The organism is Sphingopyxis panaciterrae (assembly GCF_011762125.1).
Taxonomy (GTDB): Bacteria; Pseudomonadota; Alphaproteobacteria; order Sphingomonadales; family Sphingomonadaceae; genus Sphingopyxis; species Sphingopyxis panaciterrae.
Genome location: NZ_JAASQN010000003.1, coordinates 115,344 through 169,383 on the forward strand (window position 1 = coordinate 115,344; position 54,040 = coordinate 169,383).

58 protein-coding genes and 1 pseudogene (2 of these 59 only partly in view) are annotated in these 54,040 nt (G+C 65.5%); 34 read left to right on the forward strand and 25 right to left on the reverse strand.

Annotation, left to right across the window (positions count from 1 at the left end; translation table 11 throughout):
• The 3 genes in view from FHR22_RS12410 to FHR22_RS12420 are tightly spaced (at most 48 nt apart) and all read left to right on the forward strand, a layout consistent with a single transcriptional unit that may run on beyond the window.
• Positions 1 to 378: the final stretch of a phosphoenolpyruvate carboxykinase gene (locus FHR22_RS12410; RefSeq protein ID WP_166943025.1), read on the forward strand. The gene continues 1,224 nt to the left of window position 1, outside the view; 378 of the gene's 1,602 nt are visible here — the last part of the coding sequence; its start codon lies beyond the left edge, outside the window; the stop codon is at positions 376 to 378.
• A gap of 48 nt (positions 379 to 426) precedes the next feature.
• Positions 427 to 879, forward strand: coding sequence for a hypothetical protein (locus FHR22_RS12415; RefSeq protein WP_166943029.1), 453 nt, complete (start codon positions 427 to 429; stop codon positions 877 to 879).
• A gap of 38 nt (positions 880 to 917) precedes the next feature.
• Positions 918 to 1,274 (forward strand): hypothetical protein, encoded by a 357-nt coding sequence (locus FHR22_RS12420; RefSeq protein WP_166943032.1) that lies wholly within the window; start codon positions 918 to 920, stop codon positions 1,272 to 1,274.
• Positions 1,275 to 1,289: 15 nt separating this feature from the next.
• Here the strand turns inward: FHR22_RS12420 and FHR22_RS12425 are convergent, their stop codons facing one another.
• The 3 genes from FHR22_RS12425 to FHR22_RS12435 all read right to left on the reverse strand — a co-directional run bounded on the left by FHR22_RS12425 (position 1,290) and on the right by FHR22_RS12435 (position 4,618).
• Positions 1,290 to 2,222, reverse strand: a complete 933-nt coding sequence (locus FHR22_RS12425) for a gliding motility protein GldB-related protein (RefSeq protein ID WP_166943035.1) — start codon at positions 2,220 to 2,222, stop codon at positions 1,290 to 1,292.
• Positions 2,219 to 4,072 carry a DUF885 family protein gene (locus FHR22_RS12430; protein ID WP_166943038.1) on the reverse strand — a complete coding sequence of 618 codons (1,854 nt, stop codon included), beginning with the start codon at positions 4,070 to 4,072 and terminating at the stop codon, positions 2,219 to 2,221. The genes FHR22_RS12425 and FHR22_RS12430 overlap by 4 nt, the downstream gene beginning before the upstream one ends.
• A gap of 126 nt (positions 4,073 to 4,198) precedes the next feature.
• On the reverse strand, positions 4,199 to 4,618 hold the full coding sequence (locus tag FHR22_RS12435) for a DUF3597 domain-containing protein (protein WP_166943041.1): 420 nt from the start codon (positions 4,616 to 4,618) through the stop codon (positions 4,199 to 4,201).
• Between the two features lie 177 nt (positions 4,619 to 4,795).
• Here FHR22_RS12435 and FHR22_RS12440 point away from each other — a divergent pair, with 177 nt between their 5' ends.
• Positions 4,796 to 5,377 (forward strand): DUF937 domain-containing protein, encoded by a 582-nt coding sequence (locus tag FHR22_RS12440; RefSeq protein ID WP_166943044.1) that lies wholly within the window; start codon positions 4,796 to 4,798, stop codon positions 5,375 to 5,377.
• 185 nt (positions 5,378 to 5,562) lie between these two features.
• Here the strand turns inward: FHR22_RS12440 and FHR22_RS12445 are convergent, their stop codons facing one another.
• From FHR22_RS12445 to rplU, 3 genes are all read right to left on the reverse strand, one after another.
• Positions 5,563 to 6,159: a GNAT family N-acetyltransferase gene (locus FHR22_RS12445; protein WP_166943047.1), complete on the reverse strand. Its 597-nt coding sequence runs from the start codon at positions 6,157 to 6,159 to the stop codon at positions 5,563 to 5,565.
• A 236-nt stretch (positions 6,160 to 6,395) separates the two neighbouring features.
• Complete coding sequence (rpmA, locus tag FHR22_RS12450) at positions 6,396 to 6,665, reverse strand: 50S ribosomal protein L27 (RefSeq protein WP_166943052.1); 270 nt, start codon at positions 6,663 to 6,665, stop codon at positions 6,396 to 6,398.
• 48 nt (positions 6,666 to 6,713) lie between these two features.
• Entirely contained in the window at positions 6,714 to 7,199 is a 486-nt protein-coding gene (gene rplU / locus FHR22_RS12455) for a 50S ribosomal protein L21 (RefSeq protein ID WP_166943055.1), read from the reverse strand.
• Between the two features lie 228 nt (positions 7,200 to 7,427).
• Here rplU and FHR22_RS12460 point away from each other — a divergent pair, with 228 nt between their 5' ends.
• A complete protein-coding gene (locus FHR22_RS12460) occupies positions 7,428 to 7,961 on the forward strand; it encodes a hypothetical protein (RefSeq protein WP_166943059.1) in 534 nt (177 codons plus the stop codon).
• 119 nt (positions 7,962 to 8,080) lie between these two features.
• On the opposite strand, the gene pspF is transcribed toward FHR22_RS12460, so the two are convergent.
• Entirely contained in the window at positions 8,081 to 9,109 is a 1,029-nt protein-coding gene (pspF, locus tag FHR22_RS12465) for a phage shock protein operon transcriptional activator (protein ID WP_166943064.1), read from the reverse strand.
• 178 nt (positions 9,110 to 9,287) lie between these two features.
• On the opposite strand from pspF, the gene FHR22_RS22545 reads away from it, so the two are divergent.
• The 10 genes from FHR22_RS22545 to FHR22_RS12510 all read left to right on the forward strand — a co-directional run bounded on the left by FHR22_RS22545 (position 9,288) and on the right by FHR22_RS12510 (position 12,904).
• Positions 9,288 to 9,419 carry a hypothetical protein gene (locus FHR22_RS22545; protein WP_279588427.1) on the forward strand — a complete coding sequence of 44 codons (132 nt, stop codon included), beginning with the start codon at positions 9,288 to 9,290 and terminating at the stop codon, positions 9,417 to 9,419.
• Positions 9,420 to 9,523: 104 nt separating this feature from the next.
• Complete coding sequence (gene pspA, locus FHR22_RS12470) at positions 9,524 to 10,186, forward strand: phage shock protein PspA (RefSeq protein WP_166943067.1); 663 nt, start codon at positions 9,524 to 9,526, stop codon at positions 10,184 to 10,186.
• A 12-nt stretch (positions 10,187 to 10,198) separates the two neighbouring features.
• Complete coding sequence (gene pspB, locus FHR22_RS12475; protein ID WP_166943070.1) at positions 10,199 to 10,474, forward strand: envelope stress response membrane protein PspB; 276 nt, start codon at positions 10,199 to 10,201, stop codon at positions 10,472 to 10,474.
• Between the two features lies 1 nt (position 10,475).
• On the forward strand, positions 10,476 to 10,853 hold the full coding sequence (gene pspC, locus FHR22_RS12480) for an envelope stress response membrane protein PspC (RefSeq protein ID WP_166943074.1): 378 nt from the start codon (positions 10,476 to 10,478) through the stop codon (positions 10,851 to 10,853).
• Between the two features lie 60 nt (positions 10,854 to 10,913).
• A complete protein-coding gene (locus FHR22_RS12485; protein WP_166943077.1) occupies positions 10,914 to 11,213 on the forward strand; it encodes a hypothetical protein in 300 nt (99 codons plus the stop codon).
• Between the two features lie 11 nt (positions 11,214 to 11,224).
• A complete protein-coding gene (locus FHR22_RS12490) occupies positions 11,225 to 11,542 on the forward strand; it encodes a hypothetical protein (RefSeq protein ID WP_166943080.1) in 318 nt (105 codons plus the stop codon).
• Between the two features lie 11 nt (positions 11,543 to 11,553).
• Positions 11,554 to 11,802, forward strand: a complete 249-nt coding sequence (locus tag FHR22_RS12495) for a hypothetical protein (protein ID WP_166943083.1) — start codon at positions 11,554 to 11,556, stop codon at positions 11,800 to 11,802.
• 29 nt (positions 11,803 to 11,831) lie between these two features.
• Entirely contained in the window at positions 11,832 to 12,101 is a 270-nt protein-coding gene (locus tag FHR22_RS12500; RefSeq protein WP_166943087.1) for a hypothetical protein, read from the forward strand.
• Positions 12,102 to 12,126: 25 nt separating this feature from the next.
• Complete coding sequence (locus FHR22_RS12505) at positions 12,127 to 12,384, forward strand: hypothetical protein (protein ID WP_166943090.1); 258 nt, start codon at positions 12,127 to 12,129, stop codon at positions 12,382 to 12,384.
• A gap of 109 nt (positions 12,385 to 12,493) precedes the next feature.
• Entirely contained in the window at positions 12,494 to 12,904 is a 411-nt protein-coding gene (locus FHR22_RS12510) for a SufE family protein (RefSeq protein WP_166943093.1), read from the forward strand.
• A gap of 274 nt (positions 12,905 to 13,178) precedes the next feature.
• Here FHR22_RS12510 and FHR22_RS12515 read toward each other — a convergent pair whose 3' ends face one another.
• The 6 genes from FHR22_RS12515 to FHR22_RS12540 all read right to left on the reverse strand — a co-directional run bounded on the left by FHR22_RS12515 (position 13,179) and on the right by FHR22_RS12540 (position 22,533).
• Positions 13,179 to 15,797 (reverse strand): TonB-dependent receptor, encoded by a 2,619-nt coding sequence (locus FHR22_RS12515; RefSeq protein WP_166943096.1) that lies wholly within the window; start codon positions 15,795 to 15,797, stop codon positions 13,179 to 13,181.
• A gap of 279 nt (positions 15,798 to 16,076) precedes the next feature.
• On the reverse strand, positions 16,077 to 17,345 hold the full coding sequence (gene clpX, locus FHR22_RS12520) for an ATP-dependent Clp protease ATP-binding subunit ClpX (RefSeq protein ID WP_166943100.1): 1,269 nt from the start codon (positions 17,343 to 17,345) through the stop codon (positions 16,077 to 16,079).
• Positions 17,346 to 17,515: 170 nt separating this feature from the next.
• The gene (clpP, locus tag FHR22_RS12525; protein ID WP_166943104.1) at positions 17,516 to 18,163 is read right to left on the reverse strand and encodes an ATP-dependent Clp endopeptidase proteolytic subunit ClpP; all 648 of its coding nucleotides are present in this window, start codon (positions 18,161 to 18,163) and stop codon (positions 17,516 to 17,518) included.
• A 770-nt stretch (positions 18,164 to 18,933) separates the two neighbouring features.
• Positions 18,934 to 19,272: a ferredoxin FdxA gene (fdxA, locus tag FHR22_RS12530; RefSeq protein WP_166943107.1), complete on the reverse strand. Its 339-nt coding sequence runs from the start codon at positions 19,270 to 19,272 to the stop codon at positions 18,934 to 18,936.
• Between the two features lie 112 nt (positions 19,273 to 19,384).
• Complete coding sequence (locus FHR22_RS12535; RefSeq protein ID WP_166943110.1) at positions 19,385 to 19,744, reverse strand: RNA-binding S4 domain-containing protein; 360 nt, start codon at positions 19,742 to 19,744, stop codon at positions 19,385 to 19,387.
• Complete coding sequence (locus tag FHR22_RS12540; protein ID WP_166943114.1) at positions 19,744 to 22,533, reverse strand: helicase-related protein; 2,790 nt, start codon at positions 22,531 to 22,533, stop codon at positions 19,744 to 19,746. Before FHR22_RS12540 ends, FHR22_RS12535 begins: the two co-directional genes overlap by 1 nt.
• Before the next feature lie 278 nt (positions 22,534 to 22,811).
• Between FHR22_RS12540 and FHR22_RS12545 the strand changes: the two genes are divergently transcribed.
• The 4 genes from FHR22_RS12545 (at position 22,812) to FHR22_RS12560 (ending at position 28,379) form a co-directional block, all read left to right on the forward strand.
• The gene (locus tag FHR22_RS12545; RefSeq protein ID WP_166943117.1) at positions 22,812 to 24,356 is read left to right on the forward strand and encodes a M23 family metallopeptidase; all 1,545 of its coding nucleotides are present in this window, start codon (positions 22,812 to 22,814) and stop codon (positions 24,354 to 24,356) included.
• Between the two features lie 215 nt (positions 24,357 to 24,571).
• On the forward strand, positions 24,572 to 25,570 hold the full coding sequence (gene hemB / locus FHR22_RS12550) for a porphobilinogen synthase (protein WP_166943120.1): 999 nt from the start codon (positions 24,572 to 24,574) through the stop codon (positions 25,568 to 25,570).
• Entirely contained in the window at positions 25,567 to 27,828 is a 2,262-nt protein-coding gene (locus FHR22_RS12555) for a spermidine synthase (protein WP_341786616.1), read from the forward strand. The genes hemB and FHR22_RS12555 overlap by 4 nt, the downstream gene beginning before the upstream one ends.
• Positions 27,825 to 28,379, forward strand: coding sequence for a gamma carbonic anhydrase family protein (locus FHR22_RS12560; protein WP_166943123.1), 555 nt, complete (start codon positions 27,825 to 27,827; stop codon positions 28,377 to 28,379). Before FHR22_RS12555 ends, FHR22_RS12560 begins: the two co-directional genes overlap by 4 nt.
• Before the next feature lie 202 nt (positions 28,380 to 28,581).
• Here FHR22_RS12560 and FHR22_RS12565 read toward each other — a convergent pair whose 3' ends face one another.
• The 6 genes from FHR22_RS12565 to FHR22_RS12590 all read right to left on the reverse strand — a co-directional run bounded on the left by FHR22_RS12565 (position 28,582) and on the right by FHR22_RS12590 (position 34,631).
• A complete protein-coding gene (locus tag FHR22_RS12565; protein ID WP_166943126.1) occupies positions 28,582 to 29,160 on the reverse strand; it encodes a urate hydroxylase PuuD in 579 nt (192 codons plus the stop codon).
• A 79-nt stretch (positions 29,161 to 29,239) separates the two neighbouring features.
• Positions 29,240 to 29,914 carry an inner membrane-spanning protein YciB gene (locus FHR22_RS12570; RefSeq protein ID WP_166943129.1) on the reverse strand — a complete coding sequence of 225 codons (675 nt, stop codon included), beginning with the start codon at positions 29,912 to 29,914 and terminating at the stop codon, positions 29,240 to 29,242.
• Positions 29,911 to 30,837: a signal recognition particle-docking protein FtsY gene (gene ftsY / locus FHR22_RS12575; protein WP_166943132.1), complete on the reverse strand. Its 927-nt coding sequence runs from the start codon at positions 30,835 to 30,837 to the stop codon at positions 29,911 to 29,913. The genes FHR22_RS12570 and ftsY overlap by 4 nt, the downstream gene beginning before the upstream one ends.
• Positions 30,834 to 32,147, reverse strand: a complete 1,314-nt coding sequence (locus tag FHR22_RS12580; protein WP_166943135.1) for a MiaB/RimO family radical SAM methylthiotransferase — start codon at positions 32,145 to 32,147, stop codon at positions 30,834 to 30,836. The genes ftsY and FHR22_RS12580 overlap by 4 nt, the downstream gene beginning before the upstream one ends.
• Positions 32,144 to 32,950 (reverse strand): diaminopimelate epimerase, encoded by an 807-nt coding sequence (dapF, locus tag FHR22_RS12585; protein WP_166943138.1) that lies wholly within the window; start codon positions 32,948 to 32,950, stop codon positions 32,144 to 32,146. The genes FHR22_RS12580 and dapF overlap by 4 nt, the downstream gene beginning before the upstream one ends.
• Before the next feature lie 49 nt (positions 32,951 to 32,999).
• Positions 33,000 to 34,631, reverse strand: coding sequence for a putative bifunctional diguanylate cyclase/phosphodiesterase (locus FHR22_RS12590; protein WP_166943142.1), 1,632 nt, complete (start codon positions 34,629 to 34,631; stop codon positions 33,000 to 33,002).
• Between the two features lie 416 nt (positions 34,632 to 35,047).
• On the opposite strand from FHR22_RS12590, the gene ffh reads away from it, so the two are divergent.
• From ffh to rimM, 3 genes and pseudogenes are all read left to right on the forward strand, one after another.
• Complete coding sequence (gene ffh / locus FHR22_RS12595; protein ID WP_166943145.1) at positions 35,048 to 36,526, forward strand: signal recognition particle protein; 1,479 nt, start codon at positions 35,048 to 35,050, stop codon at positions 36,524 to 36,526.
• Positions 36,527 to 36,574: 48 nt separating this feature from the next.
• Positions 36,575 to 37,030: pseudogene (rpsP, locus tag FHR22_RS22330) on the forward strand (30S ribosomal protein S16); the annotation flags it as partial.
• 258 nt (positions 37,031 to 37,288) lie between these two features.
• Entirely contained in the window at positions 37,289 to 37,798 is a 510-nt protein-coding gene (gene rimM, locus FHR22_RS12605; RefSeq protein ID WP_166943151.1) for a ribosome maturation factor RimM, read from the forward strand.
• Positions 37,799 to 37,894: 96 nt separating this feature from the next.
• Here the strand turns inward: rimM and FHR22_RS12610 are convergent, their stop codons facing one another.
• Entirely contained in the window at positions 37,895 to 38,548 is a 654-nt protein-coding gene (locus FHR22_RS12610; protein WP_243853713.1) for a histidine phosphatase family protein, read from the reverse strand.
• Between the two features lie 292 nt (positions 38,549 to 38,840).
• On the opposite strand from FHR22_RS12610, the gene FHR22_RS12615 reads away from it, so the two are divergent.
• The gene (locus FHR22_RS12615) at positions 38,841 to 40,358 is read left to right on the forward strand and encodes a serine hydrolase domain-containing protein (protein ID WP_166943154.1); all 1,518 of its coding nucleotides are present in this window, start codon (positions 38,841 to 38,843) and stop codon (positions 40,356 to 40,358) included.
• 66 nt (positions 40,359 to 40,424) lie between these two features.
• Here FHR22_RS12615 and FHR22_RS12620 read toward each other — a convergent pair whose 3' ends face one another.
• Positions 40,425 to 40,586, reverse strand: coding sequence for a hypothetical protein (locus FHR22_RS12620; RefSeq protein WP_166943157.1), 162 nt, complete (start codon positions 40,584 to 40,586; stop codon positions 40,425 to 40,427).
• A gap of 103 nt (positions 40,587 to 40,689) precedes the next feature.
• On the opposite strand from FHR22_RS12620, the gene FHR22_RS12625 reads away from it, so the two are divergent.
• Both FHR22_RS12625 and trmD read left to right on the forward strand, forming a co-directional pair.
• Positions 40,690 to 41,610, forward strand: coding sequence for a LysR substrate-binding domain-containing protein (locus FHR22_RS12625; RefSeq protein ID WP_166943918.1), 921 nt, complete (start codon positions 40,690 to 40,692; stop codon positions 41,608 to 41,610).
• Positions 41,607 to 42,314 carry a tRNA (guanosine(37)-N1)-methyltransferase TrmD gene (trmD, locus tag FHR22_RS12630; RefSeq protein ID WP_166943160.1) on the forward strand — a complete coding sequence of 236 codons (708 nt, stop codon included), beginning with the start codon at positions 41,607 to 41,609 and terminating at the stop codon, positions 42,312 to 42,314. The genes FHR22_RS12625 and trmD overlap by 4 nt, the downstream gene beginning before the upstream one ends.
• On the opposite strand, the gene FHR22_RS12635 is transcribed toward trmD, so the two are convergent.
• Positions 42,287 to 43,657 carry a sulfatase-like hydrolase/transferase gene (locus tag FHR22_RS12635; RefSeq protein ID WP_166943164.1) on the reverse strand — a complete coding sequence of 457 codons (1,371 nt, stop codon included), beginning with the start codon at positions 43,655 to 43,657 and terminating at the stop codon, positions 42,287 to 42,289. The genes trmD and FHR22_RS12635 overlap by 28 nt on opposite strands.
• A 330-nt stretch (positions 43,658 to 43,987) precedes the next feature.
• Between FHR22_RS12635 and rplS the strand changes: the two genes are divergently transcribed.
• The 6 genes from rplS (at position 43,988) to FHR22_RS12670 (ending at position 48,827) form a co-directional block, all read left to right on the forward strand.
• Positions 43,988 to 44,365: a 50S ribosomal protein L19 gene (rplS, locus tag FHR22_RS12645; protein WP_166943168.1), complete on the forward strand. Its 378-nt coding sequence runs from the start codon at positions 43,988 to 43,990 to the stop codon at positions 44,363 to 44,365.
• 246 nt (positions 44,366 to 44,611) lie between these two features.
• On the forward strand, positions 44,612 to 45,232 hold the full coding sequence (locus FHR22_RS12650; protein ID WP_208417681.1) for a DUF1287 domain-containing protein: 621 nt from the start codon (positions 44,612 to 44,614) through the stop codon (positions 45,230 to 45,232).
• A 47-nt stretch (positions 45,233 to 45,279) separates the two neighbouring features.
• Complete coding sequence (locus tag FHR22_RS12655) at positions 45,280 to 46,305, forward strand: aspartate-semialdehyde dehydrogenase (protein WP_166943172.1); 1,026 nt, start codon at positions 45,280 to 45,282, stop codon at positions 46,303 to 46,305.
• A gap of 164 nt (positions 46,306 to 46,469) precedes the next feature.
• Positions 46,470 to 47,249, forward strand: a complete 780-nt coding sequence (locus FHR22_RS12660; protein WP_166943176.1) for a dimethylarginine dimethylaminohydrolase family protein — start codon at positions 46,470 to 46,472, stop codon at positions 47,247 to 47,249.
• 314 nt (positions 47,250 to 47,563) lie between these two features.
• Complete coding sequence (locus FHR22_RS12665; protein ID WP_166943179.1) at positions 47,564 to 48,178, forward strand: DUF2238 domain-containing protein; 615 nt, start codon at positions 47,564 to 47,566, stop codon at positions 48,176 to 48,178.
• A gap of 16 nt (positions 48,179 to 48,194) precedes the next feature.
• The gene (locus tag FHR22_RS12670) at positions 48,195 to 48,827 is read left to right on the forward strand and encodes a hypothetical protein (protein WP_166943180.1); all 633 of its coding nucleotides are present in this window, start codon (positions 48,195 to 48,197) and stop codon (positions 48,825 to 48,827) included.
• A 60-nt stretch (positions 48,828 to 48,887) separates the two neighbouring features.
• Here the strand turns inward: FHR22_RS12670 and FHR22_RS12675 are convergent, their stop codons facing one another.
• Genes FHR22_RS12675 through FHR22_RS12685 form a run of 3 tightly spaced genes read right to left on the reverse strand, consistent with a single transcriptional unit; the run spans position 48,888 to position 51,008 of the window.
• On the reverse strand, positions 48,888 to 49,631 hold the full coding sequence (locus FHR22_RS12675) for a thioredoxin domain-containing protein (protein ID WP_166943183.1): 744 nt from the start codon (positions 49,629 to 49,631) through the stop codon (positions 48,888 to 48,890).
• A 38-nt stretch (positions 49,632 to 49,669) separates the two neighbouring features.
• Positions 49,670 to 50,392: a thioredoxin domain-containing protein gene (locus FHR22_RS12680; protein ID WP_166943187.1), complete on the reverse strand. Its 723-nt coding sequence runs from the start codon at positions 50,390 to 50,392 to the stop codon at positions 49,670 to 49,672.
• Between the two features lie 19 nt (positions 50,393 to 50,411).
• Positions 50,412 to 51,008 carry a DUF721 domain-containing protein gene (locus FHR22_RS12685; protein WP_243853714.1) on the reverse strand — a complete coding sequence of 199 codons (597 nt, stop codon included), beginning with the start codon at positions 51,006 to 51,008 and terminating at the stop codon, positions 50,412 to 50,414.
• Between the two features lie 142 nt (positions 51,009 to 51,150).
• Here FHR22_RS12685 and FHR22_RS12690 point away from each other — a divergent pair, with 142 nt between their 5' ends.
• The 3 genes in view from FHR22_RS12690 to nudC are tightly spaced (each overlapping or abutting the next) and all read left to right on the forward strand, a layout consistent with a single transcriptional unit that may run on beyond the window.
• Complete coding sequence (locus FHR22_RS12690; protein WP_208417683.1) at positions 51,151 to 52,218, forward strand: A/G-specific adenine glycosylase; 1,068 nt, start codon at positions 51,151 to 51,153, stop codon at positions 52,216 to 52,218.
• Positions 52,215 to 53,501 (forward strand): serine hydrolase domain-containing protein, encoded by a 1,287-nt coding sequence (locus tag FHR22_RS12695; protein WP_166943189.1) that lies wholly within the window; start codon positions 52,215 to 52,217, stop codon positions 53,499 to 53,501. The genes FHR22_RS12690 and FHR22_RS12695 overlap by 4 nt, the downstream gene beginning before the upstream one ends.
• On the forward strand, positions 53,501 to 54,040 hold the 5' portion of the coding sequence (gene nudC / locus FHR22_RS12700) for an NAD(+) diphosphatase (RefSeq protein WP_166943190.1). Its footprint extends 330 nt past the window's final position; only the first 540 of its 870 coding nucleotides appear in the window; its start codon is at positions 53,501 to 53,503; its stop codon lies off the right edge, out of view. Before FHR22_RS12695 ends, nudC begins: the two co-directional genes overlap by 1 nt.

Genomic DNA, 54,040 nt, shown 5'->3' on the forward strand with positions numbered 1-54,040 from the left:
CTGAAAGAACGCATCGCCAAGGGCGGGGTCCAGTGCTGGCTCGTCAACACCGGCTGGACCGGCGGCATGGCGACGATGGACGGCATCGAACGCATGCCGATCAAGGCGACGCGCGCGCTGCTCAACGCGGCGCTCGACGGCAGCCTGAATGACGCTGAATTCCGCAAGGACCCGAACTTCGGTTTCGAATATCCGGTCGCGGTGCCCGGCGTCGACAGCGCGATCCTCGATCCCCGGAACGCATGGGCCGACAAGGCCGCCTATGACCGCACCGCGCAAACGCTCGTCGGCCAGTTCATCGACAATTTCGCGCAATTTGCGGACCATGTCGACGAAGGCGTCCGCCAAGCCGCACCGCAGGCCGCTGTCGCGGCATAGTTGACCCGGAACTCTTCCGGGTGCTTCTTCACCCGGAAGGACCGGACCATGACTGCCGATTTCACCCCGCGTCTGTTCGAGCGCGACGACGATATCCGCGCGATCGGCACCGGCCTGCTCGCGCGCGCCCTGCCGCGCGAGGCATGGACGCACGAGGCGCATCTGGGCGCCTGCCTCTGGCTCGTCAGCGAACGCCTCGACATCGACGTCGATGCGGAGATTGCGGGCATCATCAGCCGCTATAACGAGAGCGTCGGCGGCGTGAACGATGACACCCAGGGTTATCATGACGGCATCACTCGCGCCTATGTCGCCGGCGTGCGCCTGTTCCTCGCAGAAACGGCCGCGACCGGCCTGACAGAGCGCGTCAACGGCCTGCTGCTCTCGCCTATGGGCGCACGCGACTGGCCGCTGCGCTTCTACAGCCGCGACCTGCTCTTTTCGGCGCCCGCGCGGCAGGGATTTGTCATGCCGGACCTCGCGCCGTTCCCTTCGGCGTGATAGCGTTGCCCCGGCTTTGCCAAATAGGAGCGTATGACATGAGCATCTTGGACAATATTCTCGGCCAGATTTCGGGTAACGACACGGTGACCAACCTTGCGGCAAAGGTCGGCCTGTCGCCCGAGCATGTCGAATCGGCGATTGCGGCGCTCGCCAAGCAACATCCGATGCAGGGCGACACCGCCGAGGGCGCCGCGGCAGCGACCGGGCTGCCGCTCGAAAAGCTGCAGGAAATCGTCGGCCATATCGGCGGCGAAGGTTCGCTCGGCCGGTTCGCGACGATGCTCCAGCAGGACGGCGCTTCGGGCATCCTCGGCGCGCTCGACCGCGACGGCGACGGCAACCCGCTCAACGACCTTGGCGGCATCGCGGGATCGCTGTTCGGAAAGAAATAGGTGCGCGCGCCGGGGTTAGAGGGCTATCCCCGGCGTCCAGCCGCTTGCCGCGAGGAAGGCGGCCGGGTCCGTCATCTCGATGATTTCGCGCAGCGCCACCGCCTTGTCGGGCGCACGGTGGTAATAGCTTTTGACGATCCGATAACCGACCCAATAGCCAAGGTCGCCGGGCCAGCCATCGGTGCCTTGCTTGTTATAGAGCCAGCGCGACCCGATGGCTTTTTCGTCCTTCTCGGCAAGGAATGCGGTTTCCAATTCCTTCTCGCGTCCCTTGGCCCATTGGTGAAGCAGCGGATAGCCGACCGAACCGGACATCTGCTCGCCGATGAATTCGGCGACCCCTTCGCCCAGCGCGGCACGCAACACTTTTTCTTCGGGGTCCTCGACCTGCGCCAGCGGTTGCTGCGCATGGACATATTCATGGGCAATGACGTGAACAAAGCGGTCTTCGTCGTTGGCTTCAATGAATTTTGCGGCGCACAGGGCTTCGAGCCCGATGTAGAGACCCCCGGCATTCGCGGTCCCGGCGGTCGACGCGCGGCCGATCGCGATGGTGATCGGCGGAAACTTCGCTTGCGGATAAAGCGCGGCGAGCCTGTCGGTCGCGGCGATGAGGCGCGGGCGGATGCCGCCAAGCTTCGCCGCGCAGCCGCGCGCGTCGTCAAAGACCTGCCGCTTGTCGCGCAGGGCGGCGGCCAGCCGGTCGGGGGTGATCCGGCGCAGCGTCATGAACTCGGCGAGCCCCGGCGTCGGCTCGGCGAGGTAGCGTGCGGCGATGGCGCCCGGCTGCGCCGCGAGCGCCGGATCGTCGTACAGCGCGAAGAAGCGGCCGACGTCCGACGTCACGATCGCGACGCGGCCGCCTTCCTGTTCCTGTGCGTGAGTCGCCACCGCCGGAACGAGCAGCGCCGCGCCGAACGCCAGAAGCGCAGTGCAGCGACGCGTCACGCCTTCGCCCCGGCCTTCGCGATATAATCGTCGACATTCTTCGCGAGCACGTCGAGCGGCACATTGCCGCCGTCGACGACGACATTGTCGAAATCGCGCAGGTCGTATTTCGCGCCCAGCGCCGTCCGGGCACGGCCGCGCTGGCGGACGATCTCGCTGTGCCCGACCTTGTAGCCGCAGGCCTGCCCGACCCAGCTGCAATAGCGGTCGACTTCACTCGCGACCTCGAGCGGGTTCGAGCCATTTTCGCGCACGAAGAACTCGACCCCCTGCTCGCGCGTCCAGCGCTTGGCGTGAATGCCGGTGTCGACGACGAGGCGGCAGGCACGGAACGCCAGCGACTGAAGATAGCCGAGACGCCCGACCTCGAAATCATCGTACAGGCCGAGTTCGTCGGCGAGCTGCTCGGCATAGAGTCCCCAGCCTTCCGAATAGGCGTTGAACGCCAGCATCGTCCGGATCAGCGGCATCTTGTTCGCATATTCGCCCTGCCAGGCGTGGCCGGGAATCGCCTCGTGCATCGTCAGGTCGGGCAGCGAATATTTGCTGTGCAATTCGGTCGTGCGGAGGTTGATCCAGAAGCGGCCGGGGATGCTGCCATCGATCGACCCCGCGCCGCCATAGGCCGCAGGCGCCCCCGGCTCCTCGGCGAGCGGCAGTCGCTTCACCTCGACATTGCCCTTGACCAGCGTCCGGAAAGCGCGCGGCAACTCTGCGCGGATCTTGCCGAGCCAGGTCTGGATATAAGCGACGATCTCGGCGCGGCCGGCATCGTTGTCAGGAAATTTATAGCGCGGATCCTTGGCGAGCGCGTTCATCCGGTCGCCGACCGACCCTTGCGTGTAGCCGAGTTTCTTGAGGATCGGGTCCATGCGCCCATGCAACTCGGCGAGTTCGGCGCGGCCCATCATATGGACCTCGTCGGGGGTCATGCGTGTCGTCGTCGAGGCGCGTAGCGCCCAGGCGTAGAAGGCGTCGCCGCCGGGGCGCGCCCACATGCCCGCGTCCATCACCGCCTTCGGCCGCTGCGCCTTCAGTTCAGCAAGCTGGCGTTCGAGCGCGGTAGCGACCGGGCCTTGGACGATTTTCGCCGAGCGCGCGTTCCAGTCGCCCGCAATCTTCGCTTCGCCAGCGCGGCGGACCAGGCTTTCGACCATGCTGCCGCCTGCCTTGGCGTCGGCGAGGCTTGCTTCCATCTGCTTGACCGCCTTGTCGATCAGGAAGGCGGGGGCGATCAGCCCCTGCGCGCCCGCCGCCTTCAGCCGCTCCGTCTCCCCGTCGAGCGCGCCGGGAAAGGCATTGAGGCGCGACAGATAGGCTTCGGCGTCGGCGCTGGTCTTCACCGGATGGTCGCTGTCGAGGAACTTCGGCACGTCGAGGTAGGAACCGACATTCTGGATCACCACATAGGGCGTGTTGCGCCAGCCGCCGACCGCGACATCGCCATAGGGCTGGGCAAAGCCGTCGAGCGCGACGCCATAGGCGCTTTCGACCACCGCGAGGCTGGTGCGCGTCGCATGGTCGAGCCCCTCGGTCCTGAGCGCGCGGACTCGGGTGAGATCGGCTTTCAGGGTATCGGCCAGCGCCTTTTGCCCCGCGGCCGAGCGGTCGCCGAGGCGTCCGCGCATCGCGGCGCGATCGCCGGTATCGATGCCGAGCGCGGTCGCGCCCTCGGGCGAATGGGCGAGCAGATTGTCGGCCACCGATGTGAGCAGCTTTTGCGCGTCATTTTTCGGCGGCGCCGCGTCCAGCGCCAGCGCCGGGCCGCTCATCGCCCATCCCGCGGTGCCGGCGCCCAATGTCGCCAGCGTGCGGCGGCGGCTGACGGGGGTGGAAAGGCTGTCGTGCACGTGAGCGCTCCCTTGCGGCTTTGTTTCTGTTGAAACCTGTCTAGGCGCGGGAGCGTACCGGTCAACGAAAAGGGGTCGGGAGGGCCTTCGCCCTCCCGGCCCCCGTCGAAAATTATCGACCGTTTATCAGTCGGTCAGGTCGGCGGGCACCGTGCCGCCGTTCGCAGCGAGTTCGCGCATCACCGCCTTGTGCAGCCAGATGTTCATTTCGGCACTGCCGTTGAGTTCGCCCGTATAGCCGAGTTCCTGCGCCAGCTCCTTGCGGTTGTCGAGGCTGGGGTCGATGCCGACCAGTTTCATCAGGTCGACGATCGAGGTGCGCCAGTTGAGCGGCTGACCGGCATTGGCGGCCTGCGCCGACAGGATCGCCTCGACATCGACTTCGCTGATCTCAGCGGGGGCAGCCGGGACCGATGCCATCGCGCTTGTCGCTGCGTCGAGCGCCGCGCCGACCGACCCTGCGGCGGGGGCAGCGGGGGCGGCAGGCTCGGCCGCCTGTGCCTTCTTGCCGAAAATCGCGTCCTTGATTTTGCCGAAAATACTCATCGATTTGCTCCCACTTTGTAAGGCGGCCCACCCCGGACGGGGCGAGTCGAATGGCCGCAGGCTAAGACTATGCATCTGGAAATGACAGCCAAATGAACGGCTCGCCGTCCGCCCGCGCGCTGCTATAGTAACGCGGCTTGGCGCGGTTCGATCCGCGCCGGAAGCGGGAGAAAACAGATGAACCTCACCGACATATTACAGCAGGCCGGCGGCATCGAATCGATGGCGAGCGAGCTTGGCGTGCCGCCCGCGATGGCGAAGCAGGGCGCCGAAGCGCTCCTCCCCGCGATCCTCGGCGGTTTCAAGAAACAGGCGCAATCGGGCGGAATCGAAGGCTTGGGCGGCTTGCTCGGCCAGCTTGGCGGCGGCGGCCTGCTCGACTCGGTGCTGGGGTCGGGGCCGACCCCGGTCGGTCAGGGCAATGATGTGCTCGGGCAGATTTTCGGGTCGAAAGATGTCAGCCGGACGGTTGCCGGGCAGGCGGCGGAGCAGACCGGGCTCGATTCGGGGCTGCTCAAGCAGATGCTGCCGATGCTCGCGATGATGGTCGCCGGCTATATGGCAAAGCAAGGCGGCCAGTCGCAGGGCGGCGGTGGCGGTCTCGGCGATCTGATCGGTAATGTGCTCGGCGGATCGGTCGGCGGCGGCGCGGCTCCGTCGGCGGGTGGCTTGGGCGGATTGGGCAAGATGCTCGACATGGATGGCGACGGCAACCCGCTCGACGACATCATGGGCATGGTGAACAAGATGCGGGGGTAGGATGCGAGCGATCCGGGCGCTGGTTAATGGCTGGTTTCGCCCGAAAACGGCCGCGCTGCGTTTTTTCTCGTCGTCATCCCGGGCTTGACCCGGGATCCCGCTTTTTTGAAGTCATCTGCTGTTTTCGAGAGTAAGCGGGACCCCGGATCAAGTCCGGGGTGACGAGAAGGGGGAACGGCGCCGCATCAAGCGGCCATCAGCCTGATATCTTCGCGAAAATCTTCTTCGATCGTGATGCGGCCGCGCATGGGGATGACGGCATTGCTGCCGTCACCATCGCCTTCCTCGAACAGCGCGCACGCCGCCTCGCCGCCGCGCGCGAGGCTATAGCGCTGTGCGATGCGGCCGGTGGGCCGGAAGCCGAGCTTGCGCAGCACCGCGCCCGACGCCGGATTGTCGACGAAGTGCCCGGCGCCGAGCTTCGGCAGGCTCATCGCGCGGGCGATGCGCAGGAGTTGCCGTCCGGCTTCGGTGGCAAAGCCCAGGCCCCAATAGGGGCGGGCGATCCAATAGCCCATTTCGAGCGGACCCTCAGGACTCGGCGAAATGCCGCAGCCGCCGACGAGGCGCGGCGCGCCGCCGGTGCGGGCAAAGATCAGGAAACGCGGCTGCGACGGGTCGACGGGCTGGCTGAGGAATGCCTGCGCTTCTTCTTCGCCATAGGGCCAAGGGGCGCGTGCGAGGTTGCGGACCACGGCTTCTTCGCCAATCGCCCGCGTCAGCGCCGGGGCATCTTCCTGCCAGCCGGGCCGCAGCAACAGTCTTTCGGTACGCGCGAACATGTTATCACTCCCAATTGCCTGTCGCCGTGGCGCCAGATGGTGACGCTTTGACGACAATCGATAGCGAGGGAGACGGATGGCCCTGTTTTCGCGCCTGCCTGCCAAGCGGCAGAAATCAGACAAGAAAAAAGGGAGTACGGGGGTGACCCGTCTCCCTCTTTTCGAACCTTGTTTCCGCTTTGTGGCGGAAAGGACAGCTCCGGGTCATCCCTGGTGGACGACCCTGACAGATCGTCCTATTCTGCGGCTTCCGCCATGGCGTCGACCGACACATATTTGCGGCCAAGCTTGCCATCGTGGAATCGGACGCGGCCTTCGGCGGTGGCGAACAGCGTGTGGTCCTTGCCGATGCCGACATTGACGCCCGGATAGACGCGCGTGCCGCGCTGGCGCACGATAATGTTGCCGCCGATCACTTCCTGACCGCCGAACTTCTTCACGCCAAGGCGACGGCCGGCTGAGTCGCGACCGTTGCGCGATGAACCGCCTGCTTTCTTATGTGCCATGACTGATGCTCCTTAATTCGTACGAGGGGCCGAGCCGCGTTGCCGCGCTCAGGCTTCCTTCTTGGGGGCTGCCTTCTTGGCAGCGGGCTTCTTTTCGGCGGTTTCGGCCTTGGGGGCTTCTGCCTTCGGGGCGGCCTTCTTGGCGGCTTCCGGAGCCGGCGCAGCGGCCTTGGTTTCGGCGGCCGGAGCGGCCTCTGCCTTCGCGGCGGCTTCCTTCTTCGGCGCGGCCTTCTTGGCATCGCCGACGGCGAGGATGCGCAGCAGCGTCAGCGACTGGCGATGGCCGTTGCGGCGGCGATAATTGTGCCGGCGGCGCTTCTTGAAAACGATGACCTTTTCGCCGCGCGTCTGGGCGATGATCTCGGCCGAAACGACGAGGCCGTCGGCGCTCTTCACTTCGCCGCCGTCACCGGCCAGCAGGATGTCGCCCAGCGACACGGTGTCGCCAGCTTCGCCGTCGATCTTTTCAACGGCGATCTTGTCTCCGGCGGCGACGCGATACTGCTTGCCGCCCGTGCGCACGATTGCGAACATGGTCTTCCATCCAATCAAAATCTATTGTCACCCGCGCTACCATCCACCCGCCAAAGCAGGCGATTTTTCCGGCATGCGGGAAAGTCAGCGCCACTAACGTCACAGGCCGTTGCTGTCAACCGCATATTTCCGCGCTTTTCGCGCTTTTTCGGCGGACAGTGCGGGCGTGCCGCGTCCTATCCGATTCGGTCTTGCTGCGCCGCGCCGCCGCTCATATCAGGGTCGACGATGAAGCGCCCCCTTCTTTCGATCCCGCTGGCCCTCCCGCTGGCCCTTGCCGTTCCGCTGCTGTTGCCGGCGGGTGTTGCCGCGAAGGAAACGCAGGCGCCATCGCTCGCCAAGCGGCCGATCGAGGGACGCTTCGACGTCGCGCCGCCGCCGGTCGCGGTGACGCCGCCCGGACCGCTGCCCGCCGATCTCGCCGGCCGGCTCGCGCGCTGGGAAAGCGATGCGGCGAGCGGGCAGCAGGCATTTGCTGCCGAGCGCAATGCGACCGCGGCGCTCGTTTCGGCGGCCGCCGGGGCGCCGGTGTCGAGCGAACCCTGGGTGGTCGCGCAACAGGCGATCTCGCGGCTGACCGCGGCGCGCGCCCCGCTCACCGGCGCGCTCGCCGACATCGACCGCCTCTATGTCGAGCGCAGCGTCGACGAGGCGATCGACGGTCTTCCCGACATCTATGCGCTGCGCGACCGCATCGCCGAACTGGCGTCGGGGCAGGATGCGATTCTCGAGGCGCTGAACGCGCAGCTTCCGGGGCAGTAAACGGCCAGCCAATGCATATCCGTCGCCCCCGCGCAGGCGGGGGCCGCTATCGGCCTCACGTTGCCATGTCTTGTAAAACGCCAGCGGCCCCCGCCTGCGCGGGGGCAACGGATATACTGCTATTGATTCAACCCATGCTTCTTCAGCGCGTGGCGAATCTGGTCATAACTCAGCCCCAGCGATTCGGCCGCGACCTTCTGATTATACCGGCAGCGGGCCATGGTGTCGGCCAGGATCTGCTTTTCATAAGCGTCGACCGCGCCGCGCAGGTCGCTGACCGCACCCGAAGGTGCGGCGGCGGGCGGCGCTGCCTCGGCCGCCGCGGCCGGATTCGCGGCCTCGGCGGTCTTCGCCGCCGGTCGATGAACCGGTTGCCAGGGGCTGGCGAACGGGTCGAAGCTCAGCGCGTCGACCGGCCGTTCGGGATCGTGCCAGCGATAGATCGCCCGCTCGATGACATTCCTGAGTTCGCGGACATTGCCCGGCCAGTCGTGCCCCTCCATCTGCGCGAGGGCGCGCGGGCCGAAGCCCGGCCATTCCTCCCAGCCGACGACCGCCGCCATGCGCTGGCCGAAATAGGTCGCGAGCACCTCGATGTCGCCTTCGCGGGCGCGCAAGGGGGGCAGGGTGATGACCTCGAACGACAGCCGGTCGAGCAGGTCGGCGCGAAAGCGGTTCTCGTCGACCAGCGCGGGCAGATGCTCGTTGGTCGCCGCAACGATGCGCACGTCGACACGAATCGGACGCGACGAGCCGACGCGCGTCACCTCGCCATATTCGACCGCGCGCAGCAGCCGCTCCTGCGCGCCCATCGACATTGTCGCGAGTTCGTCGAGGAACAGGGTGCCGCCGTCGGCCTCCTCGAAGCGCCCGGCGCGCGTGCGCGTCGCGCCGGTGAAGGCGCCCGCCTCGTGCCCGAACAGTTCGGATTCGATCAGCGTCTCGGGCATCGCGGCGCAGTTCATGATCACATAGGGACGATCCCACCGCGCCGACAGCCGGTGCAGGCGTTCGGCGATCAACTCCTTGCCCGTCCCGCGCTCGCCGATCACCAGCACCGGCCGGTCGAGCGTTGCCGCCTGGCTTGCGCGCTCGACCGCATCCTGGAAAGCTGCGGATTGGCCGATGAACTGCGTTTCGCGCTCCATTCCCAATCATTGGCAAAATTTCCCGTTGATTGGCAAGAGAAATTCGCTGGTGAGGCCGTTTCAGTGTGAAGTTACGCAGATTTTCGGGGTTTCGGAAAATTGGCATACCCCCTGCATAGTATCAGACGAACCGGCGCACTGGTGCCGGTGCAGCGAAAACAAAAGGAAGATCGAAGCCATGAAGACGATGTTTGCCCAAGCCGCCACCTTCGCGCTCAGCGCGGTCGCAGCGCTGGCCATCCTCGTCGGCGTGATCGATCAGCCGCAAGTCGCCGTTGCTACAACCCCGGCGGTCAGCTTTACGGCATGACCGGCACTGGTGCCGGGGCACTCACCCCCTTGCCCCGCCCCGGCACCAGCATTTTTCACGAGAACAATATTCAAGGTCTCAAGATTTTCGACAGGAGTTTCCCAATGGGTATTTTTTCACGCACCCGCGACATCATCGCCGCCAATGTCACCGACCTGCTCGACCGGGCCGAAGACCCCGAAAAGATGATCCGCCAGATCATCTTCGAGATGAACGAAACGCTCGTCGAAGTCCGCGCCTCCGCTGCCCGCACGATCGCGGACCAGAAGGAAATGCGCCGCCATATCGCCAAGCTTGAAAGCCTGCAGGACAGCTGGAAGGAAAAGGCCGAACTGGCGCTGTCGAAGGACCGCGAAGACCTTGCCACCTCGGCGCTCGTCGAAAAGCAGAAGGCCGGCGACATGGCTGACAAGCTGAAGGCCGAGATTGCCGTCCTCGACGACGCGCTGACCGGCTATGAAGCCGATATTGCCAAGCTGCAGAAGAAGCTTTCGGAAGCCCGCGCGCGCCAGTCGAGCGTCGTCAATCGCCTCGAAAGCGCCGAGAACCGCTATCGCCTGCGCGAGATGACCAACGGCGACCGGGTCGAAGACGCCTTCTCGCGCTTCGAGATTCTCGAGCGCCGCGTCGACGAAGCCGAAGGCCGCGCCGATGCGCTGGGCCTCGGCTATAAAAAGTCGCTCGATGAAGAGATCGCCGAACTGCAGGCGGCCGACAAGGTCGCCGACGAACTGGCCGCGCTGAAGGCCGCGCAGGGCAAGAATTAAGGAGCCCGACCGATGGAAGATATCATCGTTCCCATCGTCGTCGTTCCCGCCATCTTCCTTGGCTTGCCCTGGCTCATCCTCCACTATGTGACGAAGTGGAAGCAGGCCAAGACGCTGACCGGCGAGGATGAGCAACTGCTCGACGAACTTTACGATACGGCCCGGAGGCTCGAGAATCGTCTCCATACCGTGGAACGCATCATCAGCGCCGACCATCCCGACTTCCGCCCCGCGGTTCGCAGTGATGAAGATCTGGCGCAGCTTGAAAATATGAGCAGGAGGAACTGAGATGTCGGCCAGCCGCACCAAATTCTATCTCGACAAACAGAATGCGAAATGGCTGGGCGTCTGTTCGGGACTTGCCGATTACATGGGGATTGACGTCCTGTGGATCCGCGTCGGCATGGTTCTCGGCACGCTGATGGGCTCGGGCTTTCCGTTTCTGGCCTATATCGTGATCGGGATGATGGGGACGCCGAAGCCCTTTGCGCTCTACGGCTCGAACGAGGAAGCGAAGTTCTGGCAGGGCGTCCGCTCGAACCCCAGCGCGTCGACCCGGGACATCCGCTCGCGCTTCCGCGACATCGATCGCCGGCTCGCCGACATCGAACTCTATTACACGAGCCACAACCGCCGGCTCGCCGACGAAATCGACGCTCTCCGGTAATCGGCCGGTAATCGGGACGCGGACCGGCAACGAAGATAGACGGCAACAGGGAGACAAATCATGAGCTGGGGTGGCCCCACCTTCGTCATCGCGATCATCGCATTGTCAATCGGCGGCTGGATGTTCACGACCTGGATCCGTGCCAAGCATGGCTATCCGATCGAGAATGAATGGGGTGGCACGGTTCATCGAACCGACCCCGACGCTGATCGAAAAATCAAGCTGCTCGCCGACGACAATGCCAAGCTCGCCAGCCAGATTGGCCGGCTCGAAGAACGGATTGCGGTGCTCGAACGCATCGCGACCGAAACCAACGGACAGGCCGCGCAGCTCGCCGACCAGATCGACCGCTTGCGCTAAAAGGAAATATCATGAACCTCGACGTCCTCAGTGCCCTTGCTCCCGTCGTCGCCATCCTCGGCGTTGTCGGGATCGGCGGCTGGATTTTCACCACCTGGCTGCGCATCAAGAACGGCTATCCGCTCGAAAACAGCTGGGGCAAGGCGGTCTATCCCAAGACCAGCGACGAGGCGATGGAACGCGTCAAGCTGATCAGCCAGGAAAACGCCCAGCTGCGTGCCGAACTCGGTTCGGTGAAGGACCGCCTGGCGGTGGTCGAACGCATCGTCACCGACGAAGGCCACCGGCTGAGCCATGAGATCGAGGCGCTGCGGCGCCCCTCGAATTGAGGAGATAGGCCATGGATGACACCATCTGGATTCTTGTGCCGCTCGCGCCCTTTCTGCTGGCCGGCTTCATCTTCTGGTCGAAGCATCAGCAGAAGATGATCGAGGCGCAGGCCGCGCTGACCGCCGAAAAGGCGGCCCAATATGCGGCGGCGAGCGAGCGGCTCGAAGCACGCGTCCGCGTCCTCGAACGCATCGCGACCGATCGCGGGGTCGACGTCGCCGAAGAGATTGAAAAGCTGCGCGACACGCCGCTGAACTGACAACGATAAGACGGAAAGGATCTTTCCCCATGAATCCCTTTGAGATGGTCATCGGTATCGTCCTCATCGTGACGATCGGCAGCATCATCCGGGCGAAATATGGCGTGCGCCGCGACCATCGCGGGCAGGAATATTTCACCGGCAACCCAAATCAGGATGCCGAGACCAAGGCGCTGCAGACCGAAATCCGCGCGCTCAAGGAACGGATCCAGGTCCTCGAACGCATCGCCACCGACCACAATCGCGCCGCCACGCTCGACGAAGAGATCGAACGGCTGCGCGATCGTTCACTCCCCTGACCCGTGACGAAGAAGGAGCCGACCCATGGCCGCCATCATCGCTTCCGAACTCAGTGCCACCCTGCTCGCCGCGACCATCGCATTGAGCGCGCTCACGATCATCAGCCTCGTCGCGCTGCGCGGCTGGCGTGACTGGATCGCGCTGAAGCGCGACGAACTCGCCGCGGGCCACAGCGTAGCGCAGGATCCCGCGGTCCCGCATGCCGGATCGCGGATCGAGATCGCCGATCTCAAGGAACGGCTGCGCAAGCTCGAAGCCATCGCGGCGGGCGTCGACCTGTAACGGTCGCCCCGCACCGATCCGCGCCGCCCCCATCCCTTGCGGGGCGGCGCGGGCACGAAACCGCCGCAGCCTCTTTCGCGCGGCGTGCAAATCTGCCACTGGCACAGCGATGCGCAGCCTTTCCGACATTTTCGACGAATATGATTTTCTCGACGGCGACGATCGCTATCGCCTGCTGATCGAACTGGGGCGCGAGCTCGAACCGATGCCCGATGCGCTCAAGACCGACGCGACGCTGGTGCGCGGCTGCAGTGCCAGCGTCTGGGTCTATCCGGTGCCCGAGGCCGATGGCCGTCTCCATTTCCTCGCCGACAGCAACGCCGCGATCACCAAGGGCATCGTCGCGCTCGTCCTCGCTGCGGTGCAGGACAAGCCGGCCGCCGATGTGGCGGCCATGGACGTCACCGCCGCGCTCGCGCCCTTCGACCTGACGCGCCAGCTGTCGTCGAACCGCACGCAGGGCGTCCCCAACATGATCGCATTGGTCCAGGATACCGCGCGGCGCATCGCCGCCGGTTGATCCTATCGCAGCCGGAGTTATGGCGGTTTTGGGGTGGGGAGCGGGCGTCGCTTTCTACAGCTTCGTCATCCCGGGCTTGACCCGGGATCCCGCTTTTTTTTGAGGGCGCCGACGGTTTTCGAGGTCAAGCGGGACCCCGGATCAAGTCCGGGCTGACGATGGACGGGACGGCAACTCTCGGCCGATATCAGCCATTCCTTCATGCGCCATGACTGCAAAGAAAAGGGCGCGGGAGTTTCCTCCCGCGCCCCGTCTTCGCTTGCGATCGGACGGCTTAGAAGCCGATGACGAACGAGGCGCTGATCGCGCGCGGCGAACCGAAGTTCACGAACGCGCCGCTCGCGCTCGCCAGCCCGTCGAGGCTGCCGCTGAACGAGCCGACATAGAATTTGTCGAACAGGTTGCTGACGTTCAACTGAAGGTAGGAATGTTCGAGGCCAGCACTCGCGAGCGAGTAGCGGAGGTCGATATCGACGACGGTGTAGCCTTTGAACTTGGCGCCCGGGGCGATCAGCACCGTCTCGCCCTTGCTGTTAACGGCCGTCCCGACGACACCATTGATGTCGTTCATAAAGCGCGAACCGGTGTATTTGGCCTGGACGCCCAGTGTGAAGCCGCCAAAATTACCTTCCGCGCGCCCGCCGAACAGGAATTCGGGCGCGTTGCGCTCGCGCTTGCCGCCGGTGCGAAGATAGGCAACGCCGTCCTGGATGTAGCAGAGGCCGGCGAGTTCGATGTCGCTGTCGTCCTTGCACGAGCCGGTCACCGCATCGCGCTCGATCTTCGACTTCAGGTACGAACCGAAGACGTAGAGCGAGATGGCATCGACCGGCTGGTAGGCGATGCTCGCATCGATGCCATATTTCTCGACCGGGCCGAGGTTGGTGTCGGTGCCGTTGCCGTCGATGTCATAGGAGGTGACGAGGCGGTTGCTGTATTTCGAATACCAGCCGGTCAGCGCCGCCTGGATCTTCGAGGTCTGGTAGCGGAAGCCGGCGTCGAAGCTGTTCGAGGTTTCCGCCTTGCGCTCCGACGAAATATCGTCGGCCGGGAAGAAGAAGGCGCTGTACAGCGAGTCGGTGCTCGGAACCGACAGGTTCTTCGTATAGCTCGCCGCAAAGCTGAGGTCGGGGGTGATCTTGTAGACCGCGCCGACGTTCGGCAGCAGCTTGTCATATTTCAGCGTGCGCTTCTGCGGCAAGGCGGCGCCCGAAGGTTTGCCGGTAGTGTCGTTGAAGGCATAGGGGAAGACCGTCTGATATTCGGCGATCTGATCGGCCGGGGCGCATTCGACGAAGGCGCCCGAGCTGCCGCCCGTGCTCGACGTGAAGCAATAATTGTTGAGGTCGCGCTTGAAGAAGGGCGCCCGCAGGCCCAGCTGCACGATCAGTTTTTCTTCGAAGAATTCGCCGCGATATTCGCCCGCGACCTGGTGCAGCGTCGCGAACGACAGGCGGTCGCGCTTTTGCAGGACGTTGCCATCGACGTCGGTGACCGGATCGTTGATCGGGAACACATCGACCGGTTCGCCGTTCGCGGACAGGAAGCCGGCCGAGCCGGTCTGGCGGTGGCGCGCGCGGTCATAGCTGTACGACAGGCGGACACGGTTCGTGTCGTTGATGTCATAGACGAGGTTCGCGATCGCGACCCAGCGGTTGGTGTTGGTCTGGCTGGGCGACAGCAGGGTCACCTTGCCGAGAATGCCGTCACCGTTGAGATCGCGGCCGAAGTAGAAGGCGCCGCCATAGTTGCCGGTGCCGGTGAAGGTCAGGCCATTGGCGTTGTTCTTCTTGGTGAAGAAGCCTTCATTGGCAAAGGTCGTGCCGCCGCCATTCGCCTTGACGGTCTGCCAGGCGCCATCGAACGAGAGCGTCAGGCGGTCGGTCAGCGTGAAGCGCGACTGCCAGCGGACGTTGCCGGTGTTCGAGGGATTGTAGCGACGCTCGAATTCGGTGCCGCAGTTATTGGGCTGGGTCGGGTCATTGTTGAGATACCCAATTTCACAAGGAAAACCGCCGCCCTTGGTGGGATCACCGATGTCGTAGAAACGGCCGTCCTTTTCGCCGGTGATCGCGTTGGCGCGTAGCGGCGAACCGCCGAAATTGTTGCGGTTCTCGTTATAGTGGCCAGCGATCGCGATGAAATCGCCATTGTCGCCGATCGGCTGATAGATTTTGCCGTTATACTGTTGCTTGCGGACCTTGCCGTAGTTGGCGAACGCCGCGACGTTGTTGGTCGTCGAGGCCGAGAACCAGGCTCGCGTGCCCCACGGGGTCAGATTGCCGGTCTGGAGCAGGCCGAAGACGCGGTAATAAGGGCGGTCGCCGGCGCCGTTGGCGATGATGTTGCCGTAGGATGCGCTCATCATCCCGCTCAGCTCTTCGCTCGGGATCAGCGTGTTGATGTTGACGGTGCCGCCGACCGCGGCGGCGGTCGGGCTGTCGACGTCGGTCGAACCCAGGTTGACGTTGATCGTCTCGACCAGTTCGGGATCGACCTGCTGGTTGGTATAGATAGCGTAGTTGCCCGAATCGTTGAGCGGGATGCCGTCGAAGGTCTGCGAGATACGCGACGAATCGAAACCGCGGATGGTGAAGTTGCCGCCGCTCGAACCCCAGGGATCGTTGTTGGTGAAGCTGACCCCGGGAACGAGGTTGATGATTTCGTTGATCGACTGGCCGGGGCGCTGGTGCTGGATCAGTTCGGATCCGATGACCACCTTCGCCTTGGGCGAATCGGGAATCTTGATGCCGGCGACGTCTTGCGAGGTCGTGCCCGTGACGACGATTTCGTCGAAGTCGGACGAACCGGTCGACTGGGCAAAGGCGGGGAAGGAAAGCAGCGCGACCGGAAGCAGCGCGACGCTTGCGGCAAGCGTGTAACGGAATTTCATCTCTGGATGTCCCTTAATTGATGCATAGGGCAAGCGCGCAAATTGGGGGGTGCGCTTCACCTGTCCGCGCCCCTGAAGGGTCGATGTGGCAGACTTGTTACAGCCATTCGGGACGACGGCAGGATCGCGCCGCGGAGAAGCGGCGGGGCGCGTCGGAAAAGCGCGAATTTTCGTTTCGCGCTGCGCCTCAGGCGCAAACGCGATTGCGTTTTTTCCCGCTACTGTTGCTGCAATGCAACATGGTCGCGGCGGCGCGCCGGGCGCGCGCCGCGAGTCGTGTCAGGCGGCGTCGCCGGCTTCCTTCGCCTTGTCGGCATAGACGCGCACAGGGTCCTTGCGGCCCTCGACGACATCCTTGTCGACGACGATCTCGACCACGTCGGTGAGGTCGGGCAGGTCGAACATCGTGTCGAGCAGGATCGCCTCGACGATCGAGCGCAGCCCGCGCGCGCCGGTCTTGCGTTCGATCGCCTTCTTGGCGACCGCGACGAGCGCGTCGTCGGTGAAGGTCAGCGCGACCTCCTCCAGATCGAACAATTTCTTATATTGTTTGACCAGCGCATTCTTGGGTTCGCCCAGAATCTTGACCAGCGCATCGACGTCGAGATCCTCGAGCGTCGCGATGACGGGCAGGCGGCCGACGAATTCGGGGATCAGGCCGAACTTCAGCAAATCCTCGGGCTCGATCTGCTTCAGCATCTCGCCGGCGCGGCGTTCGTCGGGGCCGGCGACATGCGCACCGAAGCCGATCGACTTGCCCTGCAGGCGGTTGCCGATGATCTTTTCGAGGCCGCTGAACGCGCCGCCCGCGATGAACAGGATGTTCGTCGTGTCGACCTGCAGGAATTCTTGCTGCGGATGCTTGCGGCCGCCCTGCGGCGGAACGCTCGCGGTCGTGCCTTCCATCAGCTTGAGCAACGCCTGCTGGACGCCTTCGCCCGACACGTCACGCGTGATCGAGGGATTTTCGGCCTTGCGGCTGATCTTGTCGATTTCGTCGATATAGACGATGCCGCGCTGCGCCTTTTCGACGTTGTAGTCGCTGGCCTGCAACAGCTTCAGGATGATATTCTCGACATCCTCGCCGACATAGCCGGCTTCGGTCAGCGTCGTCGCGTCGGCCATGGTGAAGGGCACGTCGAGGAAGCGTGCGAGCGTCTGCGCGAGGAGGGTCTTGCCGCTGCCGGTCGGGCCGACGAGCAGGATGTTCGACTTCGCCAGTTCGACGTCGTCGCCGCGGCCCGAATTGGCGAGGCGCTTGTAATGATTGTGCACCGCGACCGACAGCACGCGCTTGGCGGTGTTCTGACCGATCACATAAGCGTCGAGATGCTGGCAGATTTCCAGCGGCGTCGGCACCGCGCCGTCCTTGCGCGCGGCGATCCCGCCCTTGATCTCTTCGCGGATGATGTCGTTGCACAGTTCGACGCATTCGTCGCAGATGAACACGGTCGGCCCGGCAATCAGCTTGCGGACTTCGTGCTGCGATTTGCCGCAGAAGGAGCAGTAAAGGGTGCTCTTGCTGTCCGAGCCACTCAATTTCGTCATAAAACTTCCTATGGCGGGCGCCAAAAGGGCACGGCCGCCTTTATCCTAACCCGCCGCCACCCGATTACAATATGGCAATTGGGTGACATCGGGACAATGTCCCGCCTAGCGCCAGGCGGCAAAGCGCGCGTCAAGAAACGCGGTTACCGCCCGGTTGCCAGGCCGGATGGTCAGGGCGTCGGGCCCTCGCTCACCTCGGCCGTTTCGTCGCCGGGCAGGCCGGGGCGGCGGTCGAACACCTGATCGACGAGGCCGAATTCCTTGGCTTCTTCGGCTTCGAGGAAGGTGTCGCGGTCCATTGCCTTTTCAATATCTTTCAACGGCTTGCCGGTATATTTCACATACAGGTCGTTCATCCGCTTGCGGATGCGCAGGATTTCGCGGGCCTGGATTTCGATATCCGACGCCATACCGCGCGCGCCGCCCGAGGGCTGGTGGATCATGACGCGGGCGTTCGACAGCGCGACGCGCATGCCGGGCTCGCCTGCCGCGAGCAGGAAGCTGCCCATCGATGCGGCCTGGCCGATGCATACCGTGCCGACGCGCGGGCGGATATATTGCATCGTGTCGTGGATCGCCATGCCCGCCGTGACGACGCCGCCCGGCGAGTTGATGTACATATAAATGTCCTTCTTCGGATTTTCCGATTCGAGGAACAAAAGCTGGGCGACGATCAGCGAGGCCATATTGTCCTCGACCTCGCCGGTGACGAAGACGATCCGTTCGCGCAGCAGACGCGAGAAAATGTCGAAGCTGCGTTCGCCGCGGCTCGTCTGCTCGACGACGACGGGAACAAGGGCGGCGAGCGGGTCGATCATTGGAATTTCGTCCTTCATTATTGGAGCGCCGCGCCGAGAACCGGCGGGCTCGCCCCTCCGTCGCCCTACATCGGCGGCAAGGCGAAGGGTTTCAAGAGGGCAAATCGGCCAGCGCGGTCCCGAAGTCGGATCATCATTGCCGCTTCGACAGTAGCAGTCGGCAGTAGCGGGGCGCGGCCGAAGGACTCGCGCAATTTTATTCCGAAGGTCACGCCAAAGGTCACAAAGGTCACGGCACCTCCCCTCTCTGTTCGGCCCCTGGGAGCGGGAAATGCGGCATCGCTCAAGGGTGATGGAGAGTGGTTCATACGGTCCATGGCAAAGGGGCTAGCATGGCGGAATAATGTAGGAAAGGGATGCGGTTTCGGCTTTGGAGCCAGGCAGAGTCGCCGTCCCCAACATTTGTCATTCCCGCGAAAGCGGGAACCCAGGGATGGGCCAACTAACGGACGCTCTGGGTTCCGGCTTTCGCGGGAATGACGAAGTTTATAAGGGGCTACGGCAACAATTGGCCGCTTCCTGCCTCTCACTTCGTCATCCGCGGAGGAGACCCGTGGCTCTTCCGCCTCGACCCGGGATCCCGCTTTTCTTTTGAGGCAGCGGCAATTCTCGACTTCCAGCGGGACCCCGGATCAAGTCCGGGGTGACGATGGACGGGACGGCAGCTTCCGGCCGAAAGACGCCATCCTGTTACGTGCTGCAAATGCCGTTGCCGCCAAAAAGAAAGGGGCGGAATGGCCGCCCCGATCCTTCGTCCATGGTCTTGCGACTCAGTCGCCTTCACCGGGTTCCGGCGAGAAGAGCGTCTCGAACTTATTCTCGACGCCCTTATACTCGTCGGCGTCGGCGGGGCTGTCCTTCTTGACCGTGATGTTCGGCCATTCGGCACTGAACTTGGTGTTCACTTCGAGCCATTTTTCGAGGCCGCTCTCGGTGTCGGGCAGGATCGCCTCGGCGGGGCATTCGGGTTCGCACACGCCGCAGTCGATGCACTCGTTCGGATTGATGACGAGCATATTCTCGCCCTCATAGAAACAGTCGACCGGACACACCTCGACGCAGTCCATATATTTGCAACGGACGCAGGCATCGGTGACGACATAGGTCATGGGTTCGGCTCCCTCAGGTGACGGCGATGCGGCCGTCAGGCTCTCATATCGGCTCGCCTCTATGCCGCGCGACTATCGTGCGTCAACGCTTAGCGACAGTTGCGAATCACTCTCACTCGATAGGGGCGCCGGCGCCTTTTGGGGCCACAGCTTTTCCATTGCCGCTGATAGCGGAAATGGGCGCGGGCGGCGTTTCGGGTTCGAGCTTGCGATAACAGGCCTGCGCCTCGCCCGCCGGACCGCGGCGGGCCGGAAGCGCGAGCAGGCGGATCACCTCGATCCGTTCGCCGACGGGCAGTACCAGCGTTTGGCCGACATGGACGGCGCACGACGAACGCGTCACGCGCCGGCCATCGAGCCGGATATGTCCCGCCGCGACGATGGCCTGTGCGATGCTGCGCGACCGCGCGAAGCGCAGATACCAGAGCAGTTTGTCGAGCCGGATGCTCCCTGCCGCGCCCGGACTGGCCATCAATCCTCGCGTGCGCCCGCGAGAAGGGCCGCCAGTCCCGCGAAGGGGCTGTTCGGCGACGGGCCGCGGCGTGCAGGACGGTCGTCGCGGAGGACGCGCGGTCCGGTTTGGCCCGGCTTGCCGGTTTTGGGGCGCGGTGCCTTGCCATGCTTGACCGGCGGGCGGGTGGCATCGCCGTTGACGCGGGCGGGCGCCGCGTCCTTCCGTTCCTTGTGCTGCGACCGGCGCCGACGCTTGTCGCGCCCTCGCTTGTCGGCTTTCTTCAGCCCCGACCAGCGCCAGCGGTCGAGTGCGGGCTCGCCGATGATGCGAAAACCGACGCTCTGGAGCAGGGCGCGCCGCGCGTCCTCGTCAAGGCCGAGCGAGGTCGCCAGCGCCGGGTCGATGGCAAAGCCCGAGACGGCGGCCGCGGATGCGCTGTCTTCCTGCGCACTTTCGCCGCGGTGCTCATTCTCATGATCGTCGGCACCGCCCGCAATCGGCGCCGTCGGCGGCGCTGCCGCCTGAAGCCGGGCGGCATGCGCCTGGCGTGCGAGCCGCTCGGCCATGTCGATGCGCAGCCATCCGGTGCCGCAGCGCCGGAACCCCGCAACGCCCAGCCCGGCGGCGGCGCCGTCCTTCTGCCACACCGCGCCATGCGGCGGCAGCGCGGGAATCGGCGTGCCCTGCTGCGCGGCGATCAGCGCGGCGCGCCAGCGTACGGCTTCGGGTTTCAGCAATTGCGGGTGGAAAATGTCGAGCGAGCCGATGGTGAGCCCAAGCTTGCGAAGCTGCGGCCGCTCTTCGGCGCTGATCGCGGCAAGCTGATCATCGACCGCAGCGCGCGCGATCAGTCCGCTGCCGTCGGTCATCGCGGCGAGCAGCGCGCGGACGCGCGGCGGGGTGAACAGGTCGCCGGCGGCGGTGCCCATCGCGGCAAGCGGGCCGGCGTGGCGGGCAAGCTGCCGCGCCACATATTGCTGCAGCCGTTCGGTGATCGCCTGGACCTGCGCAGGTTCGAGCCGGCGCAGCGCGGGCTCGACCTGGATCGATGGCTGGACCAGCGTCGGTCCCTTGGCCAGCCAGGCGACGACATGACCGTTCCAGGCGAGGCGCGGCGGGGTGCCGGGTTCGGCGACGAGCGCGAGCGCGCCGTCTTCGCCCTCGGCGAGCGCGGTCGCGCGGCGCGCCAGTTCGGCGCGCAGATGCTTTTCGGCGGCGGCGAGCAGCATCTTGTGATCGCTGGCGCGCGCCACCGGATCGACCTTGAACTGGAAACCCTTGAGCGTGCCGATCGCCTCGCCGTCGACCGCGACGGTGCCGTCGAGGCCGACCGCGACGGGCAAGGCCGTGTTGCGCTGCCCCGCGTCGCGGAGCAGCAGCGCGAGCCGCCGGTCGACGAAGCGCTGCGCGAGCGCGGCGTGCAGCGCATCGGACAATCGCGATTCGAGCGCCTGCGTCTGTTCGGTCCAGCCCGCGGCGCCGGCGATCCAGTCGCTGCGCTGCGCAATGAAGCAGAGCGAACGCACCGCGGCGATGCGGCTGGCGAGCTGGTCGATGTCGCCCTCGACATCGTCGAGCCGCGCGAGGCGGCGCGCGAACCAGTCGGGATCGATCATCCCGTCGCCTTGCGTGCGCCATTGCCAGAGCTTGAACACCGTCCGGCTGTGATGCTCGGCGCCGAGCTGCTCGAAATCGGGCAGGCCGCACACGTCCCACAATCGCTGCACGGCGTCGAAATCGCTGCCGCGCGCGCGCACTTCCATATCGCCCGCCAGATGCTTGAGCACCGCGATATCGACCGCTTCGGGCGCGGCGCGCAGCAACGGATCGGCTGGTGCCCGGGCAAGGTCGGCGAGCAATTGCTCGAGCGAACCGAAGCCGGGGTTGGGTTCGCGCCAGAACAGGCTGGCGAGCGGCGGGAAATGATGCCCTTCGATCGCGTGGATTTCCTCGGGGGTGAAGCCGCCCTGCGGCAGGCCGACGGTACCGAAGCTGCCGTCCTGCTGGTGACGTCCGGCGCGGCCCGCGATCTGCGCCATTTCGGATATCGTCAGGCGGCGGAGACGGCGTCCGTCGAATTTCTGCAAGGATGCGAAGGCGACATGCTGGACGTCGAGGTTGAGCCCCATGCCGATCGCGTCGGTGGCGACGAGATAGTCGACCTCGCCCGCCTCGAACATCGCGACCTGCGCATTGCGCGTCTTGGGGCTCAGCGCCCCCATCACCACCGCCGCGCCGCCCGAAAAGCGGCGGAGCATTTCGGCGATCGCATAGACTTCCTCGGCCGAAAAGGCGACGACCGCCGACCGTTTGGGGAGGCGCGACAGCTTCGATGATCCCGCATAGCTCAGCGTCGAGAAGCGGGGCCGGGTGACGATCTCCGCCTCGGGCACCAGGCCTTTGACGAGGGTGCGGATACTCGCCGAGCCGAGGATCATCGTTTCCTCGCGTCCGCGCGCCCGCAGCATCCGGTCGGTGAAGACATGGCCGCGCTCGGGGTCGGCGCCGAGCTGCGCCTCGTCGATGCCGACGAAGGCGACGTCGCGCGTCACGGGCAGCGCTTCCATCGTGCCGAGCAGATAACGGGCGTCGGGGGGCAGGATTCGTTCCTCGCCGGTCATCAGTGCGACTTGGGCGGGGCCTTTGATCGCCACGACACGGTCATAGATTTCGCGTGCCAGCAGGCGCAGCGGAAAGCCGATCATGCCGCTCGAATGAGCGGTCAGGCGCTCAACCGCCAAATGGGTTTTGCCGGTGTTGGTGGGGCCAAGGACAGCCTTGACCGGCTGGGAAGAGGAAGAGGTCATTTTCTTGGGTCCCAAGCTGGCATGCGGCGCGTCCGCGCGCAACAGGCGATCGATCGGCGGGTGCTTCAATTCCGCCTTTTTCTTTACCGCTCCGCACCACGTCCCGGCCAAGCCACGGCTGACCGCAACCCGAATCGGCGAACTGTCCATTAAATTGACTTTAACGCCCTTTGTTTACAGGTACGGGCACGGAAACATCATCGACGGTGCCTTTCGGGGGCCAAGCCGGCGAGCGGGGGTTGCAAAGCTTGTTTCAGCGTCACGAACCCATTGCGGGGATGTCCGGCAACGCGGCCGCGCTGACGATGTCGCAGGCGGTCTCGCTGCGGCGGACGGCCGCCGACGTCGAACCGCGGCCGACGTGGCGCGACCGGCTGGCGCAGCTCGACCTTGTTCCCGATCTTGGCGACAATATCGGTTCGGGCGAATGGTGGCGCGGCCTTGCTACGTTAACCCTGCTCTGCGGCAGCGCGATCGCGACCTTCCCGGGCGTCCGGCCGCTTGCAGCAGGTGGGACGCCGGCGTTCGATACCGCCGATTTCAACGAAGCGCGGGCGCAGATGATCGTGCCGCTCGCGCTCGGCGGCGACACCGGGCGCCACATGGCGGCGACCGATGCGGTGCGCCCGCTCACCCAGACCCCCGAACGGCCGCAGATCGAACTCACCGCGACGCTGGGCAGCGGCGACAGCTTCGCGCGCCTGCTCGAACGCTCGGGCGTCGGCAGCAGCGAAGCGCAGGCGCTCGCGAGCCAGGTATCGGGCGCGGTGCCGCTCGCCGATATCGCGCCGGGCACGCGCATCGACCTCATTCTCGGCCGCCGCGCCGCGCGCACCATGCCGCGCCCGGTCGAGGCGCTGGCGATGCGCGCGCGTTTCGACCTCAGGATCGAGATGGAACGCGAGGGCGGCCGCCTGATCATGCGCCGCATCCCGATCGCGGTCGATGCGACGCCGCTGCGCATTCGCGGCCGGGTCGGCGACAGCCTCTACCGTTCGGCGCGCGCCGCCGGGGCGCCGCCCGAGGCGATCCAGGCCTATCTGCGGGTGATCGGGAAACAGATTTCGGTCGGCAGCGATATTCGCGCCCATGACGAATATGACATCATCGTCGATCATCGCCGGGCCGAAACGGGCGAGAGCGAGACCGGCAAGCTGCTTTATGCCGGACTGATTCGCGGCGGCAAGCCGAAGCTGTCGATGCTCGAATGGACCGTCGATGGACGCAGCCAATGGTATGAGGCGTCGGGCGTCGGCGAACAGCGCGGCGGCATGGCGCGGCCGACCAATGGCCGTGTCACCTCGACCTTCGGAATGCGGCGCCACCCGATCCTCGGCTATAAGCGCATGCACAGCGGTATGGATTTCGGCGGCGGTTACGGCGCCCCCATCTATGCGGTGACCGACGGCATCGTGACCGTTGCCGGGCGGACGGGGGGCTTTGGCAATTATGTGAAGCTCAGTCACGGGGGTGGTCTCGGGACAGGTTACGGCCATATGAGCCGCATCGCGGTACGCGCCGGCCAGCGCGTCAATCGCGGGCAGGTGATCGGCTATATCGGCTCCACCGGCCTCTCGACCGGTCCGCATCTCCATTATGAAGTCTATCGCAACGGCCATACGGTGAATCCCGCATCGATGACCTTCGTCACGCGGGCGCTGCTCGAAGGCAAGGCGCTCGCTGACTTCCGTGCCCGCATTCGCGCGCTGACCTCGGTCGTGCCCGGTGCCGCGCTGGCGCCGGTCGCAGCGAAGCAGGCCGAAGGACCAAAACTCGGTAGCCTCGCCGATGTCGCATCGAAGCGTGCCGAGGGCGGGATATAGGAAAATACTCCCTCCCGAAATCGGGAGGGGCAGCGAGACTTGCGAACTTGTTCGCTAGTCGCAGCGGGGTGGGCCATCAACGCTCGCTTGCTGCCCACCCCGTTGCGGCTAGCCGGTAAACCGGCAAGCCTCACTGCCCCTCCCGCTTGCGGGAGGGGCAGTCCGGCATCCCATTATCCATTTGCCCCGCGGCCCAGCACGGCTATGCACCCGGCATGACCCATGCCGCTTTTCCTGACCTGCGCCTGCGCCGCACCCGCCGCACCGGCTGGAGCCGCGCGATGGTGCGCGAGACGCAGCTTTCGCCGTCGAACCTTATCTGGCCACTCTTCGTCTGCGACGGATCGGGCACCGAGGAGCCGATCGCGAGCTTGCCCGGCGTGTCGCGCTGGTCGGTCGACCTGCTTGTCGAGCGCGCGAAAGATGCGGTCGCCGCGGGCATCCCGTGCCTCGCGCTCTTTCCTTATACCCAGGCCGAGCGGCGTAGCGAGGACGGCGGCGAGGCACTCAATCCCGATAATCTGATGTGCCGCGGGGTCGCCGCGATCAAGCAGGCGCTCGGGGACGAGATCGGTGTGCTGACCGACGTCGCGCTCGATCCCTATACCAGCCACGGGCAGGACGGGCTGATCGACGATGCCGGCTATGTGCTCAACGATGAAACGGTCGAGGTGCTGGTCGGGCAGGCGCTCAATCAGGCGCGCGCCGGCGCCGACATCATCGCGCCCAGCGACATGATGGACGGCCGCATCGGCGCGATTCGCGCCGCACTCGAGGCCGAAGGCTTCGGCCATGTCCAGATCATGAGCTATGCCGCCAAATATGCCTCGGCCTTTTACGGCCCGTTCCGCGACGCGGTCGGCTCGCGCGGGCTGCTCAAGGGCGACAAAAAGACCTATCAGATGGATCCCGCGAACAGCGAGGAAGCGCTGCGCGAGGTCGCGCAGGACCTTGCCGAGGGCGCCGACAGCGTGATGGTCAAGCCGGGGCTGCCTTATCTCGACATCGTGCGGGCGGTGAAGGACAATTTCGCCGTTCCGGTCTACGCCTATCAGGTGTCGGGCGAATATGCGATGATCGAGGCCGCGGCGGCGGCGGGTGCGGGCGACCGCGATGCGCTGGTGCTCGAAACCCTGCTTGCCTTCCGCCGCGCGGGCGCGGCGGGCGTGCTCAGCTATCACGCCCTTCACGCGGCACGGCTCCTGACGGCGTGACCTCTTCGCAAGCCGCTTTGCCGCGCCGCTGGCTGTTCGTGCTGACGATTCTCGTCGGCAGCTTCCTGCTGTTCCAGGTCCAGCCGATGGTGGCGCGGATGGTGCTGCCCAAATTGGGCGGCGCGCCCGCGGTGTGGAACAGCGCGATGCTCGTCTATCAGGCGCTGCTGCTCGGCGGCTATGCCTATGCCCACTGGCTCGGGCGCTTTACCGTGCGGCGCCAGGCGATCATCCATCTGGCGCTGTTCGTCGCCGCGGCGTTGTGGCTTCCGATCGGCATCGCCGAGGTCGCGCCGCCGGCGCCGGGGCAGGAGGCGTTGTGGGTGCCGCTGCTGCTGCTCGCCTCGATCGGCCCCGTCTTCCTTGTCGTGTCGGCCCAAGCTCCGCTGATGCAGCGCTGGTTTGCCGCCGACGCTCGCGCGGGCGATCCTTATTATCTTTATGCCGCATCGAACCTCGGCAGCTTCGCGGGGCTGATCAGCTATCCTGCCCTCGTCGAGCCGAGCCTGCCGCTCGCGGCGCAAAGCTGGGGCTGGACCGCGGGCTATGCGCTGCTCTTGCTGCTCGTCGCCGCGAGCGCCGCAGCGCGCTGGCAGAGTCACGCGGCGCTGGACCATATCGCGGGCGGCGCCGATGAGCCGCGCCCGGCCTTGCGACGCCAGCTCCACTGGCTGCTGATCGCCGCGGTGCCGTCGGGGCTGATGCTGTCGACGACGACTCACCTTACCACCGACATCGTCGCCATGCCCTTGCTGTGGGTGCTGCCGCTCGGCCTCTATCTCTTAAGCTTCGTGATCGCCTTTTCGACCGCGGACCGGCTGACCCAGGTCATCACCTTCATCGCCCCCGCTGTGTTGCTGGGGGTCGGCGGGCTCGCGCTATTGAGCTCGGGTGGCGGATCGATGATGGTCGCGCTCGCCAGCCTTGCGATGCTGTTCGTCGTCGCGACCGCCCTCCATGGCTATCTCTACTACCTCCGCCCCGCGACGCAGCACCTGACGCTTTTCTATCTCATCATGTCGGCGGGCGGGGTGCTCGGCGGATTGTTCGCGGCGCTGGTCGCCCCGCTTGTTTTCGACTGGGTCTACGAACATCCGCTGCTCGTCCTCGCGGCAGCGTTGCTGCTGCCGCTTCCGGCGTTGCTGCCGTGGAACCGGTGGCTGGGGCTATCGGTACCGCGTGCCCGCACGATGGTCGCGCTGCTTGTCTGCATCGCTGCCTTTGCGAGCTGGAAGATGGTCTACAGCTGGACCGGTTCGTTCGAAGGGACTGCGGCCGCCTGGGGCATTGCCATTTTCGTCATCGGCCTGCTCGTGATCAGCTGGCGCTGGGCCTATGTGCTGGTGCTGGCGCTGCTGATGTTCGGGATCGGAGGCTGGAACACGGTGGAGGAAAGCTTCACCGGCATGCGCGTGCGCAGCTATTTCGGTGTCTATACGGTAACCGACGATGCATATCGCCAACAGCGCCGCCTTGCGCATGGGACAACGCTGCACGGGCTACAGCGCACCAATAGCGGAGGCCGGCTCGAACCGACGACTTATTATGGCCATCAATCGGGCGTTGGTCTGACGCTCGACAAGGCGGAGGCGCTGGCAGGCCCGAACGCCGCGGTCGGTATCGTCGGGCTGGGGGCGGGGACGCTTGCCTGCTATCGCAAACCCGGCCAGCAATGGACGATCTTCGAAATCGATCCCGTCATGGTCGATATCGCGCGCGACCCTTCCAAATTCACCTTCCTGTCGGATTGCGCGGGCGACACGCCGATCGTGGTCGGCGACGCGCGGCTGCAAATTGCCGAGCAGCCGGCGGGCAAGTTCGACATCCTCGTGATCGACGCCTTCTCCTCCGACGCGATTCCGCTTCACCTGCTGACCGAGGAAGCGATCGGCATCTATGCGCGGGCGCTGAAGCCCGACGGGGTGCTGCTCGTTCATATCTCGAACCGCTTCTTCGACCTCGAACCCGTGCTCGCGGCCGAGGCGAAGGCGCGTGGCTGGACCGCCGCGATTCGGATGGACGCCGGCTCGGGGGACGATGATTTCAGCGACCTCACCGGGTCGAACTGGGTCGCGTTGACCGCAGCGCCCGATCGCATGCGGCAACTGACCGGCGGCGTGAAACCGCGGAAGGACAGCAATGATGATGGCGCGTGGGTGCCGCTCGCCGCGCGCCCGCACTTCACCCGCTGGACCGACGATTATGCTTCGACGCTGCCGGTCCTGCTCTGGAAACATCTCATCGGAGGCCGCGAATGACCCGCAATGACGTCAGCATCATCAGCGTCAATGGCAAGACGCCGCAGATTGATCCCAGCGCGTTCATCGCGCCGGGGTGTCGCATCATCGGCGATGTCACCATTGGGCCTGACGTCAGCATCTGGTATAATTGCGTGCTGCGCGCCGACGTCAGCCGCATCGTCGTCGGGGCGCGATCGAACATCCAGGACGGCAGCGTCGTCCATTGCGACGGCCCGATGCCGCACCGGCCGGAAGGTTTTCCGACGATCATCGGCGAAGATGTCCTGATCGGACACCTCGCGATGGTGCACGGCTGCACGCTCGCAGACCGGGCGTTCGTGGGGCTGAAGGCGACGGTGATGAACGGCTGTCGGATCGGCAGCGATGCGATGCTTGCGGCGGGCGCGCTGCTTACGGAGAATAAGGAAATTCCGGACCGCGAGCTATGGGCCGGTTCACCCGCGCGGCGCGTGCGCGAGATCGACGATGCACAGGCGGCGGGTATGCAGCTGGGCGTCGCGCATTATGTGATGAACGGCCGCATGCACAAGGCGGCGGTAGAATTCTGATCGTCGCCCCCGCGAAGGAGTGAAGGGTCGAATGGTCCCCCGGACCATTCTTGGACATGCCGGGGGCATGCCCAACCCTTAACTGGCCGCTGGCAACCTCGCGCTACCTCGATAGCGGCCCCCGCCTTCGCGGGGGCGACGAATGTAAAAAAAGGGCGCCCCGGCTGTCCGGAGCGCCCTTTTTCGTTGCCGATTATCGGCGTTACCCGTTGTTGGCGTTCACCATCGCATAGATGAGCGGGATCGACAGCAAGGTGTTCGTCCGCGAAAAGATCATCGCGGTCCGCGCTGCCTTGGCCTTCGTCGCGTCATCAGCCTCGACGATCCCCAGCGCCTTCTTCTGGTTCGGCCAGATCACGAACCAGACATTGAACGCCATGACCAAGCCCAGCCACATGCCGACGCCGATCAGCTTGTAGGGATCCTGCAGCGTGAAGGCGGGGATGGCATATTTGGCGTGAAACGCGATGCCGAGGCCGAGCAGCACGGTGATCGCCGCCGCCCAGCGAAACCAGAACAGCGCGGCCGGCGCGATATGCTTGCCCACGGCGGGTTTCAGTTCGGCCGGGATTTTCGGCATCGTCGGCATCTGGACGAAGTTGAAATAATAGAGCAGCCCGATCCACAAGATGCCGAAGAAAGTGTGGAGCCAGCGCATGATGGCGTTGCCCGCGGCGATCCCATCCTCGAAATTCTGGCCGTTGAGGCCGAGCATCAGGATGATCGCAAGCACCAGCCCGGCGCCCAGCACGGCATGAAGATTCCCGAAAAACTTGTCCATGGCATTCCCCCTCGCTTGTTGTCGGGCGCCGCGCGACCCGGTGCCCTGCGGCTTGCTATGCCAGCGACGGGGAAAGGGCTCAAGCTTGCTCGTTCGGCGCCGCTTCGTCGGGGATCGCAAGACCATGTTTCAGCATCACGGGAAGCTGGCTCAAGGTGAACGCAAACGACAGCGCGGTAACGCCCCACACCTTGATCGTCAGCCACAAGTCGAAGGTCATCCGCTTCGCTTCGACCAGTTCGTACATCACATGATTGGCGATGCCGAGCGCGGCGAAAAACAAGCCCCAGTTGCGGGTCAGCAACAGCCAGCCGCGTGTCGTCACGCCGTCGAGCGCCGATTGAAGGAGATATTTGAGCATCGGCCTGCCGAGCGCCCAGCCGCCGAGCAGCAGTGCCGCGAAAGCGGCATAGATGATCGTCGGCTTCATCACGATGAAGCGTTCGTCGTGGAACCAGATCGTCAACGCGCCGAAGCCGACGACAAGGATACCCGACATCCACAGCATCGGTGAAATCTTGCCGAGCTTCCATTTCGATACCGCCATCGCGATGATGATCGCGACCATGAAGGCGATCGTGCCCTTGATCGCCCCGGTGGTCGCAGCGAACGCACCCGTCCCGCCCGAGCTGAATTTATAGGTCAGGAAAAAGACGAGGAGCGGCCCGAAGTCGATCGCGAAGTTGAGCCAGCCATGTTTGGCGGGCGGCGCGGCCGGCGCGGTTTCGGGGCCGCCGGGAAGCACGTCGCTCATCTTATATTTCCTGCAATGATACCGGCGATTTCGTCGGCGTCGAAAGGACGCAGATCCTCGATCGTTTCGCCGATACCGATCGCGTGGATCGGAAGGCCGTGGCGCTCGGCCGCGGCGACGAGCACGCCGCCGCGCGCGGTGCCGTCGAGCTTGGTCATCACCAGCCCGGTAACCCCCGCGACCTCGCGGAACACGTCGATCTGCGACAGCGCATTCTGTCCCGTCGTCGCGTCGAGCACGAGCACGACGTCGTGCGGCGCGGCGGGGTTGAGGCGGCCGAGCACGCGCTTGATCTTGGCGAGTTCGTCCATCAGTTCGCGTTTGTTCTGAAGCCGTCCGGCGGTGTCGACGATCAGCACGTCGATGCCCGTCGCGGTTGCCTGTTTGACCGCATCGAACACGATGCCCGCGCTGTCGCCGCCCTCGGGGCCCGCCATGATCGGCACGCCGAGCCGTTCGGCCCAGACCTTGAGCTGTCCGATCGCGGCGGCGCGGAAGGTGTCGCCCGCGACTAGCATCACGCCATAATCCTGTTCCTGGAACAGATGCGCCAGCTTGGCGATGGTGGTGGTCTTGCCTGATCCGTTGACCCCGATCACCAATATGACCTGCGGGCGCGGAAAGGCGTCGATGTCGAGCGGTTCGGCGACCGGGCGCAGCACCGCGGCGATTTCCTCGGCGACGATCTTGCGCAGTTCCTCGACCCCGCCCGCCACCGCATCGCGCCGCGCCGCCAGCCGCTCGCGAATGCGCTCGGCCATCGCGGGGCCGAGGTCGGCGGTGATCAACGCTTCCTCGATGCGGTCGAGATCGTCCTCGTCGAGCCGGGCCTTGCCGGTCAGCCCCGCGAGATTCTCGCCGAGCCGTTCGGACGTCCGGCGGAAGCCGCCGAGCAGCCTTTCGCTCCAGCTTTGGCCGGTCATGCGGCGATATCCTTTGCTTTGATGGGGGCGGCGATCATCCGGTCGCCGGCGCGCGCGGTCAGTTGGACCTCGACGATGCTGCCGGGTATCGCGGGCACCGCGAGCGTCACGGCGGCGAAATTCGCGGCGTGGCCACTCGTGCCGTCGCGCTCGACGAGCACCGATGCGGTGTGGCCGGTCTGCGTATCGAGCCAGCTCTGGCGCCGGCGCGCATTCGCCGCGCGCAGGGTCGCGGCGCGTTCGCGCGCGATGGCGCGGCCGACCTGCGGCATCCGCGCGGCGGGCGTCCCGGCGCGCGGGCTGTATGGGAAAATATGGCCAAAGACGATGTCGCAATCGTCGACCAGCGCCAGCGAGTTCGCGAACATCGCGCCATCCTCGGTGGGAAAGCCCGCGATCAGGTCGGCGCCGATCGCGATATCGGCACGCGCCGTCTTGAGCCGGGCGATCAGCGCAACAGCGTCGGCGCGGCGGTGGCGGCGCTTCATGCGGGTCAGGATCATATCGTCGCCGGCCTGCAACGACAGGTGTACGTGCGGCATCACGCGCGCTTCCTGCGTCAGCAAGGCGAACAGTGCGTCGTCGATGCGGTTCGGGTCGAGCGACGAGAGGCGCAGCCGCTCGATCGGAAGAGACAGCATCGCCTCGACCAGCGCGGCGAGTGTCGTACCGCTGTCGTCGCCATAGCTCGCCAGATCGACGCCAGTCAGGATAATCTCGCGCTGGCCGCGATCCAGCGCGGTGCGGGCGGCATCGAGGGTCGCTTCGATGGTCGCCGACCGTGCGGTTCCGCGCGCGATCACCGTCGCGCAAAAGGTGCAGCTGTGGGAACAGCCGGTCTGGACGCCGAGGAAGGCGCGGGCGTGGTCGGCGCCGGAGAGGGCGGGCGCATAAGAAGGACGGCCCTTCGACAAGCTCAGGGCAAACGGGGGGAGGGATAAGCCACCTTCCAAACCCGTTCGTGCTGCGCTTGTCGAAGCACCGTTCTTTTCTTCAAGACGATAGCTTTCGACCAGGCCCTTCGCGTCGTTGCGCACAACCCGCGCGCCCATTTCGGCGAATCGCTCGGCCTCAAGCTCCGCCGCGCAGCCCGTTACCACGATATCCGCATCGGGCCGCTCGCGCAGCGCGCGCCGTACCGCCTGCCGCGCCTGCCGCACCGCCTCGCCGGTCACCGCGCAGCTGTTGAAGACGATGGTGTCGCGCCCGCCGGCCGCGCGCGCCGCAGCCCGAACCCCTTCGCCCTCGGCGATATTCAGCCGGCACCCGAAATTGACGACCTCGGGGCCGTCCGTCACTGCAACGCTCATCCGAACTGCGTCCAGTCGGTCTCGCCCTCATAGACACGGGTTGCGGCACCGCTCATCACGATCGGCTCGCCCGGCGCCCAGCGGATGATCAGGTCGCCGCCGGGTAGCGACACGGTCACCGGTGACTGGACCAGGCCGGCGCGGATCGCCGCGACGGCGGTGGCACAGGCGCCGGTGCCGCACGCCTGGGTCAGCCCGACGCCGCGTTCCCAGACGCGAAGTTGCAGGCAGTCGGGGCCGTCGAGGCTCGCGACATTGACGTTGACGCGTTCGGGGAACAGCGGGTCGGTTTCGATCCGCGGTCCCAGTTCGTCGAGCGCGACGGCGTCGGCTTCGGGGACGAAGAAGATGATGTGCGGATTGCCGACATTGACCGCGGCGCCATGCTCCAGCTCGTCCCACGCGACGGGCATGTCGCGCGTGTCCATCGGCATCGCGAGCGGGATATGCTCCCAGTCGAACTGCGGCTCGCCCAGCACCACCTCGGCGCCGCCGTCGGCCGGGGTAACGCGCAGCATGCCGCCCAGCGTCTCGATCACCGCGGGCTGGCCGATCAGCGTCGCGACGCAGCGCGTGGCATTGCCGCACGCCTCGACCTCGCTGCCGTCGGCGTTGAAGATGCGCATCTTCACATCGGCCTTGATCGATGGCTCGAGCAGGATCAGCTGGTCGCAGCCGATCCCGAAGCGCCGGTCGGCGATCGCATGGGCGCGCGCTGGCGTCATCTCGACGGGCGCCACGCGCGCGTCGATGACGACAAAGTCGTTGCCGAGGCCGTGCATCTTGGTGAAGCGATCCGCCATAGTCGCGCATGTAGGCGCGCGCTGGCGTGAAGTCTAGCGACCGGCGGCGTCAGGCGCTCTTGCGGAGCGGTGCTTCGTCGGGCGCGGGGGTGCCGCCCTCAGGCACCATCGGCGCCCGGAGAAGCCCGCGCTCGGCGAGCAGCGCGGCGGTATCGGCCGCCGAGGCCGCGCGGCCATAAAACCAGCCCTGGCCCTTGGCACAGCCGAGCCGGGTCAATTCGATCGCCGTCGCTTCGTCCTCGACCCCCTCGGCGGTGATCGGCATCGACAGGCTTTCACCGAGCCGGACGATCGCGACGACGATCGCCTGTGCATCGGCGCTGCCGCGCATGGCGGCGACGAAGCTGCGGTCGATCTTGATCCGGTCGAAGGGCAGCGCGCGAAGGTGCGACAGCGAGCTGTAGCCGGTGCCGAAATCGTCCAGGCTGAGCGACACGCCCTGATTCTTGAGGCTGGTGACGATCGAGCGGACGAGCGGCAGGTTTTCGAACAGCGAGCTTTCGGTGATCTCGACCTCAAGCCGGTTCGCCGGGAAGCCGGTCTCGACGAGCAGCTTGGCGAGCTTCTGGCTGAACCACGGATCCTTGAGCTGCTGCGGCGAAATATTGACCGCGAGCATGATCGATGGATCCCAGCTCTTGGCGATCTCCATCGCGCGGCCGATGACCTGCAGCGACAGTTCGCCGATCAGTCCGCTTTCCTCGGCGACCGGGATGAAGCGTTCGGGCGGGATCATCCCATATTCGGGCGACTCCCAGCGCATCAGCATTTCGAAACCGAGCAGGCGCCCGCTCGCGATGTCGACCTGCGGCTCGAAATGCGGCACGAACTCGCCGCGCGGCATGCCGGCGCGGATTCCGGTTTCGATCTGGTTGCGGACCTGCACCGCCATTTCCATGCCGGTCTCGAACCAGCAGAAGCGGTTCCGCCCCTCATCCTTGCAATGATACATCGCGATGTCGGCCTGGCGCACGATCGTTTCCATCGTGACGCTGCCATCGCTCGCGAGCGCGGCGCCCAGCGACGCGCCGGTCCGGATATGCTGCGCGCCATGCACGATCGGTTCTTCGAGCGCGGCGACGAGCTGTGCGGCGAGCGCTTCGACATGGTCCAGCGCCGCGGGTTCGAACGGCAGCATCGCGACGAACTCGTCGCCGCCGAGCCGCGCCATCGTCGCGCTCGGCGGCAGCACCGCCGCGATGCGGTCGGCGGCGGTTTTTAGGACGCGGTCGCCTGCTTCGTGGCCGTGAATGTCGTTGACCGTCTTGAAATGGTCGAGGTCGAGCAGGAACAGCGCGACCTGACGTTTCTCTGTCGCGGCGTCGGCGATCAGTTGCTGCCCGGTCGCCATCAGCGCGCGGCGGTTGAGGAAGCCGGTCAGCGGATCGGTGTCGGCGAGGTAGCGCGCGCGCTGTTCGGCCTCGGTGCGTTCGCGGATCTCGCGGTTGAGGTCTTCGTAGCGGCGCCAGCCGAACAGGATCAGCGCGATATTGAGGACGAGCGCCGCGGTCAGCACATTGTCGGGGCCGCCGCCGAAGCCGACGAGCGACTGGACGACCGCCTGCATCACATTGCTGCCGGTGCCGACGAACAGCAGGATGGCGGCGACGACGATGCCGCCCGCGACGATATCGCGCTTGGCCCCTTCGCTGCGATCGCGTGGCCTTGGTGTCGCTGTCATATGTTCATTCCCCACCACCCGCTTGTCTTTTGGACGCGAAGCGGTGAAATTTGCGTTAAACGGCCTGCGGTGGGGACTTGATCCAGTTCGAAATGCGGGACGTGGTTTTCCCTCTTCGTCACCCCGGACTTGATCCGGGGTCCCGCTTTTCGCCGTTGCTGAGCGGGACCCCGGATCAAGTCCGGGGTGACGAAGAGGATTTGTCAGCTTTCCCGAGCCAAACCACGCACCCGCCCCGCGCTCGCTTGCCATCGCGCGCATAAATGTGTATTGGCGGCCGCGTCCGGGCGCATCTTGCGCACGGGCATATCGATGTCCGCGACGGAAAGTCTGTCCACGGATAGCCGCTGGTTAGCGAGGTTTCGCTCACCGGCGTCTTTTGCGTTGCAGGCGTCGAAAGCAAGGATTTGAGGCGCATGTTCGACAGTCTGAGCAATCGGCTTGGCGATGTTTTCGGGAAGCTCCGCGGTCGCGGCGCGCTGACCGAGGCCGACGTGCGCGCCGCGATGCGCGAAGTGCGAATCGCCCTGCTCGAAGCCGACGTCGCGCTGCCCGTCGTCCGCAGCTTCGTCGACCAGGTCACCGAACTCGCGATCGGCCAGAATGTCCTGCGCTCGGTTACCCCGGGGCAGCAGGTCGTCAAGATCGTCAGCGATGCGCTGACCGAAATGCTCGGTTCCGAAACCGCCGAGCTCGAGCTTGCCGTCACCCCGCCTGCGGTCATCATGATGGTCGGTCTGCAGGGTTCGGGCAAGACGACGACGACCGCGAAGATCGCGAAGCGGCTGAAAGAAAAAGAGCGCAAGAAGGTGCTGATGGCGTCGCTCGACGTCAATCGCCCCGCCGCGCAGGAACAGCTCGCCGTCCTCGGCACCCAGATCGACGTCGCCACCCTGCCGATCATCGCGGGGCAGCAGCCGGTCGAGATCGCGCAGCGCGCGCTGCAGGCTGCAAAGCTGCAGGGCTATGACGTGCTGATGCTCGACACCGCGGGCCGCCTCCATGTCGACCAGCAATTGATGGACGAGATGCAGGCGGTGTCGCGAACCGCGAACCCCGCTGAAACGCTGCTCGTCGTCGACAGCCTGACCGGTCAGGACGCGGTGCAGGTCGCGCAGCGCTTTACCGACCAGGTGCCGCTGACCGGCGTCGTGCTCACCCGCATGGACGGCGACGCGCGCGGCGGCGCCGCGCTGTCGATGCGCGCGGTCACCGGCAAGCCGATCAAGTTCGCGGGCACGGGCGAAAAGCTCGACGGGCTCGAACTCTTCCAGCCGTCGCGTATCGCGGGCCGCATCCTTGGCATGGGCGACGTCGTCAGCCTCGTCGAACGCGCCGCCGAAACGATCCAGGCCGAAGAGGCCGAGGCGATGGCGGCGAAGATGGCGAAGGGCATCTTCGACCTCAATGACCTGCGCACGCAATTGAACCAGATGCGCCGCATGGGCGGCCTCGGCGCGCTGGCCGGGATGATCCCCGGGATCAAGAAGGCGCAGGCCGCGATGGCGCAGGGCGGCGCCGACGACAAGATGCTGATCCATTTCGACGCGATCATGGGGTCGATGACCCCCAAGGAACGCGCCAAGCCCGAACTGATCAACGCGAAGCGCAAGATCCGCATCGCCAACGGATCGGGCACGACGGTGCAGCAGGTCAACAAGGTGCTGAAGATGCATCAGGAAATGGCCAGCGCGATGAAGAAAATCCGCAAGATGGGCGGGCTCAAGGGCCTTGGCGCGCTGTTCGGCAAGGGCGGCGGCATTCCCGGCATGCCGGGTCTTGGGGGCGGCGGCGGTTTTGGCGGCGGCGGAGGCGGCGGCCTCGGCGGGCTGTCGGGCCTCGGTGGCGGCGCCATCCCGCCCGAGCTCGCGAACCTGATGAACAAGAAGAAATAACCCGATCAACCGACATTTTGAATTTGAATTGGAAAGAAGGATTACATCATGGCTACCTCTATTCGCCTTTCGCGCGGCGGTTCGAAAAAGCGCCCTTATTACAAGATCGTCGTTGCTGATTCGCGCAGCCCGCGCGACGGCCGCTTCATCGAGCGTATCGGCAGCTACAACCCGCTGCTCGCCAAGGACAATCCCGAGCGCGTCAAGCTCGACGCCGACCGTGCGAAGCATTGGCTGAGCGTCGGCGCCCAGCCGAGCGACCGCGTCGCCCGCTTCCTCGACGCCGCGGGTGTCCAGGAACGCGCCGCGCGTAACAACCCCAACAAGGCGGTTCCGGGCGAGAAGGCCAAGGAACGCGCCGAAGAAAAGGCGCAGAAGCTGGCTGACGCCGAAGAAGCCGCCGCCGCCGCTGCCGCCGCTCCGGCACCCGAACCCGAAGCTGCCGAAGAAGCTGCTCCGGAAGTGGCCGCCGAAGAAGCGCCGGCTGAAGAAGCTGCTGCCGAAGCGCCTGCCGCTGAAGAAGCCGCCGCTCCTGCTGCTGCTGAATCGGACGCGACCGGTTCGGTGAAGAGCGAAGCGACCGCCGAGGCCGTTGCCGAGGCCGTCGCCGACGAAACCCCGGCCGACGCGACCGCCGACGATGCGACCGCGATGGCCGAACAGGCTGCCGAAGGCGGCCCGGCCGAAGAAGCCCCGGCTGCTCCGGCTGCCGAAGAAGCGCCTGCTGAAGAAGCTGGCGAAGAAGAAGCCAAGGCCTGAGCTTTGGCTGACGCTAACCGCCCCGTCACCCTCGCCGCCATCGCTGGTGCGCATGGGGTGCGGGGCGAGGTGCGGTTGAAACTATTCGGCGAAGGCGCGGAGGCTCTCCGCGCCTTTTCCATATTCGACGCCGGTGGCCGTACGCTGACCCTGAAATCGGTGCGCCCGGCGAATCAGGGCGCGGTCGCGACCTTTGCCGAGGTCACCGACCGGAGCGGCGCCGAAGCCTTGCGCGGCACCGTCCTCACCGTCGCGCGCTCGGCGCTGCCGCCGCTGGGTGAGGGCGAATATTATCATCACGACCTGCTCGGCCTGCCATGCGTATCGACCGACGGCAGTGCGATCGGCCATGTCGCCGCGGTCGAAAATTTCGGCGCGGGCGATATTCTCGAAATCGAGAAGCCGGCCGAACCCGGCCAGAAGCCGAAGCGCTTCATGGTGCCGATGAACGCGCACGCGGTGCCGGCATGGAACGACGACGGGGTGACCGTCAACGCGGCGTTCGTCGAGTAGGACGTGGCTGAGCGCCTGACCGATGGCCGGAATGGGTTGGATATGAGACCGTCGGTTTTGGCAGCGACCTCGAATCGCGGAGATTTTCGACGTGCGTCAACTGAGGCGAATGGGCTCAACCCGCCCATTGGCCAGCCGCCAGATTACGTCCTGCGGAACGGGCAAACCAAGGGCGTCATCTTTGGCCAGCCCAAGATAGGCTCCGCGAATGAGGCGCCCTGTTAGTCCATGCGAGACGGCAAGTATGACGCCTTGCAAGCCATCCAACCATCGAATCGCACGCGCCATGGCTGCGTCGTAGCTTTCACCGTCAGGTGATCGGAAAAACCAGTCGAATGGGGTCGTTCCGTCTAACCTGCCAGGCCACTGGGCATCTATGTCTGTATGGGTAAGACCGTCCCACGATCCAACCGACACCTCGGCGATCAGAGGATCCCATTGTGGCTCCGGAAATTTTCCAAAACTTTGGATAATGGCTGTGGTTTCACGCACCCGGCCCAACGGACTTGCTACCAGCGCATCTATCCCGGCCGCGACTGCGGCAAGGTGCCTTCCATATGCAGCGGCCTGTTCCACCCCCTTTTCTGTAAGGCGGGAGTCGAGCTTTCCCTGGAAGCGGCCAGCGGCGTTCCACTCGGTTTCGCCATGCCGGACCAGATAGATTTCCTTTAGCGACGACATAGCCATGGACGCCTTCAACTGCTGGTTCAGATAGGCTTGCAAAGGCCGCCCTTCGGTCGCCACTGCCATCCTCCAGCCAATGCCTCATAGGACGTCGACGTCATAACGGGAATGGCTGCCCTCGGTCGCTTACAGCGCTTCCCTCGTCACCCCGGACTTGACCCGGGATCTCGCTTGACGTCGAGAACTGCCGGTGCCTCAAAAAAGCGGGATTCCGGGTCAAGCCCGGGATGACGAAGGGAGAGGCGCGAAGCGGCGTGTAATGGCCGGTTGCGGTCGCGTTCGGACCTGCGGCTTTTCAACCTCGATTGTAGGTTATTCCCGGCGCTGTTAGCCTATGGCGACAGATTATGGAGGGACTATGCGCTGGAAATCGGGTCTTACTTTCGCTCTCATGCTCGGGTGGGCAATTCCTGCTGCTGCTCGGGAAGCCGCTCCAAAAAACCTTGACCAGCTCGCCCCCGAAATCGATGCGCTGTTCGCCAAATTCCAAGCCGATCAACATGTCCCCGGCATGGTCTATGGCATCGTCAAGGATGGCAGGCTTGCTTATGTAAAGGGCATCGGCGTCCAGAATATCGCCGACAGCCGTGCCGTTACCCCCGACAGCCTGTTCCGCATCGCGTCGATGACCAAGGCGTTCACCGCATTGTCGATCCTGAAGCTGCGCGACGACGGCAAGCTGCGTCTCGACGATCTGGCCGAGCAATATGTGCCCGAAATGAAGGGCTGGACCTATCCGACCAGGGACAGTCCGCGCATCCGGGTGCGCGACCTGCTCCAGCATGTCGGCGGGCTGGTCACCGACGATCCGTGGGGCGACCGGCAGCAGGTGCTGCCGCAGGAAGACTTCACCAAAATGATCGCGGCGGGGGTGCCGTTCAGCCGCGCGCCGCAGAGCCAACATGAATATTCGAACTTCGGCTATGCCTTGCTCGGCCGCATCGTCACCCATGCCTCGGGCATGGCCTATGCCGACTATGTCCGGCAGACGATCCTGAACCCGCTGGGCATGACGAGCAGCGGCTTCGACGCGCCGCAAGCCCCGAAGGCGCGCTATGCCCGCGGCTATCGCTGGGAAAATGAGCGCTGGTCGCCCGAACCCGAAATGGTCGACGGCGCGTTCAATTCGATGGGCGGGCTGCAGGTCAGCGCGCGCGATTATGCCAAATGGGTCGCCTTCCTGCTCTCCGCCTGGCCGGCGCGCGACGATGCCGACAGCGGGCCGGTCAGGCGCGCGACGGTGCGCGAAATCGCGCAGGGGCTGAATTTCGTGTCGGTGACGAACCGGATCGGCACCAGCGGTGCGACGGCGTGCAAACAGGCCGCCGCTTATGGCATGGGCTGGCGCGTCGCGCAGGATTGCGACCTTGGCCTCACGCTGGCGCATGGCGGCGGCTATCCGGGCTATGGCAGCCATGTGATGCTGATGCCCGACCATGGCGTCGGTGTTTTCGCGCTGGCGAACCGCACCTATGCGGGGCCGTCGGCGCCGGCGTGGGATACCGCCGTGCTGATGGACGGGGCAGGGCTGTTGCCGTCGCGCGGGACGCCCGTGTCGCCAGCGGTCGCCGACATGTTCACCGCGGCGCGGGCCGCCTATGCCGCGGGCAATCTGGCGCCGCTGGGCGGCAAGCTGGCGATGAATTTCCTGATGGATCGCTCGGCCGAAAACTGGACCGCGGAACTGGCGCGATTGAAGGCCGAGGTCGGCGAATGCCCCGCCGCCGAACCGCTGGCGTCGACCGGCGCGATGTCCACCGCCTTTCGCCTGAATTGCGACAGGGGCAAGCTCGACGGCACGTTGCTGCTCGCGCCGACGACGCCCGCAACGCTGCAGGCGCTCCGCCTCCGCGTCGCGCCGCCCGACCAGCCCTAGGCGAGCGAAAAGAGTATCGGCCCAAGGAACATGCCGGTCAGCGCGACGGCGTTCTGGCAGGAGGCATCATCGCGCCTTGCGAGGTTGGGCACCGGGACCAGCGGGCCGGGCGATCGTTTCGCCGAGGCGGCGGAGCGGGGTAAACAGCCAGATCAGGCCGCGGTGCAAATCGGCGCTGAATTGCGGATGGCCCTCGTTCCAGCTGCGCATCCAAAGTTCGTCTTTCATGGGTTTTCTCCTGATCATCCTATGCCCGTCTGATGCGCCTTTGCGCCCGGCCCGGCCAACAAAAGGCGTAGACCATATCATAAGGACAGCTTATATATTGGCGATGCCCAAGCTGCCGCCCCTCGCCGCGATTCGGACCTTCGAGGCCGCAGGGCGCCTGCAAAATTTCTCGCGGGCGGCGGAAGAACTGGGGATGACCCAGGCGGCGGTAAGCTATCAGGTCCGCCAATTGGAAGACCGGCTCGGCCGCGCGCTGTTCGTACGCGAAAAAGGGCGGGTGCATCTGTCGGAAACGGGGTTGCGGCTGCTCCCGGCGGTCAGCAATGCCTTTGCATCGATGGGCGATGCGTTCGCGGCGCTCGGCAGCGACGAAGCCGATGTGCTGACGATCAGCGCGATGACGACGTTCGGCGGCACCTGGCTCAGCGCGCGCATCGGCGGCTTCCAGCTCGCCTATCCCGAACTCGCCGTGCGCATGTCGATGAACAACGACCTCGTCGATTTCGATGCCACCAACGTCGACGTCGCGATCCGCGTCGGGCATCCGCCGTGGCCGGGCCTGCGCGCCGAATTCCTCTATCGCAGCCATGTCACGCCGATCTGCGCGCCGGCCTTCCTCGCGGCCAACCGCATCGCGCGGCCCGAAGACCTGCTGCGCGTCGAAAGGCTCGCGCCCAACGATCCGTGGTGGACGGGCTGGCTTGCCGCGGCGGGGGTCGATACCGTGCCGCCGCCGCGGCGCAGCGGCATCGAACTCGACAGCCAGCTCCAGGAAGCGAGCGCGGTGCAGGCGGGCTTTGGCATCGCGATGATGACGCCCTTGCTCTGGCGCGCCGAACTCGACGCAAGGCGGCTGGTCCAGCCCTTCGACACGCTCTTCGAACCCGGCACCGCCCATTATCTCGTCCACCGCGAAAACCGCGTCGGCGTCCGCAAGATCGAACGCTTCCGCGAATGGCTGCGCGCCGAACTGGACAAGGATCGCCACCTGCTCTCCGACAGGCTATGGACGCCGCCGTCATGACCTTCACCGCCGTCCCCCTGACCCTATACCCCGACATGTTCCCCGGCCCGCTGGGGCACAGCATGGCGGGGCGGGCGCTCGAAAGCGGGACGTGGCGCTGTGCGCCGGTGCAGATTCGCGATTTCGCGGCCGACAAGCACCGCACCGTCGACGATACGCCGGCGGGCGGCGGCGCAGGCATGGTGCTGAAGGCCGACGTCCTCGGCGCCGCGATCGACCATGCCGCGGCGACGCATCCCGGCCTACCCCTCCTCGCGATGACGCCGCGCGGCAAGCCGGTCACGCAGGCGCGCGTCCGCGAACTTGCGCGCGGCCCCGGCGCGATCATCCTGTGCGGCCGGTTCGAGGGTTTCGACGAGCGGATTTTCGATGCGCGGCCGATCGAACAAGTGTCGATGGGCGACATCATCCTGTCCGGTGGAGAGATGGGGGCGCTGCTGCTGCTCGACGCGTGCATCCGCCTGCTGCCGGGCGTCATGGGGGCGGCGTCGAGCGGCGACGACGAATCGTTCGAGAACGGCCTGCTCGAATATCCGCACTATACCCGCCCGGTTGATTGGGAAGGCCATGCGATTCCCGATGTGCTGCGCTCCGGCGATCATGCGAAGATCGCCGCCTGGCGCCGCGAGCAGGCCGAACGCGATACGAGCGCGCGCCGTCCCGATCTGTGGGCCGCCTATGTCGCGGACCGCGACGGGCGATAGCGCAGCAACACCCACGGCACCTTCGTACTGTCGAACATCAGCCTACTTTTCTGCTGGGTGAAGGGGGGCATATGGTCGCCGACGATCAATATGTCGGTGGGCGGGAAATCGGGCCGGCTCGCCATGTCGGCGAGTGCCGCTGCGGTGTCGTCCCAGACCGCGAAGAGGCGGCAGACCTGCGGATAGTCGCTGTCGATCGCGGCGCCGAGCTGCCGGCAATGCTCGGTACGCAGTGCGGCGTTGGCGACCACCGGCAGATGCGAGTTGAGCGTCAGCCAATAGGCGAACTGCGGCTGCTTCGCCGCGGCCAGATCGCGCCCGATCAGGCGCGGAATGTCGCGGTCGCATGCGCCCGGAAAGACATTGGGGCAGTGCCGTGCGCCCCGCGCCTCGATCGCGTCGCGAAAGCTCATCCGTTCGAACCCGATCAGCGGATACCATCGATCGCGATCGAAGAAGTCGGGTGCGAAGCCGTGATAGGCATGCGTCGCATATCCGCGCCGCGCAAGGGTCGCCGGCAGGCAATCGGATTCGGGGACGACGATCTCGGGAAAATCGCCCCAACGCTGGCACAGTTCGCGGATCTCGCCCTTGGTCGTCGAACTATAGAAAGTCGTGCTGCCCTGGCTGATGTCGAAACGCTGCTTCAACGCCGGCCGCGTCCAGATCGCATCGAGCCGCTTGTGCAGCGTCGGCTCGGTCGGCAGTCCCATCGCCTCGACCACGACGATCATCACATTGCGCTTGCCGTCGGCGAACTGCAAAAATCCGGTCTGCTGCGTGGCGGAGGTAAAGGGCGCGCCGGCGGGTGCCAGGCGGTTGTAAGCGGTCGCCCCGTCGCGCGCCCGGATATAGTCCGCCTGGGCCAGCGTGTAGGTGAGCGCGGCCGCGGCTATCATCCATTGCAGTCCGCGCAGATTGGCCGGCCGGCGAAGCCGCTGCACGGCGAAGCCGAGGACGAGGATCATCAGGCCGCCGCCGACGATATATTCGGGTGAGGCGGCCGGGCGAAGGTCGAGCACCAGCGCGATGACCGACAGGATCACACTGATGTGCATGTTAAACATGCTCGCGATGAAAACGAGCGTTATATAAATGAAAAGGCCGAAAAAGGCAGCCAGTCGGACCCAGTAGCAGAACCAGCAGGCGACAAAGCCGACGATGCCGCACAGCATGATTTCGTGGGTGCGCATCGGACCGCCCATGATGGTGATCGGCAGGAAGGGCAGATTGGGCAGCACCAGCCAGCACAGCGTCCAGTGGAAGAACGCCGTCAGCCCGGTGCCCTCGGCCGGCACGAAAATGTATCGCGCGAGCGACTTGATCGCGATAATGGGCTGCATCGGGTCCCTCCGGCGCCTGCCATGGACGATTTTGGTTAACGGCAATTTAATTGGTCGTCCCCGCCATCCGCCGAACCCCTTGCATTTCGCCCCCTTCCGGCGTAGTGGCCGCGGCTTCAAGTGGAACCGGGCGAATCGCATTCATCGCGTGTGCCGGTCATCCGTTTAAATCCCCGCCGGTATCCGGCGGGGCGCAGGGTTTCCGAAGTGCTGCGATCGGGGAACTTTGTCGATAGATACGGTTACGCAGGCCGGACCTTTGGGAGCGCCATGAGGGCGCTCGGGCCCGACCTGCCTCTGGCGCGCGGCGAAAAGAAGAGGACTAGAGGCATGAACCTCATCCAGACGATCGAAGCCGAAGAAATCGCCAAGGCTGACAAGACGATCCCGACCTTCCGTCCCGGCGACACGCTGAAAGTCGGCGTGAAGGTGGTCGAAGGCGAACGCACCCGCGTCCAGAATTTCGAAGGCGTGTGCATCGCGCGCTCGAACAAGGGCATGGGCTCCAACTTCACCGTGCGCAAAATGTCGTTCGGCGAAGGTGTCGAGCGCGTGTTCCCGCTCTACTCGCCCAACATCGATTCGATTACCGTCGTCCGCAAGGGCGCTGTCCGTCGTGCGAAGCTTTACTATCTGCGTGGACGCACTGGTAAATCGGCACGTATTGCGGAGCGCCGCGAATACCGGTCGGAAGCCGGCGAAGGCTAAGGAGAGCTTCTCCACCAAAAAGCCGAAACAGCTTTCAAAAACGACCGGTTCCGCCAACAGGCAGAGCCGGTCGTTTTTCGTTTCAGAGGTTTCTTTTATCATCACCCAACCCCGTTCGTCTTGAGGAGGGGCTGAGCCTTGGCGAAGACCCGTCTCGAAAAACCAAGCGCTGTGCCAGGTCCTTCGAGACGCCATTTCGACAAGCTCAATGGCTCCTCAGGATAACGGGAAGAAGGTATCGAGGTTATGCACCAGTCCGCCCCCTTCCAGCCAAGCCGGCGCGCCTTCATCGGCGCGACGCTGGCGCTTGGCGTGGCGGGTGGCTGGCCGGGCAGCGCGATGGCGGCGACCCCCGCCCAGCGTCTCGTCGCCGCGGCGCGGGGGCAGGTCGGCGTCACCTTGGCCTATGATCCCGCCTACACGGTGCTCGGCTTTCCGGGCGGCGATGTCGCGCGCGCGAAGGGCGTGTGCACCGACGTCGTGATCCGCGCCTTTCGCGACGCGCTGGCGCTCGATCTCCAGGCGCTTGTAAATGCCGACATGAAGGCCAATTTTGCGGCCTATCCGAAAAATTGGGGCCTGCGCCGTCCCGACCGCAACATCGATCACCGCCGGGTGCCCAATCTTGCGACCTATTGGACGCGGCAGCGGGCGCGGCTGCCGATATCGAGCGACCCTGCCGATTGGCGGCCGGGCGATATCTTCACCTCGCTGGTCGGCGGCAAGCTCCCGCACACCGGGATCGTCTCCGACCGCAAGACCGCGTCCGGCCGCCCGCTCGTCCTCCATAATATCGGGGCGGGCACGCGCGAGGAGGATGCGCTGTTCGACCATCGGCTGACCGGCCATTTCCGCTGGAAAGTCTGACCTTTTAGTATGTTTTCAACCGAGTATTTACACTGAGGAGTGCGTAAATGGGTTATCGTATCGTAGTCGCCGGAGCCACGGGCAATGTCGGGCGCGAAGTGCTCGCCATTCTCGCCGAGCGCGAATTTCCCTACGACGAACTGGCCGCGGTCGCATCGTCGCGCAGCCAGGGCGACGAGATCGAAATCGGCGATACCGGTAAAACCGTGAAGTGCCAGAATATCGAGAATTTCGACTGGGCCGGCTGGGACATGGCGATTTTCGCGATCGGCAGCGACGCGACCGCGATCCATGCGCCGAAGGCCGCCGCGGCGGGCTGCGTCGTGATCGATAACTCGTCGCTCTACCGTATGGACCCCGACGTGCCGCTGATCGTGCCCGAGGTGAACCCCGACGCGATCGACGGTTATACGGCGCGCAATATCATCGCGAACCCCAATTGCTCGACCGCGCAGATGGTCGTCGCGCTGAAGCCGCTGCATGACGCGGCCAAGATCAAGCGCGTCGTCGTCTCGACCTATCAGTCGGTGTCGGGCGCGGGCAAGGCGGGCATGGACGAGCTGTGGAACCAGACGCGCCAGATCTTCGTCGGCGACGAGAAGGACGTGCAGAAGTTCACCAAGCAGATCGCCTTCAACGTCATCCCGCACATCGACAAATTCCTCGACGACGGATCGACCAAGGAAGAGTGGAAGATGGTCGTCGAAACGAAGAAGATCCTCGATCCGAAGATCAAGGTCACCGCGACCTGCGTCCGCGTGCCCGTGTTCGTCGGCCATTCCGAAGCGATCAACATCGAGATGGAAAATGAACTGTCGGCCGAGGACGCCCAGCGTATCCTGCGCGAGGCCCCCGGCGTCGTGCTCCACGACAAGCGCGAGGACGGCGGCTACACCACCCCCGTCGAATGCGTCGGCGACTTCGCGACCTTCGTGTCGCGCGTCCGCGACGATCCGACCGTCGACAACGGCTTGAACCTCTGGTGCGTTTCGGACAATTTGCGCAAGGGCGCCGCGCTGAACGCGGTGCAGATCGCCGAACTGCTGGGTCGGCGGCATCTGAAGAAGGGCTGAAGCCAAGGAGATTGTGCCCCTGCGAAGGCAGGGGCCCATCACCTGCCGTCGCGTCTGACCGCAACGGTTGCGTCGTGCCGGAATCTCAGGAGATGGACCCCTGCCTTCGCAGGGGTACAGCTTCGTATCTCGACTTGGCTCGATGCGAACGGATAAGAGAGTGAATGGCTGATCCTTTCAACTTCACCCACGCGCTCTGCCGCGCGCCCGCCCGTTCGGCGGTGCACGGCATCCGCGCCGATGGCGGCCCCGATCCCGATTTCACCGGCCTCGCCGCCGAGCATCAAGCCTATGTGGCGGCGCTGCGCGACCTTGGCCTTGCGGTCGACGTCCTCGAACCGCTCGATGATTTTCCCGACGCGCTGTTCACCGAAGACGTCGCGCTGACCTTTCCCGAAGGCGCGATCCTGCTTCGCCCCGGCGCACCGAGCCGCGCGGGCGAGGTCGACCATGTCCGCGGCGCCCTTGCCGCGCATCACGCGCGCCTGTTTGAAATGACTGGTCCCGGCTTTGCCGACGGCGGCGATATCCTGCGCCTTGCCGACCGCGTCATCATCGGCCTGTCGGCGCGCACCGACCGCACCGGGGCCGAGGAACTCGCCGGCCTGCTCGGCAAGCTCGGCTATCGCGCCGAAATCGCCGAAACCCCGCGCGGCGTGCTCCACTTCAAGACCGGCTGCGGACTGATCGACGAACGCACCATCCTTGCCGTGCCCGCACTCGCGGACTGTCCCGAATTCGAAGGGCTGGAGGTCCTGACGACCCCGGCGGGCGAAGAGGCCGCCGCCAATATCCTGCGCGTCGGCGACACCGTGCTCGTCGGCGAGCGCTGGGCCGCGACGCACGCGCTGCTGGCGGCGCGCGGCATCGCATTCCGGCCGCTGCCGACCGACCAGATCGCGCATATCGACGCGGGGCTCAGCTGCATGTCGCTGCGCTGGTGAGTGCATCGAAAAATCGCTGTCCTACATTATCTTGCCGGACTAGCGTTGCCGGATGACAGCCCCCTCCATCTTGTGCGTGCGGCATGCATTCCAGTGTGAAGTTGCGCAGTTTTCTGCGGCTTTTCCGATTTTGGATTGCGGTCGGTGACTGCTGCTCCGGCGCGTCCTGAAACGCAAAGGCGCTTGTTCGGCCCGCGCCTCTTGCTGCTCCGCGATTGCCCGATGATTCCACCTGCTACTTCGCGCCCATTTTGTGCATTTCAGTGTGAAGTTGCGCAGTTTTCTGCGGCTTTTCCCGTTTTGGATTTCAGTCGATGACCGCCGCTCCGGCCCGCCTCAAAACGCAAAGGCGCCTGCTCGGCCTGCTCCTCGCGCTGCTGCTGCTTGCCCAGATCGATCAGCCCTATCCCGAGGTGGCGCTGCTCCAGCATATCCCGACGGTGCTGCTGCTCGTCGCCGCGCCGTGGCTGCTTCGCCGCTGGCCGCTGTCGACCGCGTCGGTCGCCTGCATCGTGGCGTTTATGGCGCTCCACACGCTCGGCGGCCGCTATGCCTATAGCAGCGTCCCTTATGACGACTGGGCGCGCGCGCTGACCGGGACAACGCTGTCCGATCATTTCGGCTGGACGCGCAACCATTATGACCGGCTCGTCCACTTCGCTTTCGGAGCGCTGTCGGTAATTCCCGTCGCCGAAATCGCGCGGCGCTGGGGCGGCCTGGGCCCGCGCGGGGCGATGCTGGCGGTTCTCGGCTGGGTACTCGCCATCTCGTGCCTCTATGAAATCTTCGAATGGTTGCTGACCATCGTCGCGGCGGGCGAGACCGCCGACCGCTATAACGGGCAACAGGGCGACATCTGGGACGCGCAAAAGGATATGGCGCTCGCGGTGTTGGGTGCCATAATGATCCTGCCCTTCGGGCGCCGCTGAACGAAGGAGCAGGACGATGTCGACGCAGCAAAGGCAGAAGTTGATGGGCGTCGCGATGCTGGCGCTGCTCGCCGCATGCAAACCGGCGGCGGAAAAGCCTGCTGCCGAGGGTGACGACAAGGCGGTACCGACCGCGCCAGCCGTTCCCGAAGCCAAGGCCGATGGCCCGGCGGCGGCGACCACCGCGGTCAGCCTCGACGGCGAAGGGCTGCGGTTCGTCGACAAGGCCAGCGGCAAGGCAAGCCTGCTCGCCTTCGGTGCGCCGCGGGCACAGGCCGAATCGGCGCTCGCCAATGTCGCGGGCAAGGAAGACGATCGCAGCACCAACGAGGAATGCGGCGCGGGGACGATGGAATTCACCCGCTATGACGCGATGACGCTCAACTTCCAGGACGGCAAGTTCGCCGGCTGGTTCCTCGGCAATGAAAATGGCGCCGGTGCCTATTCGACGATGAGCGGCATCGGCATCGGCACGACGCGCGCCAAGGCGAAGCAATCGGTGGCGATCGTCGACCTCGAGGACAGCACGCTCGGCGAGGAATTCAGCATCGGGACCGGCGAGCAGGCGATCGGCGGCATGTTCGCCGAACCCGGCGATGCCGCAAAGATCGATGCCTTGTTCGCGGGAACGAACTGCTTCTTCCGCTAAGCGCCGCCGTTTCGTGGCAAGGCCATCCCGGCCGGGGCCGGGATGACGGTATCGCGATGATCAGCGCGCACCCATCGTGCGCAGCCGGTCGCGCAGCAGCGGCCAGGTGGCGACACCCTCGGCGACCTGGCCGTTGATCAGGAAGGTCGGCGTGCCCTGAACCTGATATTTTTCGATCGCGGCATTGGTGTTCTTTTCGAGCGTCGTGATATTCTCGACCTTGCCGAGGCAGGCGCTCAACTGTTCGGCCGAAATGCCGCGCGACTGGAAGAACTGGTCGATCTTGAGCGCCTTCGCCAGCGCCGGGAAACGCTGTGCCGGCGGCAGCTTCATCGCGGCCTCGGCGGCGCCCTCATTGCCCTTCACGCCCTCGTAAAGCTCTTCCTGCGTCGCGAAGACGTTTTCGAGCAGCGGATAATAGCGCTCGGCGGGCACGCAGTGGACGACGGCCGCGGCGGTGGCGTCGAGCGGATCGCGGATGAAATTGCGGACCTCGAGGCTGACGCGGCCGGTGTCGATGAAGTCGCGCTTGATCTCCTCATGGCTTTCCTTGGAGAATTCGGCGCAATGCGGGCAGGTGAGCGACGCGAATTCGATGATCTTGATCGATGCATCGGGATTGCCCATCACATAGCCGCCCTCGGCGGTCCTGGTGACCGTCTGCGACCAGCTCTTGCTGGCGGGTGCGGCGACCTTGGCGATCACCTCCTGCTCCTTGGCGGGGTCGGTTTTGGTGTCGCCGCAGCCGGCGAGCGCGAGCGCGCTGAGCGAGGACAGGAGGACGATACGAAGCGAGCGGGTCATGGGCTTTTCTCTCCGGATAAAATGGCTTGGCGCGGCTTTTAAGGCGCCTTGATCGCGGCGTCGAGCGACGTTTTCAGCGCCGGCCACTGGGTGGTTTCCGCATTGCGCCCGTTGATGAAGAAGGTCGGCGTGCCCTTCACCTTGTCGGCGTTGAAGGCGATGTTGGTCATACCCTCAAGTTCGGCCTGCGCGACCCCGTCGTCCATGCATGCGTCAAGCTGCGCCGCGGTAAAGCCGCGCGCGCGCATCAGCGCGGCGAGCCCGGTGAAGGCGGCGATCTTTTTCGCCCGCTCGCCGACATCGCCTTGATACCAGCTTTTCATTTGCGCTTCGGACGCGGTTTGCAGCTTGCCGAACCAGCTTTTCTGCGCGGCAAAGATCGCCTGATGATTGCCCGCGAACGCCTTGCCGCCGCCGCAGCGCGCGAGCAGCGCCGCGGTCAGGTCGACGGGATCGCGAACGAGGTTGCGATGCTCGAGAACCACCAGTCCCTTGTCGATATAGAGCGTTTTGAGCGGCACGGCGGACAGGCGGGCGAAGTCGGCGCAGTGGCTGCAGGTGTAGCTGAAATATTCGATCAGCCGGACCTTCGCCTTGGGGTTGCCGACGACGAAGGCGCCGATGTCGTTGGTCGACACGGTGGCCGACCAGCGCGGCGCGGCGGGTTTCGCCGGCTGGGCCGCTCCGGTGAGCGCGAGCGCGGCGACGGCGAGCGCGCCGATCGCGGTGCGGCGAGGAAAAAGGGTGCGAAATTCGGACATCGGGTGCCGGGTCTTTCTGTCAGCTGATGCGGGGAAGTTTGGGCGCCGTCGCCAGCCCGGCGGCCATGCGTTCGAGCACGGTCCTGAGTTCCGGATCGCCGATATCGCGGAGACTGTCCCCCAGCTCGGCGGGTACGGGTTTCAGCATTGCCGGGGGCTGAACGGGCGCGGCGGGGGTGACCTGGCCATGCGTCATGCGGACCTGCGCGATCGCGGCATAGCCGAAGAAGCGATTGACCGATCCGATGATGTCGGGCGCGACATGCTGAAGCATCGGCGCATGCGCGCCGCTGATCGTCAGGTGCAGCGTACCGCCCGCCTTTTGTCCCGCCGGAAAACGAATCATCGCGGGCTGAGTGACATCGGCCAGCCGGTCGCCGACGATCTCGCGCCAGCGGCTGACCACCGAGCTTTGAATGAAGCCGAATTTGCGAAAGGCGGTGCGGCCGATTTCGGGGACGAGGTCGGAAATCGAGCGCGCCTCGCCGCCGCGCGGCCGCTCATAGGGTCGCGCGGGTGCCCCGCTACGCTTCACGCCGCCTTTGGCGCCGCTTTTCGCCCCCGGCTTCGCTTTCGCTTTTTTGGCAGGCAAGCCATCGCCCGTGTCTTTCGTCATGGCAGGCGTCATGCCATAGGCGGGGGGTGAGCGTCCAGATATCCGACCATATGACAGGCACAGAATCAGCCCTCTCCTTCAGGGGAGGGCAGCGAGACTTGGCAGCTTGCTGCCTAGTCGCAGCGGGTGGGGGCTAGCGGTATTGCGCGAGGTTTCGAGCCCCCACCCCAACCCCTCCCCTGAAGGGGAGGGACTCCATGATTTCGCGGGACGCATCCTGGGCTGGTACGATCGCGCCGCGCGCGACCTTCCGTGGCGGATCGCACCGAACAGCGGCGGCATAGCCGATCCCTATCGCATCTGGCTGGCCGAGGTCATGCTGCAGCAGACGACGGTCGCGGCGGTCGCGGGCTATTTCGCGCGTTTCACCGCAACTTGGCCGACCGTCGGCGATCTTGCCGCCGCCGAGGACGCCGACGTCATGGCGGCGTGGGCGGGGCTCGGCTATTATGCCCGGGCGCGCAACCTGCTCGCCTGCGCCCGGGCGGTGGTCGCAGAGCATGGCGGGCGCTTTCCCGATAGCGAGGCCGGGCTGCGCACATTGCCGGGGATCGGCGATTATACCGCCGCGTCGGTGGCGGCGATCGCGTTCGGCCGCCCAGCGGTCGTCGTCGACGCCAATATCGAGCGGGTGATCGCGCGCCACCGGCTGATCACCACGCCCCTGCCGATGGCAAAGCGCGAGATTCGCGCCGCGCTGGCGCCGCTGGTCCCCGAAGACCGGCCGGGCGATTTCGCGCAAGCGCTGATGGACCTTGGCGCAACGATCTGCACCCCGCGCGGCCCCGCCTGCGCGATCTGCCCGGTGATGGCCGATTGCCGCGCGCGCGGGCGCGCCGACCTCGACCGGCTGCCGGTCAAGCCGCCGAAGAAGGCGAAGCCGCATCGCCACGGCATCGCCTGGTGGATCGAACGCGACGGCAAGCTGTGGCTCGTCCGCCGCCCGGGCAAGGGCATGCTCGGCGGGATGCGCGCGCTGCCGGGCGGGGACTGGACCGATGCACCGCCCGCCGAGTCGGCGATCGCCAGCGTCGATCATGGCTTCACCCATTTCGACCTGACGCTGAACCTCGTGCGCCGCGAAGCGTCCCCGCAAGCCCTCGATGCCGCAGCGGAAGGTCTATGGTGGCCGATCGCGGACCTTGACGCGGCGGGATTGCCGACGCTCTATCGCAAGCTGGTGGGCAAGATGCTGGAGAAAAAGGCATGAACATGATGGTTTCGCGGCGCGCGCTGCTCGGTGGATTCGCGGCGGCCGGGGCGACGACCCTGTTGCCGCGCGCGGCGCTGGCGTGGAAGGCCGGCGGCGAACAGCTTTATCCCGCGACCTATGCCTTCATCAAAGGCTTCGTCGATCGCCGCGAACTGGCCGGCACGCTCGCCGCGATCGGCAAGGGGCAGGGCGAGGCCGATTATTTCGGCGCCGGGACGCAGGCGATGGATTCGACGCGCGCGGTCGATGCCGATACGCTGTGGCGCCTCTATTCGATGACCAAGCCGGTCACCGGCATCGCCGCGATGCTGCTGATCGAGGAAGGCAAGATCAAGCTCGACCAGCCGATCGCCGATTTCCTGCCCGCCTTCGCCAATATGAAGGTGCAGAATGTCCCCGACGGGTCGATCACCGACGTCCGCCCTGCGAAAGGGCCGATCACGGTGCGCCAGCTGATCACCCATACCGCTGGGCTCGGCTATGGCATCATCCAGAAGGGGCCGCTGCGCGACGCCTATAATGAGGCGGGTATCCTGGGCGGACAGGTCAGCCGCCTGCCGATCCCCGGCATGCCCGCGGCGACGCCCGCGCCGAGTCTGGAGGCGTTCGCCGACCGGCTGGCGGCGCTGCCGCTGGTCTATGAACCCGGTACGCACTGGAGCTATTCGGTCGGGCTCGACCTGATGGGACGCGTGATCGAGGTCGTATCGGGACAAAAGTTCGATGCGTTTCTGAAAGCGCGGATCTTCGATCCGCTCGGCATGAAGAGCACCGGCTTCCAGGTCGCCGCCGCCGATGTGGGGCGCTTTTCGACCAACTATGCTCCGTTCAGCGGTGCCTTGCTGCCGATCGATCCCGCGACGAGTTCGATCTACCTCGACCCGCCGCCGATGCCCTATGGCGGCGGCGGGCTGGTGTCGAGCGCGCGCGATTACGACCGCTTCCTCGCGATGCTGCTTGGCGAAGGCCAAACCGGCGGGGTGCGGATCCTGAAGCCCGATACCGCACGGCTCGCCATGTCGAACCTCATCGACGACAGCGTCGAGCGCAAGGGCACCTTTATCGAGGGCCAGGGTTTCGGCGCCGGCGGCCGCGTGTCGCTGCCGACCTCGCCGACGGGCGAGGGGCTGTTCGGCTGGGCGGGCGCCGCGGGGACGATCGGCTTCGTCGATCGCAAGCGCGGTTATCGCGTTGCGGGCTACACCCAATATATCCCGTCCGATGCGCTGACCTTTCAAAGCAAGTTCGGCGAGACCTTTTATCAGGATGTGAAGGCCTGATGTCCTTGCCACTGGGTTTCACCGGCGCGTTGCTCGATCGCGCTGACCAGCTGCGTACCGATGCCGATGCGTTTGCGGCGGCGGCGTCCGACCCGCGCGCGCGCTGTCTTGCGCTCGACGGGATCGATTTCGTGCCGGGCGAGGGCGGTGGCCTCCGCTGGGAGCCGCTCGACCCCGCCGACGGGCGCGCCTTGCTGCTGCTCGGCCTCGACGACGACCGTGTGCCGCATTTCGTGCGCGAGCCGGCGCCCGGCGCGCGTGTCGATGCGCGCTCGCGCACCGTGATGCGGCTGCTGCCCTTGCTGTCGGCCGCCGATGCCGCGCTCTACGGCGGCGCGCGCAGCCTGGTCGACTGGCACGCGCGGCACCGTTTCTGCGCCGTCTGCGGCACGCCGACCGAGCTGTTTCGCGGCGGCTGGGGCCGCAAATGCGGCGCGTGCAGCGCCGAACATTTCCCGCGCGTCGATCCGGTGGTGATCATGCTCGCCGAATATGACGGGCGCGTCCTGCTCGGACGGCAGGGCGGTTTTCCGCCGGGC

What these genes read in the sequence shown, in the direction of transcription:
- FHR22_RS12415 (WP_166943029.1), top strand. Translation starts at nt 427, where the DNA reads ATGACTGCCGATTTCACCCCGCGTCTGTTCGAGCGCGACGACGATATC.
- FHR22_RS12420 (WP_166943032.1), top strand. Translation starts at nt 918, where the DNA reads ATGAGCATCTTGGACAATATTCTCGGCCAGATTTCGGGTAACGACACG.
- FHR22_RS12435 (WP_166943041.1), bottom strand. Translation starts at nt 4,618, where the DNA reads ATGAGTATTTTCGGCAAAATCAAGGACGCGATTTTCGGCAAGAAGGCA.
- FHR22_RS12440 (WP_166943044.1), top strand. Translation starts at nt 4,796, where the DNA reads ATGAACCTCACCGACATATTACAGCAGGCCGGCGGCATCGAATCGATG.
- FHR22_RS12445 (WP_166943047.1), bottom strand. Translation starts at nt 6,159, where the DNA reads ATGTTCGCGCGTACCGAAAGACTGTTGCTGCGGCCCGGCTGGCAGGAA.
- rpmA (WP_166943052.1), bottom strand. Translation starts at nt 6,665, where the DNA reads ATGGCACATAAGAAAGCAGGCGGTTCATCGCGCAACGGTCGCGACTCA.
- rplU (WP_166943055.1), bottom strand. Translation starts at nt 7,199, where the DNA reads ATGTTCGCAATCGTGCGCACGGGCGGCAAGCAGTATCGCGTCGCCGCC.
- FHR22_RS12460 (WP_166943059.1), top strand. Translation starts at nt 7,428, where the DNA reads ATGAAGCGCCCCCTTCTTTCGATCCCGCTGGCCCTCCCGCTGGCCCTT.
- pspF (WP_166943064.1), bottom strand. Translation starts at nt 9,109, where the DNA reads ATGGAGCGCGAAACGCAGTTCATCGGCCAATCCGCAGCTTTCCAGGAT.
- FHR22_RS22545 (WP_279588427.1), top strand. Translation starts at nt 9,288, where the DNA reads ATGAAGACGATGTTTGCCCAAGCCGCCACCTTCGCGCTCAGCGCGGTC.
- pspA (WP_166943067.1), top strand. Translation starts at nt 9,524, where the DNA reads ATGGGTATTTTTTCACGCACCCGCGACATCATCGCCGCCAATGTCACC.
- pspB (WP_166943070.1), top strand. Translation starts at nt 10,199, where the DNA reads ATGGAAGATATCATCGTTCCCATCGTCGTCGTTCCCGCCATCTTCCTT.
- pspC (WP_166943074.1), top strand. Translation starts at nt 10,476, where the DNA reads ATGTCGGCCAGCCGCACCAAATTCTATCTCGACAAACAGAATGCGAAA.
- FHR22_RS12485 (WP_166943077.1), top strand. Translation starts at nt 10,914, where the DNA reads ATGAGCTGGGGTGGCCCCACCTTCGTCATCGCGATCATCGCATTGTCA.
- FHR22_RS12490 (WP_166943080.1), top strand. Translation starts at nt 11,225, where the DNA reads ATGAACCTCGACGTCCTCAGTGCCCTTGCTCCCGTCGTCGCCATCCTC.
- FHR22_RS12495 (WP_166943083.1), top strand. Translation starts at nt 11,554, where the DNA reads ATGGATGACACCATCTGGATTCTTGTGCCGCTCGCGCCCTTTCTGCTG.
- FHR22_RS12500 (WP_166943087.1), top strand. Translation starts at nt 11,832, where the DNA reads ATGAATCCCTTTGAGATGGTCATCGGTATCGTCCTCATCGTGACGATC.
- FHR22_RS12505 (WP_166943090.1), top strand. Translation starts at nt 12,127, where the DNA reads ATGGCCGCCATCATCGCTTCCGAACTCAGTGCCACCCTGCTCGCCGCG.
- FHR22_RS12510 (WP_166943093.1), top strand. Translation starts at nt 12,494, where the DNA reads ATGCGCAGCCTTTCCGACATTTTCGACGAATATGATTTTCTCGACGGC.
- FHR22_RS12515 (WP_166943096.1), bottom strand. Translation starts at nt 15,797, where the DNA reads ATGAAATTCCGTTACACGCTTGCCGCAAGCGTCGCGCTGCTTCCGGTC.
- clpX (WP_166943100.1), bottom strand. Translation starts at nt 17,345, where the DNA reads ATGACGAAATTGAGTGGCTCGGACAGCAAGAGCACCCTTTACTGCTCC.
- clpP (WP_166943104.1), bottom strand. Translation starts at nt 18,163, where the DNA reads ATGATCGACCCGCTCGCCGCCCTTGTTCCCGTCGTCGTCGAGCAGACG.
- fdxA (WP_166943107.1), bottom strand. Translation starts at nt 19,272, where the DNA reads ATGACCTATGTCGTCACCGATGCCTGCGTCCGTTGCAAATATATGGAC.
- FHR22_RS12535 (WP_166943110.1), bottom strand. Translation starts at nt 19,744, where the DNA reads ATGGCCAGTCCGGGCGCGGCAGGGAGCATCCGGCTCGACAAACTGCTC.
- FHR22_RS12540 (WP_166943114.1), bottom strand. Translation starts at nt 22,533, where the DNA reads ATGACCTCTTCCTCTTCCCAGCCGGTCAAGGCTGTCCTTGGCCCCACC.
- FHR22_RS12545 (WP_166943117.1), top strand. Translation starts at nt 22,812, where the DNA reads ATGTCCGGCAACGCGGCCGCGCTGACGATGTCGCAGGCGGTCTCGCTG.
- hemB (WP_166943120.1), top strand. Translation starts at nt 24,572, where the DNA reads ATGACCCATGCCGCTTTTCCTGACCTGCGCCTGCGCCGCACCCGCCGC.
- FHR22_RS12560 (WP_166943123.1), top strand. Translation starts at nt 27,825, where the DNA reads ATGACCCGCAATGACGTCAGCATCATCAGCGTCAATGGCAAGACGCCG.
- FHR22_RS12565 (WP_166943126.1), bottom strand. Translation starts at nt 29,160, where the DNA reads ATGGACAAGTTTTTCGGGAATCTTCATGCCGTGCTGGGCGCCGGGCTG.
- FHR22_RS12570 (WP_166943129.1), bottom strand. Translation starts at nt 29,914, where the DNA reads ATGAGCGACGTGCTTCCCGGCGGCCCCGAAACCGCGCCGGCCGCGCCG.
- ftsY (WP_166943132.1), bottom strand. Translation starts at nt 30,837, where the DNA reads ATGACCGGCCAAAGCTGGAGCGAAAGGCTGCTCGGCGGCTTCCGCCGG.
- FHR22_RS12580 (WP_166943135.1), bottom strand. Translation starts at nt 32,147, where the DNA reads ATGAGCGTTGCAGTGACGGACGGCCCCGAGGTCGTCAATTTCGGGTGC.
- dapF (WP_166943138.1), bottom strand. Translation starts at nt 32,950, where the DNA reads ATGGCGGATCGCTTCACCAAGATGCACGGCCTCGGCAACGACTTTGTC.
- FHR22_RS12590 (WP_166943142.1), bottom strand. Translation starts at nt 34,631, where the DNA reads ATGACAGCGACACCAAGGCCACGCGATCGCAGCGAAGGGGCCAAGCGC.
- ffh (WP_166943145.1), top strand. Translation starts at nt 35,048, where the DNA reads ATGTTCGACAGTCTGAGCAATCGGCTTGGCGATGTTTTCGGGAAGCTC.
- FHR22_RS12610 (WP_243853713.1), bottom strand. Translation starts at nt 38,548, where the DNA reads ATGGCAGTGGCGACCGAAGGGCGGCCTTTGCAAGCCTATCTGAACCAG.
- FHR22_RS12615 (WP_166943154.1), top strand. Translation starts at nt 38,841, where the DNA reads ATGCGCTGGAAATCGGGTCTTACTTTCGCTCTCATGCTCGGGTGGGCA.
- FHR22_RS12620 (WP_166943157.1), bottom strand. Translation starts at nt 40,586, where the DNA reads ATGAAAGACGAACTTTGGATGCGCAGCTGGAACGAGGGCCATCCGCAA.
- FHR22_RS12625 (WP_166943918.1), top strand. Translation starts at nt 40,690, where the DNA reads ATGCCCAAGCTGCCGCCCCTCGCCGCGATTCGGACCTTCGAGGCCGCA.
- trmD (WP_166943160.1), top strand. Translation starts at nt 41,607, where the DNA reads ATGACCTTCACCGCCGTCCCCCTGACCCTATACCCCGACATGTTCCCC.
- FHR22_RS12635 (WP_166943164.1), bottom strand. Translation starts at nt 43,657, where the DNA reads ATGCAGCCCATTATCGCGATCAAGTCGCTCGCGCGATACATTTTCGTG.
- rplS (WP_166943168.1), top strand. Translation starts at nt 43,988, where the DNA reads ATGAACCTCATCCAGACGATCGAAGCCGAAGAAATCGCCAAGGCTGAC.
- FHR22_RS12650 (WP_208417681.1), top strand. Translation starts at nt 44,612, where the DNA reads ATGCACCAGTCCGCCCCCTTCCAGCCAAGCCGGCGCGCCTTCATCGGC.
- FHR22_RS12655 (WP_166943172.1), top strand. Translation starts at nt 45,280, where the DNA reads ATGGGTTATCGTATCGTAGTCGCCGGAGCCACGGGCAATGTCGGGCGC.
- FHR22_RS12660 (WP_166943176.1), top strand. Translation starts at nt 46,470, where the DNA reads ATGGCTGATCCTTTCAACTTCACCCACGCGCTCTGCCGCGCGCCCGCC.
- FHR22_RS12665 (WP_166943179.1), top strand. Translation starts at nt 47,564, where the DNA reads ATGACCGCCGCTCCGGCCCGCCTCAAAACGCAAAGGCGCCTGCTCGGC.
- FHR22_RS12670 (WP_166943180.1), top strand. Translation starts at nt 48,195, where the DNA reads ATGTCGACGCAGCAAAGGCAGAAGTTGATGGGCGTCGCGATGCTGGCG.
- FHR22_RS12675 (WP_166943183.1), bottom strand. Translation starts at nt 49,631, where the DNA reads ATGACCCGCTCGCTTCGTATCGTCCTCCTGTCCTCGCTCAGCGCGCTC.
- FHR22_RS12680 (WP_166943187.1), bottom strand. Translation starts at nt 50,392, where the DNA reads ATGTCCGAATTTCGCACCCTTTTTCCTCGCCGCACCGCGATCGGCGCG.
- FHR22_RS12685 (WP_243853714.1), bottom strand. Translation starts at nt 51,008, where the DNA reads ATGACGAAAGACACGGGCGATGGCTTGCCTGCCAAAAAAGCGAAAGCG.
- FHR22_RS12695 (WP_166943189.1), top strand. Translation starts at nt 52,215, where the DNA reads ATGAACATGATGGTTTCGCGGCGCGCGCTGCTCGGTGGATTCGCGGCG.